Annotated in this window: 50 protein-coding genes and 5 pseudogenes (2 of these 55 cut by a window edge); 37 read left to right on the top strand and 18 right to left on the bottom strand. The window is 68.5% G+C overall.

Annotated features, from left to right (window positions below):
* A protein-coding gene (locus tag B9D87_RS03220; RefSeq protein WP_007774292.1) for a heme o synthase crosses the window boundary here: on the top strand, positions 1 to 530 show its 3' portion. It extends 397 nt beyond the left edge of the window; 530 of the gene's 927 nt are visible here — the last part of the coding sequence; the start codon falls outside the window, past its left edge; its stop codon occupies positions 528 to 530.
* A 178-nt stretch (positions 531 to 708) separates the two neighbouring features.
* Here B9D87_RS03220 and B9D87_RS03225 read toward each other — a convergent pair.
* A pseudogene (locus tag B9D87_RS03225) lies at positions 709 to 1,682 on the bottom strand (quinone oxidoreductase family protein).
* 19 nt (positions 1,683 to 1,701) lie between these two features.
* Between B9D87_RS03225 and B9D87_RS03230 the strand changes: the two are divergent.
* Positions 1,702 to 2,373, top strand: a complete 672-nt coding sequence (locus B9D87_RS03230; RefSeq protein WP_007774290.1) for a DcsG N-terminal domain-containing protein — start codon at positions 1,702 to 1,704, stop codon at positions 2,371 to 2,373.
* Here the strand turns inward: B9D87_RS03230 and B9D87_RS03235 are convergent.
* The 4 genes from B9D87_RS03235 to mptB all read right to left on the bottom strand — a co-directional run bounded on the left by B9D87_RS03235 (position 2,317) and on the right by mptB (position 6,794).
* Positions 2,317 to 3,267, bottom strand: coding sequence for a COX15/CtaA family protein (locus B9D87_RS03235; RefSeq protein ID WP_007774289.1), 951 nt, complete (start codon positions 3,265 to 3,267; stop codon positions 2,317 to 2,319). The two genes, B9D87_RS03230 and B9D87_RS03235, sit on opposite strands and share 57 nt — an antisense overlap.
* Before the next feature lie 70 nt (positions 3,268 to 3,337).
* A complete protein-coding gene (locus B9D87_RS03240; protein ID WP_238553490.1) occupies positions 3,338 to 4,048 on the bottom strand; it encodes an ABC transporter permease in 711 nt (236 codons plus the stop codon).
* 77 nt (positions 4,049 to 4,125) lie between these two features.
* Positions 4,126 to 5,091, bottom strand: a complete 966-nt coding sequence (locus B9D87_RS03245; RefSeq protein ID WP_040631324.1) for an ABC transporter ATP-binding protein — start codon at positions 5,089 to 5,091, stop codon at positions 4,126 to 4,128.
* Complete coding sequence (mptB, locus tag B9D87_RS03250; protein WP_007774282.1) at positions 5,088 to 6,794, bottom strand: polyprenol phosphomannose-dependent alpha 1,6 mannosyltransferase MptB; 1,707 nt, start codon at positions 6,792 to 6,794, stop codon at positions 5,088 to 5,090. Before mptB ends, B9D87_RS03245 begins: the two co-directional genes overlap by 4 nt.
* Positions 6,795 to 6,884: 90 nt before the next feature.
* On the opposite strand from mptB, the gene B9D87_RS03255 reads away from it, so the two are divergent.
* The 7 genes and pseudogenes from B9D87_RS03255 to B9D87_RS03285 all read left to right on the top strand — a co-directional run bounded on the left by B9D87_RS03255 (position 6,885) and on the right by B9D87_RS03285 (position 13,246).
* The gene (locus B9D87_RS03255; protein ID WP_085977869.1) at positions 6,885 to 7,688 is read left to right on the top strand and encodes a helix-turn-helix transcriptional regulator; all 804 of its coding nucleotides are present in this window, start codon (positions 6,885 to 6,887) and stop codon (positions 7,686 to 7,688) included.
* Complete coding sequence (gene sufB, locus B9D87_RS03260; protein ID WP_007774279.1) at positions 7,685 to 9,133, top strand: Fe-S cluster assembly protein SufB; 1,449 nt, start codon at positions 7,685 to 7,687, stop codon at positions 9,131 to 9,133. The genes B9D87_RS03255 and sufB overlap by 4 nt, the downstream gene beginning before the upstream one ends.
* Positions 9,133 to 10,326, top strand: coding sequence for a Fe-S cluster assembly protein SufD (sufD, locus tag B9D87_RS03265; RefSeq protein ID WP_007774278.1), 1,194 nt, complete (start codon positions 9,133 to 9,135; stop codon positions 10,324 to 10,326). The genes sufB and sufD overlap by 1 nt, the downstream gene beginning before the upstream one ends.
* Positions 10,323 to 11,108 (top strand): Fe-S cluster assembly ATPase SufC, encoded by a 786-nt coding sequence (gene sufC, locus B9D87_RS03270; protein ID WP_007774277.1) that lies wholly within the window; start codon positions 10,323 to 10,325, stop codon positions 11,106 to 11,108. The genes sufD and sufC overlap by 4 nt, the downstream gene beginning before the upstream one ends.
* A 1-nt stretch (position 11,109) precedes the next feature.
* Positions 11,110 to 12,426: a cysteine desulfurase gene (locus B9D87_RS03275; RefSeq protein WP_040631322.1), complete on the top strand. Its 1,317-nt coding sequence runs from the start codon at positions 11,110 to 11,112 to the stop codon at positions 12,424 to 12,426.
* Positions 12,423 to 12,924, top strand: a pseudogene (sufU, locus tag B9D87_RS03280) (Fe-S cluster assembly sulfur transfer protein SufU). The gene B9D87_RS03275 and the pseudogene sufU overlap by 4 nt, the downstream one beginning before the upstream one ends.
* Positions 12,899 to 13,246, top strand: a complete 348-nt coding sequence (locus B9D87_RS03285; protein ID WP_007774271.1) for a metal-sulfur cluster assembly factor — start codon at positions 12,899 to 12,901, stop codon at positions 13,244 to 13,246. Before sufU ends, B9D87_RS03285 begins: the two are co-directional and overlap by 26 nt.
* 38 nt (positions 13,247 to 13,284) lie before the next feature.
* On the opposite strand, the gene B9D87_RS27895 is transcribed toward B9D87_RS03285, so the two are convergent.
* The 4 genes from B9D87_RS27895 to B9D87_RS03305 all read right to left on the bottom strand — a co-directional run bounded on the left by B9D87_RS27895 (position 13,285) and on the right by B9D87_RS03305 (position 16,861).
* The gene (locus B9D87_RS27895) at positions 13,285 to 13,620 is read right to left on the bottom strand and encodes a hypothetical protein (protein ID WP_437340117.1); all 336 of its coding nucleotides are present in this window, start codon (positions 13,618 to 13,620) and stop codon (positions 13,285 to 13,287) included.
* On the bottom strand, positions 13,617 to 13,979 hold the full coding sequence (locus B9D87_RS27900) for a hypothetical protein (protein WP_437340118.1): 363 nt from the start codon (positions 13,977 to 13,979) through the stop codon (positions 13,617 to 13,619). Before B9D87_RS27900 ends, B9D87_RS27895 begins: the two co-directional genes overlap by 4 nt.
* Before the next feature lie 185 nt (positions 13,980 to 14,164).
* Entirely contained in the window at positions 14,165 to 14,953 is a 789-nt protein-coding gene (locus tag B9D87_RS27775) for a DUF5666 domain-containing protein (RefSeq protein ID WP_174320960.1), read from the bottom strand.
* 81 nt (positions 14,954 to 15,034) lie between these two features.
* The gene (locus B9D87_RS03305; RefSeq protein WP_007774265.1) at positions 15,035 to 16,861 is read right to left on the bottom strand and encodes an acyl-CoA dehydrogenase; all 1,827 of its coding nucleotides are present in this window, start codon (positions 16,859 to 16,861) and stop codon (positions 15,035 to 15,037) included.
* A 186-nt stretch (positions 16,862 to 17,047) separates the two neighbouring features.
* On the opposite strand from B9D87_RS03305, the gene trxA reads away from it, so the two are divergent.
* The 4 genes from trxA to B9D87_RS03325 all read left to right on the top strand — a co-directional run bounded on the left by trxA (position 17,048) and on the right by B9D87_RS03325 (position 20,237).
* Entirely contained in the window at positions 17,048 to 17,401 is a 354-nt protein-coding gene (trxA, locus tag B9D87_RS03310; protein WP_007774264.1) for a thioredoxin, read from the top strand.
* 56 nt (positions 17,402 to 17,457) lie between these two features.
* On the top strand, positions 17,458 to 18,267 hold the full coding sequence (locus tag B9D87_RS03315) for an enoyl-CoA hydratase (protein WP_007774263.1): 810 nt from the start codon (positions 17,458 to 17,460) through the stop codon (positions 18,265 to 18,267).
* 20 nt (positions 18,268 to 18,287) lie between these two features.
* The gene (locus tag B9D87_RS03320; protein WP_007774262.1) at positions 18,288 to 19,925 is read left to right on the top strand and encodes an ABC-F family ATP-binding cassette domain-containing protein; all 1,638 of its coding nucleotides are present in this window, start codon (positions 18,288 to 18,290) and stop codon (positions 19,923 to 19,925) included.
* Between the two features lie 102 nt (positions 19,926 to 20,027).
* The gene (locus B9D87_RS03325; RefSeq protein WP_007774261.1) at positions 20,028 to 20,237 is read left to right on the top strand and encodes a helix-turn-helix domain-containing protein; all 210 of its coding nucleotides are present in this window, start codon (positions 20,028 to 20,030) and stop codon (positions 20,235 to 20,237) included.
* Between the two features lie 38 nt (positions 20,238 to 20,275).
* On the opposite strand, the gene B9D87_RS03330 is transcribed toward B9D87_RS03325, so the two are convergent.
* Positions 20,276 to 20,857 carry a TetR/AcrR family transcriptional regulator gene (locus tag B9D87_RS03330; RefSeq protein ID WP_007774260.1) on the bottom strand — a complete coding sequence of 194 codons (582 nt, stop codon included), beginning with the start codon at positions 20,855 to 20,857 and terminating at the stop codon, positions 20,276 to 20,278.
* 25 nt (positions 20,858 to 20,882) lie between these two features.
* Positions 20,883 to 23,699, bottom strand: a complete 2,817-nt coding sequence (locus B9D87_RS03335) for an aconitate hydratase (protein ID WP_007774258.1) — start codon at positions 23,697 to 23,699, stop codon at positions 20,883 to 20,885.
* A 275-nt stretch (positions 23,700 to 23,974) separates the two neighbouring features.
* Between B9D87_RS03335 and B9D87_RS03340 the strand changes: the two genes are divergently transcribed.
* From B9D87_RS03340 to B9D87_RS03365, 6 genes and pseudogenes are all read left to right on the top strand, one after another.
* The gene (locus tag B9D87_RS03340) at positions 23,975 to 24,523 is read left to right on the top strand and encodes an Rv1476 family membrane protein (RefSeq protein WP_007774256.1); all 549 of its coding nucleotides are present in this window, start codon (positions 23,975 to 23,977) and stop codon (positions 24,521 to 24,523) included.
* A 239-nt stretch (positions 24,524 to 24,762) separates the two neighbouring features.
* Positions 24,763 to 26,211 (top strand): NlpC/P60 family peptidoglycan endopeptidase RipA, encoded by a 1,449-nt coding sequence (gene ripA / locus B9D87_RS03345; protein ID WP_007774255.1) that lies wholly within the window; start codon positions 24,763 to 24,765, stop codon positions 26,209 to 26,211.
* A gap of 25 nt (positions 26,212 to 26,236) precedes the next feature.
* Positions 26,237 to 26,970: pseudogene (ripB, locus tag B9D87_RS03350) on the top strand (NlpC/P60 family peptidoglycan endopeptidase RipB).
* Positions 26,971 to 27,093: 123 nt separating this feature from the next.
* A complete protein-coding gene (moxR1, locus tag B9D87_RS03355; protein ID WP_040631315.1) occupies positions 27,094 to 28,224 on the top strand; it encodes a chaperone MoxR1 in 1,131 nt (376 codons plus the stop codon).
* On the top strand, positions 28,221 to 29,171 hold the full coding sequence (locus B9D87_RS03360) for a DUF58 domain-containing protein (protein WP_007774251.1): 951 nt from the start codon (positions 28,221 to 28,223) through the stop codon (positions 29,169 to 29,171). The genes moxR1 and B9D87_RS03360 overlap by 4 nt, the downstream gene beginning before the upstream one ends.
* Entirely contained in the window at positions 29,168 to 30,175 is a 1,008-nt protein-coding gene (locus tag B9D87_RS03365) for a VWA domain-containing protein (RefSeq protein WP_007774250.1), read from the top strand. The genes B9D87_RS03360 and B9D87_RS03365 overlap by 4 nt, the downstream gene beginning before the upstream one ends.
* 67 nt (positions 30,176 to 30,242) lie before the next feature.
* Here the strand turns inward: B9D87_RS03365 and B9D87_RS03370 are convergent, their stop codons facing one another.
* Complete coding sequence (locus B9D87_RS03370) at positions 30,243 to 31,082, bottom strand: type IV toxin-antitoxin system AbiEi family antitoxin (RefSeq protein ID WP_007774248.1); 840 nt, start codon at positions 31,080 to 31,082, stop codon at positions 30,243 to 30,245.
* A 158-nt stretch (positions 31,083 to 31,240) separates the two neighbouring features.
* On the opposite strand from B9D87_RS03370, the gene fabG1 reads away from it, so the two are divergent.
* From fabG1 to B9D87_RS03385, 3 genes and pseudogenes are all read left to right on the top strand, one after another.
* Positions 31,241 to 31,996, top strand: a complete 756-nt coding sequence (fabG1, locus tag B9D87_RS03375; RefSeq protein ID WP_007774247.1) for a 3-oxoacyl-ACP reductase FabG1 — start codon at positions 31,241 to 31,243, stop codon at positions 31,994 to 31,996.
* Positions 31,997 to 32,025: 29 nt separating this feature from the next.
* Positions 32,026 to 32,835, top strand: coding sequence for an NADH-dependent enoyl-ACP reductase InhA (gene inhA, locus B9D87_RS03380; protein ID WP_007774246.1), 810 nt, complete (start codon positions 32,026 to 32,028; stop codon positions 32,833 to 32,835).
* A gap of 6 nt (positions 32,836 to 32,841) precedes the next feature.
* A pseudogene (locus tag B9D87_RS03385) lies at positions 32,842 to 33,904 on the top strand (ferrochelatase); the annotation flags it as partial.
* Here the strand turns inward: B9D87_RS03385 and B9D87_RS03390 are convergent.
* Positions 33,876 to 34,820, bottom strand: coding sequence for an Rv1486c family protein (locus B9D87_RS03390; RefSeq protein ID WP_007774244.1), 945 nt, complete (start codon positions 34,818 to 34,820; stop codon positions 33,876 to 33,878). The pseudogene B9D87_RS03385 and the gene B9D87_RS03390 sit on opposite strands and share 29 nt — an antisense overlap.
* 57 nt (positions 34,821 to 34,877) lie before the next feature.
* Between B9D87_RS03390 and B9D87_RS03395 the strand changes: the two genes are divergently transcribed.
* Genes B9D87_RS03395 through B9D87_RS03405 form a run of 3 tightly spaced genes read left to right on the top strand, consistent with a single transcriptional unit; the run spans position 34,878 to position 36,859 of the window.
* Positions 34,878 to 35,315: an NfeD family protein gene (locus B9D87_RS03395; protein ID WP_007774243.1), complete on the top strand. Its 438-nt coding sequence runs from the start codon at positions 34,878 to 34,880 to the stop codon at positions 35,313 to 35,315.
* Between the two features lie 44 nt (positions 35,316 to 35,359).
* A complete protein-coding gene (locus B9D87_RS03400) occupies positions 35,360 to 36,493 on the top strand; it encodes an SPFH domain-containing protein (protein ID WP_007774242.1) in 1,134 nt (377 codons plus the stop codon).
* A gap of 9 nt (positions 36,494 to 36,502) precedes the next feature.
* Complete coding sequence (locus B9D87_RS03405) at positions 36,503 to 36,859, top strand: DoxX family protein (RefSeq protein ID WP_007774241.1); 357 nt, start codon at positions 36,503 to 36,505, stop codon at positions 36,857 to 36,859.
* Here B9D87_RS03405 and B9D87_RS03410 read toward each other — a convergent pair.
* The 3 genes from B9D87_RS03410 to B9D87_RS03420 form a co-directional block, all read right to left on the bottom strand.
* Entirely contained in the window at positions 36,856 to 37,272 is a 417-nt protein-coding gene (locus B9D87_RS03410; RefSeq protein ID WP_052002574.1) for a nitroreductase family deazaflavin-dependent oxidoreductase, read from the bottom strand. The two genes, B9D87_RS03405 and B9D87_RS03410, sit on opposite strands and share 4 nt — an antisense overlap.
* Positions 37,273 to 37,351: 79 nt before the next feature.
* The gene (locus B9D87_RS03415; RefSeq protein WP_040631620.1) at positions 37,352 to 37,969 is read right to left on the bottom strand and encodes a TetR/AcrR family transcriptional regulator; all 618 of its coding nucleotides are present in this window, start codon (positions 37,967 to 37,969) and stop codon (positions 37,352 to 37,354) included.
* Positions 37,970 to 38,089: 120 nt separating this feature from the next.
* Positions 38,090 to 38,485 carry a hypothetical protein gene (locus B9D87_RS03420; RefSeq protein WP_007774238.1) on the bottom strand — a complete coding sequence of 132 codons (396 nt, stop codon included), beginning with the start codon at positions 38,483 to 38,485 and terminating at the stop codon, positions 38,090 to 38,092.
* Positions 38,486 to 38,748: 263 nt separating this feature from the next.
* On the opposite strand from B9D87_RS03420, the gene B9D87_RS03425 reads away from it, so the two are divergent.
* Together B9D87_RS03425 and B9D87_RS03430 are read left to right on the top strand one after the other, a co-directional pair.
* The gene (locus B9D87_RS03425) at positions 38,749 to 39,459 is read left to right on the top strand and encodes a response regulator transcription factor (protein WP_007774237.1); all 711 of its coding nucleotides are present in this window, start codon (positions 38,749 to 38,751) and stop codon (positions 39,457 to 39,459) included.
* Complete coding sequence (locus tag B9D87_RS03430; RefSeq protein WP_007774236.1) at positions 39,456 to 40,940, top strand: sensor histidine kinase; 1,485 nt, start codon at positions 39,456 to 39,458, stop codon at positions 40,938 to 40,940. The genes B9D87_RS03425 and B9D87_RS03430 overlap by 4 nt, the downstream gene beginning before the upstream one ends.
* 58 nt (positions 40,941 to 40,998) lie before the next feature.
* Here B9D87_RS03430 and B9D87_RS03435 read toward each other — a convergent pair whose 3' ends face one another.
* Together B9D87_RS03435 and B9D87_RS03440 are read right to left on the bottom strand one after the other, a co-directional pair.
* Positions 40,999 to 41,994 (bottom strand): S1 family peptidase, encoded by a 996-nt coding sequence (locus tag B9D87_RS03435; RefSeq protein ID WP_040631311.1) that lies wholly within the window; start codon positions 41,992 to 41,994, stop codon positions 40,999 to 41,001.
* Positions 41,995 to 42,041: 47 nt separating this feature from the next.
* Positions 42,042 to 42,809, bottom strand: coding sequence for a TVP38/TMEM64 family protein (locus tag B9D87_RS03440; RefSeq protein WP_007774234.1), 768 nt, complete (start codon positions 42,807 to 42,809; stop codon positions 42,042 to 42,044).
* A gap of 180 nt (positions 42,810 to 42,989) precedes the next feature.
* Between B9D87_RS03440 and mutA the strand changes: the two genes are divergently transcribed.
* The 10 genes and pseudogenes from mutA to B9D87_RS03490 form a co-directional block, all read left to right on the top strand.
* Entirely contained in the window at positions 42,990 to 44,867 is a 1,878-nt protein-coding gene (gene mutA / locus B9D87_RS03445) for a methylmalonyl-CoA mutase small subunit (RefSeq protein ID WP_007774231.1), read from the top strand.
* 5 nt (positions 44,868 to 44,872) lie between these two features.
* The gene (scpA, locus tag B9D87_RS03450) at positions 44,873 to 47,125 is read left to right on the top strand and encodes a methylmalonyl-CoA mutase (RefSeq protein ID WP_007774230.1); all 2,253 of its coding nucleotides are present in this window, start codon (positions 44,873 to 44,875) and stop codon (positions 47,123 to 47,125) included.
* A 95-nt stretch (positions 47,126 to 47,220) separates the two neighbouring features.
* Positions 47,221 to 48,203 (top strand): annotated as a pseudogene (gene meaB, locus B9D87_RS03455) (methylmalonyl Co-A mutase-associated GTPase MeaB).
* A 51-nt stretch (positions 48,204 to 48,254) separates the two neighbouring features.
* The gene (gene lipL, locus B9D87_RS03460; protein ID WP_007774223.1) at positions 48,255 to 49,541 is read left to right on the top strand and encodes an esterase/beta-lactamase LipL; all 1,287 of its coding nucleotides are present in this window, start codon (positions 48,255 to 48,257) and stop codon (positions 49,539 to 49,541) included.
* Positions 49,542 to 49,802: 261 nt separating this feature from the next.
* Positions 49,803 to 50,966 (top strand): acyltransferase family protein, encoded by a 1,164-nt coding sequence (locus B9D87_RS03465; protein ID WP_007774222.1) that lies wholly within the window; start codon positions 49,803 to 49,805, stop codon positions 50,964 to 50,966.
* A gap of 386 nt (positions 50,967 to 51,352) precedes the next feature.
* The gene (locus B9D87_RS03470; protein ID WP_040631617.1) at positions 51,353 to 52,267 is read left to right on the top strand and encodes a sulfotransferase family protein; all 915 of its coding nucleotides are present in this window, start codon (positions 51,353 to 51,355) and stop codon (positions 52,265 to 52,267) included.
* A gap of 590 nt (positions 52,268 to 52,857) precedes the next feature.
* A complete protein-coding gene (locus B9D87_RS03475) occupies positions 52,858 to 53,850 on the top strand; it encodes a sulfotransferase family protein (RefSeq protein ID WP_007774220.1) in 993 nt (330 codons plus the stop codon).
* Positions 53,851 to 54,032: 182 nt separating this feature from the next.
* Positions 54,033 to 55,136, top strand: a complete 1,104-nt coding sequence (locus tag B9D87_RS03480) for an NAD-dependent epimerase/dehydratase family protein (RefSeq protein ID WP_007774219.1) — start codon at positions 54,033 to 54,035, stop codon at positions 55,134 to 55,136.
* Positions 55,137 to 55,377: 241 nt separating this feature from the next.
* Positions 55,378 to 56,184, top strand: coding sequence for a TylF/MycF/NovP-related O-methyltransferase (locus B9D87_RS03485; protein WP_007774218.1), 807 nt, complete (start codon positions 55,378 to 55,380; stop codon positions 56,182 to 56,184).
* Between the two features lie 123 nt (positions 56,185 to 56,307).
* Positions 56,308 to 57,265, top strand: the 5' portion of a protein-coding gene (locus B9D87_RS03490) for a glycosyltransferase (protein WP_040631308.1). 320 nt of this gene lie beyond the right edge of the window; 958 of the gene's 1,278 nt are visible here — the first part of the coding sequence; its start codon is at positions 56,308 to 56,310; the stop codon falls past the right edge of the window.

The following is a 57,265-nucleotide window of genomic DNA, read 5'->3' on the forward strand; positions in this document are numbered from 1 at the left end:
CGATCGCCTTCTACGTGTTCGTCTACACGCTGCTGCTCAAGCGCCGTACCTCGCAGAACGTGGTGTGGGGCGGTGCGGCCGGCTGCATGCCGGTGATGATCGGCTGGTCGGCCGTCACGGGCACCATTCAATGGCCCGCGCTGGTGATGTTCGCCATCATTTTCTTCTGGACGCCGCCGCACACCTGGGCGCTGGCGATGCGCTATAAGGACGACTACAAGGCGGCGGGCGTGCCGATGCTGCCCGCCGTGGCGACCGAGCGTCAGGTGACCAAGCAGATCCTGATCTACACCTGGCTGACGGTGCTGGCCACCTTGGCGCTGGCGCTGGCGACGGGCTGGCTGTACGCGGCCGTCGCGGTGCTCGCCGGGGTGTGGTTCCTGGCGATGGCCCACCAGCTCTACGCCGGGGTTCGCGCGGGCGAGCCGGTCAAGCCGCTGCGGTTGTTCCTGCAGTCGAACAACTATCTGGCCGTGGTGTTCTGCGCGCTGGCCGTGGACTCGGCCATCGGGCTGCCGCACCTGTTCTGAGTCACGTCCGCCACGCGCGTCTCTCCGAGCGGCGCCACCTCTTGTGCCCACCTCAGAGCGACAACATTTCTTCGCGCCCAAACTGTCGCCATTTCTTCGCGCCCAAACTGTCGCTCTGAGGCGGGCAAAACGTCGACCCCTTCCCTCTTGGGGCCAGAGTGACTTGTGTGCCGAATCGCTACGGCAGCAGCACGATAGAGCCCGCCGTCTTGCGGCCCTGCAGATCCTGGTGGGCGCGGGCCGCCTCGGCCAGGGGGTAGCGCCCACCGACCTCGACGGTGATGTCGCCGCCGGCGATCGCGGCGAACAATTCCTCTGCCCGCCAACTGAATTCCTGGCCGGTGCGCACGAAGTGCGCCAGCGACGGCCGGGTCAAGAACACCGATCCGGCGGCGTTGAGGCGCTGCGGGTCGAACGGGGGAACGGGCCCGCTGGCCGCGCCGAACAGCGCCAGCGTGCCCGGACGGCCAGGCTGGCCAGGCTGGCGTCGAAGGTGGTCGCGCCGACGCCGTCGTACACCGCGGCCACGCCGTCGCCGTCGGTCAACGAGCGGATCCGCTCGCCGAACGCCGCGGCGTCGTCGGGGTAGGGGAGCACCTCGTCGGCGCCCGCCCGCCGGGACAGCCGCTCCTTGTCCGGGGTCGAGACCGTGGTGATCACCCGCACACCGAGCAGGTGGGCCCACTGCGTCAGGATCAGGCCGACGCCGCCCGCGCCGGCGTGCACCAGCACCGTGTCGCCCGCTTGCACCGGATACACCGACTTCAGCAGGTAATGCGCGGTCAGCCCCTTCAGCAGCGACGACGCCGCCACCTCGGCCGTCACGCCGTCGGGCACCTCGGCGGTCAAATGTGCGGGGGCCGTAGCGTATTCGGCATATCCGCCGGACGCCGCGGCGCTCACCACGCGGTCGCCGACGCGTAACCCGTCGACGCCGTCGCCGAGGGATTCGACGGTGCCGGCCAGTTCCGAGCCGAGGACGAACGGCAACTCCCGCGGGTACTGCCCGGAGCGGAAGTAGGTGTCGATGTAGTTGACGCCGATGGCCTCGGCCTTGATCAGCACCTCGCCCCGCCCGGGGGTCGGCGTGGGCCTGTCGACGTAGCGCAGCACTTCGGGGCCGCCGGTCTCGCTGACTTCGATTGCGTGCATCTGCTTATCATGCCCGGGCATGAAACTCTCTCGCCCGGACGTCTTCCATCCCCGCATCGTGCTGGCGGGGGCGGGTGACGGCGCGGGGGACACGGTCGACGACGACGGTCTGGTGGGCGCGCTGCGCCGGCGCGGCCTGCACGCGCGCTGGCTGTCCTGGGACGATCCCGACACCGCCGGCGCGGATCTGGTGATCCTGCGGGCCGTCGCGGCCGCCCCGGATCGGCGCGCCGAATTCCTGGCCTGGACCCGGCGGGTGCGCCGCCTGCTCAACCCGCCCGGCGCGGTGGCCTGGAACCTCGACGAGCGGTATCTGCGCGACCTCGAGCACGACGGGCTGCCGACGGCCAACGCGGGCGCGGCCCCGGACGCCTCGCTGATCTTCCTGGGCGGCGAGCGGTCGCACGCCTGGCCGGTCGAGCCGGAGTTCGAGTCGTGGGACCTCGGTCACGCCGCGCTCGCCGCGGCCGCCCAGCGCTCCGGCATCGCCGCGCGGGAGCTGCTGTGCGCGCGGGTCGACGTGGCCGGCGAACGGCTGGTGGGGCTCGACCTGGTCGGGCCGGCACTGGGCGGGCGCGGGCTGAACCCCGCGGCCCGCGACCTCGCCCGGCACCGCTTCGCCCTGGCGGTGGAGTCAGCCTGCGAGCGGCTCGGGCTCGGCCCGCTCTCGCATCGACGCCCAGAGGGCTGAAGTGGCCGCGGTGCACGCCGCGGCCCCGGCGACGTGCAGGGCGACCAGCACGGCCGGAACCCCGGTGTAGTACTGCGCGGTGCCGACGGCGGCCTGGGCGACCACCAGCGCCAGCAGCACCCCGAGCCTTAGCAGCACGGGGCGGGCGGCGCGTACGGCCAGCAGCCCGAAGCCCAGCCCGACCAGCAGCGTGAGGTAGGCGATCAGCAGCGACGAGTGCATGTGCACCAGGGTGTCGACCTCCACCTTCAGCCGCGGCACCGTTCGGGTGGGGCTGCGATCACCCGCGTGCGGGCCGGCGGCCGTCACCAGCGTGCCGGTGACCAGCACCGCGGCCAGGTCCAGGCCGGTCAGGGCGGTCAGCGCGCGCAGCGGCCTGACGACGCGCTCGCGAACCACGCCGGCCCCGTCTCCATCGGGCTCGCCGACCTTCACGTAGAGCAGCACGGCCAGCCACACCATCGTCATCGACGTCAGCAGGTGGATGGCCACCGTCCACCACAACAGCCCGGTGCGCACGGTGATGCCGCCGATCACCGCCTGCACCACGGTGGACACCGGCATCAGCCACGCGTAGACGAGCACCTCGCGGCGCCGCCGCGCCCGGGTCACGGCCAGCACGGCCAGCGCCGCGGTGATCACCACCGCGAAGGTGACCATCCGGTTGCCGAACTCCACCGCCTGGTGGATGCGCGGCACCTCGGCGTGGGCCACCGGAACGAAGCTGCCCGGAAAGCACTGCGGCCAGGTGGGGCAGCCCAGGCCGGAGGCGGTGACGCGGACGATCGCACCGGTGATGGCGATGCCGCCCTGGGTGAGGATGACGGCCGCGGCGATCAGGCGCTGCACACCCAGGCTGGGGTTGGGCAGCAGGTCCACCACGCGCAACAGCATCCGTCCAACCACGGCCCGATCCTAAGGCACCGAAAACTACGGCCCGTAGTACGGCCGGCGCGTGGCGCGGTCAGGTGAAGCGGAACCAGCGCAGCGCGCTCAGCGCGCCCGCCGCGCCCCAGGCCACCAGCACGGCCACCCCGAACCAGTCCACCGACATGGTCATCGCCTGCGAGAGCGCCTCGGTGAGCGCGCCGGACGGGGTCAGCCGGGCGGCCAGTTTGACCCCGGCGGGGGTGATCCCGGTTTCCAGGGTGAGCGCGCCCAGGCCGGCGAAGACGAACCACAACAGGTTGGCGACCGCGAGGACGATCTCGGCGCGCAGCGTCCCGCCGAGCAGCAGCCCCAGCGCCGCGAACACCACCGTGCCCAGCGCGATGACCGCGGCGCCCAGTGCCAGCGCCGTCGGCGTCGGTCGCCAGCCCAGCGCAAAACCGATGGCGCCCAACAGGATTGCCTGCAGGAACACCACGGTGACCACGGCCAAAGACTTGCCCGCGATGATGCCCCAGACCGGAAGCGGGGTGGCGCCAAGCCGTTTGAGCGCGCCGTAGCGCCGATCGAAGGCGACCGCGATCGCCTGCCCGGTGAACGCCGTCGAGATCACCGCCAGCGCCATGATGACCGGGGTGAACGTCGCCGCGCGGTGCTGACCGAACGAACCGAGCGGCAGCAGCGTCAGCCCCACCAGCAGCGTGATCGGGATGAACATGGTCAGCAGCAGCTGTTCGCCGTTGCGCAGCAGCAGCTTGAGCTCCAAACCGAATTGCGCGGCAAGCATTTTCGGCACCGCGCTGGGCCGCGGGTCGGGGGCGAAGGTGCCCGGGGGGAACACGCTCGATTGAGTCTCGTTGTCCGTCAAGGCCGTAACTTCCTGCCGGTCAGGTCGAGGAACACGTCCTCGAGGCTGCGTTGCTCGACGCGCATGTCGGTGGCCAGCACGTCGATGCGCGCACACCACGCCGTGACGGTCGCCATCACCTGGGGGTCGACGTGCCCCTCGACCAGGTATTCGCCCGGCGTCACCTCGGTGGCCTTGTAGTCCTCCGGCAGGGCGGCGGTCAGCAACGACAGGTCCAGGCGCGGCGGTGCGCTGAACCGCAACTGGTCCTTGGCCCCGCTGCGCATCAGCTCCGTGGGCGTGCCGGAGGCCACCGTCGCCCCGTGGTCGATAATCACCAGCCGGTCGGCGAGCTCCTCGGCCTCCTTGAGCTGGTGGGTGGTCAGCACCACCGTCACGCCGTCGCGGCGCAGGGCGTCGATCAGTTCCCAGACCAGCAGCCGGGCGTGCGCGTCCATGCCCGCGGTGGGTTCGTCGAGGAACACCAGTTCGGGGCGGCCCACCAGCGCGCAGGCCAGCGCCAGCCGCTGCTGCTGGCCGCCGGAGAGCCGCCGGTAGGTGGTGCGGGCGGCGTCGGTGAGGCCCAGGGTGTCCAGCAGCCAGGCCGGGTCCAGCGGGTCGGCGGCGTAGGCGGCCACCAGGTCGAGCATCTCGCCCGCCCGGGCCGCGGGGTAGCCGCCGCCGCCCTGCAGCATCACCCCGATCCGCGCCCGCAGCCGCGCGTTGTCGGCGATCGGATCCAGGCCGAGCACCTCGATGGTGCCGGCGTCCGGGCGCACGAAGCCCTCGCACATCTCGACCGTCGTCGTCTTGCCGGCGCCGTTGGGACCGAGCAGGGCCAGCACCTCGGCGGCGTACACCTCGAGATCGAGATTGGAGACGGCCTCGACGGCCGTCGCCCCGGATCCGTATTTCTTGGTGACCCCGCGCAACCGCACCACTGCGTCAGGGGATTCGCGCGATTCTGGAAAGGCCGAGCTCACGTGGAATCAGCGTAGGCGTCATGTGCCGGCGCCGGGCGGGGGGTCGGCGGAGGCGCCGGCGGTGCGGCCGTGTCGTCGACCGGTTCGCCGTTGGACTCGGTGTCCCGGACCGGCGCGCGGCGCCACGGCAGGCGGGTGTAGGTCAACGCGATGAGCGCGACGACGATGACCGTGCTGGCCAGGGTGGCGTCGATGATCTGGAACAAGGCGAACCGGTCGCCGTTGGCCGTCGGGCCGAAGATCCCGACGACCAGGCTGATGACGATGGCCGCCACCCGGAAGCCGGTCCGCGTCGCCCAGGCGGCCAGCGGGATGATGGCCCACAGCAGGTACCAGGGCTGCACGACGGGGAACAGCAGCACCGTGATGCCCAGCGCGACGCCCAGCCCGCCGATCGGGTGCAGCCGGCCGCGGAAGACGGCCAGCAGCAGCCAGGCCACCATGACCGTGATGATCAGCACGCCGATCGCGCGGGTCAGCCCCAGCACCGCGGTGGTGTGATCGCCCAGGCCCAGCAGGATGCCGACCTGTCCGGTGCCGAGCGCCAGCAGCGTCGGCGGCGACATCCAGCTGCGCACCACGTTGGCGGTGCCCAGCGTGTAGATCCAGCCGAATCCCAGGCCGCTGGCCCACCCCACCAGCGCCATCACCGCCAGCGACAACGCCGCCATGCCGCCGCCCGTCACCAGCAGGGCGCGCAGGTTGCCGCCGCAGCGGTAGGCCAGCGCCATCGTGACGAAGCCCAGCGCCAGCAGCGACGGGAGCTTCACCTGCGACGACAACACGATCAGCACCGAACCGGCGACCAGCATCCCCAGCGGTTCCCAGTCCGAGCCCGGTCGCTTCCAGGACGCGGGCAGCAGCCGCGGGGCGTCGATGCCGCGCAACGCGAATTCGGCCCCGGCCAGCATCAGGCCCAGCATCAGCGCCTCGTTGTGCACCCCGGCCACCAGATGCATGATCAGCAGCGGGTTGGCCGCCCCCAGCCACAGCGCGCTGACCTCGGCGACGCCGCAACGCCGGGCCAGCCGCGGCGTCGCCCAGACGATCAGTCCCACCCCCAGCAACTCCACCAGCCGGTGACACAGCACCGCGGCGACGATGTTCTCCCCGGTGAGCGCGGAGATGCCGCGCCCGATCCACAAGAACAGCGGCCCGTAGGGCGCGGGCGTCTCGCGCCACAGCGTCGGTACCGACAGCGTGAAGATGTGGGACAGGCCCAGGCCCGACGCCGGACCCACCCGGTAGGGGTCCAGGCCCTCCAGCGAGATCTGGCTCTGCGCCAGATAGGAGTAGACGTCCTTGCTGTACATCGGCGGGGCGATCAACAGGGGCAGCACCCACAGCAGCAGGGTGCGGTCCAGGTCGCCGCGCGACATCCGCCGGTTTCCCAGCGCGAACCGGCCGAGCATCAACCAGGCCAGCGCCATCATGACGGCACCGGTGGTCGTCATCGTCAGCGACACCGTCTGGATGCGTGACGGCAGGTTGAGCAGGCGCACGCCGAACGTGGGGTCCTGCACGACGGGCCGGGCGCCGGCGCCCAGCGCGCCGATCGCCATCACCACCGTGCCGGTCGCCCCGAACAGGCGGGTGCGGCGCAGTGAGGTGAGCTCGGTATCGTTCAGCGGCGAGCCCACCGCCTGCTCGTCGCCGTGCAGACTGGCGATCGATGAGCTCAGCGTGTGGTGGCGGGCTGCCATCAGAGCAGCGTAGCCGCCGGACGTGCGGCGTCACTGCGCCGCCGCGAGTCGCACTGCATGTGAGCAGCGCAACGCCAGGACAGGGGACCCTTGCTAGACCGATCCCCGGAATTGCGTCACACTGGTGTTGTGAAAATCCGAACCAGCCCCGATGGGGCCGCTGACGCCGTTGCCGGCGCGGCGGACGTCGGCGCGCCGGTGCCGGATGGTCACACCCGCCGCGCGATCGTGCGCCTGCTGCTGGAATCCGGATCGATCACCGCAGGCGAGATCGGTGACCGGCTGGGCCTGGCCGCCGCCGGCGTGCGACGCCACCTCGACGCCCTGATCGAGGCCGGCGACGCCGAGTCCGTCGCGCCCGCGGCGTGGCAGCAGGCGGGACGCGGGCGTCCCGCCAAGCGCTATCGGCTGACCGCGGCCGGGCGGGCCAAGCTCGACCACTCCTACGACGACCTGGCGGCGGCGGCCATGCGGCAACTCCGCGAGATCGGCGGTGAGGAGGCGGTGCAGGCCTTCGCCCGGCAGCGCATCGACGCCATCCTGGCGGACGTTCCCGCCGCCGACAGCGCGGCGGACCCCGACGTGGAGGCGGCCGCCGACCGGATCGCCACCGCGCTGACCAAGGCCGGCTACGTCACCACCACCGCGCAGGTCGGCGGACCCATTCACGGCGTGCAGATCTGCCAGCACCACTGCCCGGTGTCGCACGTCGCCGAGGAATTCCCCGAGCTGTGCGACGCCGAACAGCAGGCCATGGCCGAGGTATTGGGCACCCACGTCCAGCGGTTGGCGACCATCGTCAACGGCGACTGCGCCTGCACCACGCACGTACCCCTGACTCAGGCGCCCAGCCCGCGCCACAACACCACGAGCATCAAAGGAGCGTCTCGATGACCCTCACCCCCGAGGCCAGCAAGACGGTAACCGCGCCGTTGACCCAGGAAGAGGCGATCGCCTCGCTGGGTAAGTACGGCTACGGCTGGTCGGACTCCGACGTCGCCGGGGCCAGCGCCCAGCGCGGGCTGTCCGAGGCCGTCGTGCGCGACATCTCGGCGAAGAAGAACGAGCCCGAGTGGATGCTGCAGACCCGGCTCAAGGCGCTGCGCATCTTCGACCGCAAGCCGATGCCGGGCTGGGGCTCGAACCTTCAGGGCATCGACTTCGACAACATCAAGTACTTCGTGCGCTCCACCGAAAAGCAGGCGGCGACGTGGGACGACCTGCCCGAGGACATCCGCAACACCTACGACCGGCTGGGCATCCCGGAGGCCGAGAAGCAGCGGCTGGTCTCCGGCGTCGCGGCCCAATACGAATCCGAGGTGGTCTACCACCAGATCCGCGAGGACCTGGAGGCCCAGGGCGTCATCTTCCTGGACACCGACACGGCGTTGCGCGAACACCCCGAGATCTTCCAGGAGTACTTCGGCACCGTGATCCCGGCCGGGGACAACAAGTTCTCCGCGCTGAACACCGCGGTGTGGAGCGGTGGCTCGTTCATCTACGTCCCGAAGGGCGTGCACGTCGACATCCCGCTGCAGGCCTACTTCCGGATCAACACCGAGAACATGGGCCAGTTCGAGCGGACGCTGATCATCGCCGACGAGGGCTCCTACGTGCACTACGTCGAGGGCTGTACGGCTCCGATCTACAAGTCGGATTCGCTGCACTCGGCGGTGGTCGAGATCATCGTGAAACCCAATGCGCGCGTTCGTTACACGACCATCCAGAACTGGTCGGGAAACGTCTACAACCTGGTCACCAAGCGGGCCCGCGCCGAGGCCGGCGCCACCATGGAGTGGATCGACGGCAACATCGGGTCGAAGGTCACCATGAAGTACCCGGCGGTCTGGATGACGGGCGAGCACGCCAAGGGTGAGGTGCTCTCGGTGGCCTTCGCCGGCGAGGACCAGCACCAGGACACCGGCGCGAAGATGCTGCACCTGGCGCCCAACACGTCGAGCAACATCGTGTCCAAGTCGGTGGCCCGCGGCGGCGGCCGCACCTCCTACCGCGGCCTGGTGCAGGTGAACAAGGGCGCGCACGGATCGCGTTCCAGCGTGAAATGCGATGCGCTGCTGGTAGATACGATCAGCCGCAGCGACACCTACCCCTACGTCGACATCCGCGAGGACGACGTCACCATGGGCCACGAGGCCACCGTGTCGAAGGTCAGCGAGAACCAGCTGTTCTACCTGATGAGCCGCGGCCTGACCGAGGACGAGGCGATGGCCATGGTGGTGCGCGGCTTCGTCGAGCCGATCGCCAAAGAGCTGCCGATGGAGTACGCCCTGGAGCTCAACCGGCTGATCGAGCTGCAGATGGAAGGCGCGGTCGGCTAGTGACGAACCTGACTGAAGCGGTTGAGGGTTCGGCCCTGGCCGCGGCCAACAAGGGCGAGGTCTTCTCCTCGTTCGACGTGGACGCGTTCGAGGTTCCGCACGGCCGCGACGAGATCTGGCGGTTCACCCCGCTGCGCCGGCTGCGTGGCCTGCACGACGGCTCGGCGCGCGCCACCGGCAGGGCCGGGATCAGCGTCAGCGAGCAGCCCGGCCTGCGGGTCGAGACCGTCCCCCGCGGCGACGAGCGGCTCGGCCAGGGCGGTGTGCCGACCGATCGTGTTGCCGCGCAAGCCTTTTCGTCGTTCAATTCCGCCACCCTGATCACCGTCGAGCGCGACACCCGCATCGCCGAGCCGATCGGTGTCACCGTCACCGGCCCCGGCGAGGGCGCGGTGGCCTACGGGCACCTACAGATCCGGGTCTCCGAGCTCGCCGAGGCCGTGGTCGTCATCGACCACCGGGGCAGCGGAACCCTGGCCGACAACGTCGAATTCGTTGTCGACGACGCCGCGCGGCTGACCGTGGTGTGGCTGGCCGACTGGGCCGACGACGCCGTGCACGTCAGCATGCAGCACGCCAGGCTGGGCAAGGACGCGGTGCTACGCCACGTCGCGGTCACCCTCGGTGGGGAGCTGGTCCGGCTGACGGCCAACGTGCGGTACCTGGGCCCTGGCGGCGACGCCGAGCTGCTCGGCCTGTACTTCGCCGACGACGGCCAGCACCTGGAGTCGCGGCTGCTGGTCGATCACGCCCAGCCCGACTGCAAGTCGAACGTGCTGTACAAGGGTGCGCTGCAAGGTGATCCGGACTCCGCGCTGCCCGACGCGCACACGGTGTGGATCGGCGACGTGCTGATCCGCGCCGAGGCCACCGGCACCGACACCTTCGAGGTGAACCGCAACCTGGTGCTCACCGACGGGGCGCGCGCCGACTCGGTGCCCAACCTGGAGATCGAGACCGGCGAGATCGTCGGCGCCGGGCACGCCAGCGCCACCGGGCGTTTCGACGACGAGCAACTGTTCTACCTGCGCTCCCGCGGCATCCCCGAGGAGCAGGCGCGCCGGCTGGTGATCCGTGGCTTCTTCGCCGAAATCATCTCCAAGATCGCGGTGCCCGAAATACGGGAGCGCCTGACCGCAGCCATCGAACACGAACTGGCCATCACGGAAAAGACGGAAACAACAGCCTCATGACCACTCTGGAAATCAAAGATCTGCACGTCAGCGTCCTCAACCCGAACGCCGCCGAGTCCGAGCGCGAGATCGGAATCCTCAACGGCGTCGACCTGACGGTGAAATCAGGTGAGACGCACGCCTTGATGGGCCCCAACGGGTCGGGCAAGTCGACGCTGTCCTACGCCATCGCCGGTCACCCCAAGTACACGGTGACCTCGGGCTCCATCACGCTGGACGGCCAGGACGTGCTCACGATGAGCATCGACGAGCGGGCGCGGGCCGGAATCTTCTTGGCCATGCAGTATCCCGTCGAGGTGCCCGGCGTCTCGGTGTCGAACTTCCTGCGCTCGGCGGCGACCGCCGTGCGCGGCGAGGCCCCGAAGCTGCGGCACTGGGTCAAAGAGGTCAAGGCGGCCATGGGCTCGCTGGAGATCGACCCGGCGTTCGCCGAGCGCAGCGTCAACGAGGGTTTCTCCGGCGGTGAGAAGAAGCGCCACGAGATTTTGCAGCTGGAGCTGCTCAAGCCCAAGATCGCCATCCTCGACGAGACCGACTCCGGCCTCGACGTCGACGCGCTGCGCGTGGTCAGCGAGGGCGTCAACCGCTACGCGGAGACCGAGCACGGGGGGATCCTGCTGATCACCCACTACACCCGCATCCTGCGCTACATCCGCCCCGAATACGTGCACGTGTTTGTCGGCGGCCGGATCGCCGAGTCCGGCGGTCCGGAGCTGGCTGACGAACTCGAGCAGAACGGCTACGTCCGCTTCACCCAAGCGGCGGCGGCAACCGGGGCCTGACATGGCTACACCTTCGGCGGCGGTCTCACCCCTGGATGTGGCGGCCATCCGCGCCGACTTCCCGATCCTCAAGCGCGTCATGCGTAGCGGAAATCCGTTGGCGTACCTGGATTCCGGCGCCACGTCCCAGCGCCCGCTGCAGGTGCTCGACGCCGAGCGGGAATTCTTGCTGACCTCCAACGGCGCCGTGCACCGCGGTGCGCATCAGCTGATGGAGGAGGCCACCGACGCCTACGAGCAGGGCCGCGCCGACATCGCCGCGTTCGTGGGCGCCGACACCCAAGAGCTGGTGTTCACCAAGAACGCCACCGAGGCGCTCAACCTGGTGTCATATGTGCTGGGGGACAAGCGTTTCGAGCGTGCAGTCGGGCCCGGCGACGTCATCGTCACCACCGAGCTCGAGCACCACGCCAACCTGGTGCCGTGGCAGGAACTGGCCAGGCGCACCGGGGCGACCCTGCGCTGGTACGGCGTCACCGACGACGGGCGCATCGACCTTGACTCGCTGCAGCTCGACGAACGCGTCAAAGTCGTTGCCTTCACCCATCATTCGAACGTCACCGGCGCGGTGGCCCCGGTGGCCGAGCTGGTCGGCCGGGCCCGGGCCGTCGGCGCGCTCACCGTGCTCGACGCCTGCCAGTCGGTGCCGCACCAGCCCGTCGACTTCCACGCCCTCGACGTGGACTTCGCCGCGTTCTCCGGCCATAAGATGCTGGGCCCCAACGGTATCGGCGTCCTCTACGGGCGCGACGAGGTGCTCTCGGCCCTGCCACCGTTTTTGACAGGCGGCTCGATGATCGAGTCCGTGACCATGGAATCCTCCACCTACGCGGCGGTGCCGCAGCGCTTCGAGGCCGGCACGCCGATGACGTCGCAGGTGGTCGGATTGGGCGCGGCCACACGGTATCTCGGCGCCCTCGGCATGGAAGCGGTGCAGGCCCACGAGCACCAGCTGGTCGCCGCCGCCATCGACGGCCTGTCCGGCATCGACGCCGTGCGCATCGTCGGGCCGGTCTCCATGGAAAACCGCGCCTCGCCCGTGTCGTTCGTCGTCGACGGCGTGCACGCCCACGACGTCGGGCAGGTGCTCGACGACGAGGGCGTCGCGGTGCGGGTGGGGCACCACTGCGCCATGCCGCTGCATCGCCGGTTCGGCCTCGCGGCCACCGCCCGGGCGTCCTTCGGGGTGTACAACACCGCCGAGGAGGTCGAGCGCTTGGTGGCCGGCGTGCGCCGCGCTCTGGATTTCTTCGTCGGCGATCGCAAGCGCGGCGAAGGCGAGCGCAGCGGGTCGCCGCCATCGGTCGGGAGAGGCTGACCTTGCGTCTCGAGCAGATGTATCAGGACGTGATCCTGGATCACTACAAGCACCCGCAGCACCGCGGGCTGCGGGAGCCGTTCGGCGCCGAGGTGTTTCACGTCAACCCGGTCTGCGGCGACGAGGTCACCCTGCGGGTGGCGCTGTCCGAGGACGGCGAGACGGTGGCCGACGTGTCCTATGACGGGCAGGGCTGCTCCATCAGCCAGGCCGCGACCTCGGTCCTCACCGAGCAGGTGATCGGGCACAGCGTGGGCGACGCGCTCAAGACGGTGACGGCTTTCACCGAGATGGTGTCCTCGCGCGGCACCATCGAGGGCGACGAGGACCTGCTGGGCGACGGGATCGCGTTCGCCGGGGTGGCCAAATACCCGGCGCGGGTGAAATGCGCGCTGTTGGGCTGGATGGCGTTCAAAGATGCCTTGGCCAAGGCTTGTTCGGACCAGGAAGCAGATTTTTCAGGAGGTCACAGATGAGCGAAACCACCGCGCAGGGTGAGGAATTCCTTGCCGACCTCGAGGAGGCGATGCGTGACGTCGTCGACCCCGAACTCGGCATCAACGTCGTCGATCTGGGACTCGTCTACGGGCTGAACGTCGAAGACGGCGACGACGGAACGGTCGCCCTGATCGACATGACGCTGACCTCGGCGGCCTGCCCGCTGACCGACGTCATCGAAGACCAGTCCCGCAGCGCGCTGGTGGGTGCCGGGCTGGTCGACGACCTGCGGATCAACTGGGTGTGGAACCCGCCGTGGGGTCCGGACAAGATCACCGAGGACGGCCGCGAGCAGCTGCGTGCCCTCGGATTCACCGTCTAAGCAAGGCTTTTCGCGCGCTTCCCGGTCGCCCGCGTTCGCTAGAGGTGGATGTGGGGGAGGTGAGGCAGGTGCAGGTGGGGGTGCGGGCGCCCCATGGGCGGGCACGTCTCCACACTGATCATCGTCGCGTGCAGGACGCCACCGTCCTGAGACCCTTGGGCCCCAATGCATTTACCGTTGGTGATCGCCTGGGCGTCCGACGGTGTCTGACGCTGGTATGAGGTCGAGTCGGCGACGGTCACGTTGGTGGCGGCGCCCGGGCCGCCGGGGCCCAGGCCGTTGACGGCGATCGTGTTGCCCGACACCGAGGCCACGGTGCCGTAGAAGCCGGCCGGCGGCGGGCACTTTCCGTCCGCGGACGGGGTGACCGTCACGGCTTGCGCGGTGATCGGGCCGCCGGGCGCTGGAGCCCCGGGGGCGGCGCGCTCTGCGGGGTGGCTTTGACGTTCACGCAGCTGCCGGGCGTCACGTCGGACAGCTTCGCCGGGGTGACATCGACGACCCTGGTCTGCGGCGTGTAGTCCACCGTCGCCGAGCCGGACCGCGTCCGGAGCGCAACCGTGCCATTCGAGTTCGACTGCACCATGCCCTCGACATAGTCCTTGCCGACCGGGGGCGGTGGGGAGCCGGCGGCGGCGCGGCGCTGGGGGCCGCGCTCGGCGGGACTGCGGTGACGGCCGGAGGGGCGCTGCTGGTCGACCCGTCGTGTGAGGAGCCGCACATCGCGACGCACAGCGCGACGAAGGCAACAAGGACGCCGAGCGCGATCTGCGTCCGCCGGTTTTTCAACGATATGGCAGCCACAGAACTCATCTCCGATCAAACGCTTCGCCGTCCTAAACAATTACCCCCGCCGGGCGTGGTTCTCACGCCGCGCCCAGCGGGAGTGACGGCAATCTCAGTCAGCCCGAGCCGGGGTCAGCCGCCCTGGCCGGGCTGTTTGGGCTTGCCGCACTTGCCGTCGACAGCCTGTTTCAGGTTGATGCTCGTCGCTTGCAGCGCGCCGCCGTTGTCCTGGGTTCCGCGCGCCCACAGGCATTTGCCCGGGGTGATCGCGTCGGTGTTCGCGGGCGACTGCTTGGTGTACTTGGTCTTGTCGTCGACCGTCACGGCGGTCTGCGTGGTGTTGCCGCTGGGGTCGGTGTTGGTCACGTTGATGGTGTTACCGGACACCGACGCCACCGAGCCGCGCACCCAGGCCGGCTTCGCGGGCGCATTCGACGGCGGAAGCGACGGCGGCGTGGTGGTCGAGGCGCCGGGCGCGTTCTGCGGCGGTTTCGGGCAGGCGCCGTTGACGGACTCGCTGATCTTCACCGACGCGGCGGTGACCGCCTGTCCGGGCGCAGATCCCTCCGTCGGCTTCACGCTGACGCAACTGCCCGGCGTGACGTCCGGCAGCCCGGCCGGCAGGGCCTCGGTGATCTTGGTGGTGGAGGTGAAGTTGACCGCGGCGGTCGCGTTGTCTTCCTTGGTGACCTGGATGGAGTTGCCGGCCACCGAGGCGATCAGACCGCTGACCCGCGCTTCGGCGTTAGGGGTGGACGACGTGGTCGTCGACGTGACGGTGGACGTCGACGTGGAGGTGGACGTTGACGTGGAACTGGATTTGTTCGAAGAGCCGCAGGCGGACAGGGACAATGCGGTGGCTCCCGCGACGGCGAAGACCGCGAGACGAGTGAGCCGGGGCAATTGACAGCTGGCAGACATCAACGTTTCTCCATTCGTCGGTTAGAGCCAACGTCATGGTTTACCCGTTTAACCTGTGCCTAACCTGTGTATCCGCGGCGCTCAGAAGGCCTCCTCGGCCACCTTCATGATCTCGTCGTCGATGCTCTCGATGACGCCGCGCAGCGAGGTGAGCCTCGGCAGCATGTTCTTGGCGAAGAACCCCGCCGTCGCGACCTTGCCCCGATAGAACGCTTCGTCGTTCCCGGCGCCGTCGGCGAGCGCGCGGGCCGCGATGTTGGCCTGCACCAGCAGCCGCCAGCCGATCAGCAGGTCGCCCACCGCGAGCAGATACCGCACCGATCCCAGTCCCACCTTGTAGATCTCCGCCGGGTGTTGGGCCGCGGACATCAGATAGCCGGTCAGCGCTCCCGTCATCGCCGTGACGTCGTCGTAGGCCGTCTGCACCAGCTGGGCGATCGGCTTGAGCGCCTCGTCGCAGTCGTCGATGGTCGCCGTGATCTGCGTCGTCAAGAACTGCAGGGCCTGGCCCCGGTCGCGCACGATCTTGCGGAAGAAGAAGTCCAGCGCCTGGATGGCGGTGGTGCCCTCATACAGCGAATCGATCTTGGAATCCCGGATGTACTGCTCGAGCGGATAGTCCTGCAGGAAGCCCGAACCGCCGAGCGTCTGCAGCGATTCGGTCAGCACCTCGTAGGCCCGCTCCGAGCTGACCCCCTTGACGATCGGCAGCAGCAGATCGTCGATGCGGTGCGCCATCTCGGGGTCGGCACCCGAAACACGTTGGGCCACAGCGTCATCCTGATGCGCGGCGGCGTACATGTAGAGCGCGCGCAGCCCCTCCGCGTACGCCTTCTGTGTCATCAGGCTGCGCCGCACGTCGGGGTGGTGGATGATCGTGACCCGCGGCGCGGTCTTGTCCGACATCTGCGTCAGGTCCGCGCCCTGCACCCGCTCTTTGGCGAAGGCCAGCGCGTTCAGGTAACCCGTGGACAGCGTGCCGGCCGCCTTGACGCCGATCGTCATGCGCGCCTGCTCGATCACGGTGAACATCTGCGCGATACCGCGGTGCACGTCGCCGACCAGATAGCCGACGGCGGGCACATCCGTTGCGCCGAAAGTCAATTCGCACGTGGGGGAGGACTTGATGCCCATCTTGTGTTCCACCCCGGTGACGTAGACGCCGTTGCGGGGGCCCAGTTCGAAGGTGTCGGGGTCGAACAGGAAGTTGGGCACGTAGAACAGGCTCAGCCCCTTGGTGCCCGGCCCGGCACCCTCCGGGCGGGCCAGCACCAGATGGAAGATGTTCTCGGCGGTGTCGCCCACGTCGCCGCCGGAGATGAAGCGCTTGACGCCCTCGATGTGCCACGTGCCGTCGGGTTGTTCGACGGCTTTGGCGCGCCCGGCGCCGACGTCGGAGCCCGCGTCGGGCTCGGTGAGCACCATGGTGGCCGCCCAGCCCCGCTCCACGCCCTGCGCGGCCCATTGCCGCTGCTGCTCGTTGCCCTCGAGATACAGCGCCTGAGACATGAACGGGCCCAGGCAAAAGAAGTTCGCCGACGGGTTGGCGCAGATGAGCATCTCGTTGACCGCCCACGCCAGCGGCGGCGGGGCGGGCATGCCGCCGATCTCTTCGGCCATGCCCAGCCGCCACCAGCCGGCCTCCTTGAGCGCGGCCACCGTCTTGGCCAGCTCTTCGGGCACCGTGATCTTGTGCTCGGCCGGGTCGAATACGGGTGGATTGCGGTCGGCGAAGGCGAAGGATTCGGCCACCGGACCCTCGGCGAGGCGGGCGGCTTCGGCCAATATCGTTTTGACCGTGTCCTCGTCGAGGTCGCTGTAGCCGCCGGTGCCCAAAACTGCGCCGACATCGAGCACTTCGAAAAGGTTGAATTCGATATCACGAACGTTTGCGATGTAGTGGCCCAACGCGATTCCCTCACTGGTCCTCGAGGCGGCGGATCATCAGGCACAGTCTGTCGGACGCGGGAAAACGTACGCAACCGTAACCAGGGCGGTCGGGTGGGGCGCTGGTGGCCCCGCGCGGCGATGGCCGTATTCCGAACTCCCGGCGCACCGGGGAACATCGGGTCGGTCCCGGGCGTTGTGGCAAATGTGACAACACTTGATCTCACCGCTGAGAAGTTCAACGAAACCATCGAGGGCAACGACATCGTCCTCGTCGACTTCTGGGCGTCCTGGTGCGGCCCGTGCCGCCAGTTCGGCCCGACATTCCAGGCGTCGGCAGAGAAACACCCCGATATCGTGCACGCCAAAGTCGACACCGAAGCCGAACAACAGCTGGCCGCGGCCGCCCAGATTCGGTCCATCCCCACGCTGATGGCGTTCAAGAAGGGCAAACTGCTGTTCAACCAGCCGGGAGCGCTGCCACCGGCCGCCCTGGAGGACCTGGTGCAACAGGTCCGCGCCTTCGACGTCGACGCCGCCGAGGCAGGGCGGGCCGAATAAGCCTCCACGCCGCGCTGCGCGCGGAGCCACTGTTAGCTACACGCTAGGTTGCATGGGTGAGTTTGGTACTGGTAGATCACCCGCGGCCCGGCGTCGCGCTGATAACCCTCAATCGGCCCGAGCGGATGAACTCCATGGCGTTCGACGTCATGCTCCCGCTCAAGGAGGCCCTGGACAAGGTCACCTACGACAATTCGGTGCGCGTGGTCGTGCTGACCGGGGCCGGTCGGGGCTTCTCCTCAGGCGCCGATCACAAGTCCGCGGGCTCGGTGCCCCACGTCGAGGGGCTGACCCGCCCGACCTACGCGCTGCGCTCCATGGAGGTCCTCGACGAGGTCATCCTGGCGCTGCGCCGGCTGCACCAGCCGGTGATCGCCGCGGTCAACGGCCCCGCCATCGGCGGGGGCCTGTGTCTGGCCCTGGCCGCCGACATCCGGGTGGCCGCGACCAGCGCGTACTTTCGCGCCGCCGGCATCAACAACGGGCTGACCGCCAGCGAGCTGGGCCTGTCCTACCTGCTGCCGCGGGCCATCGGCTCGTCGCGCGCCTTCGAGATCATGCTGACCGGTCGCGACGTCACGGCCGAGGAGGCCGAGCGCATCGGGCTGGTGTCCTGCCAGGTGCCCGAGGAGCAGCTGCTGGACACCTGCTATGCCATCGCCGCCCGGATAGCGGCCTTCTCCCGGCCGGGCACCGAGTTGACCAAGCGCACGCTGTGGAGTGGACTGGACGCCGGTAGCCTGGAAGGGCACATGCAAGCCGAAGGCTTGGGACAGCTTTTCGTCCGCCTGCTCACCGCCAACTTCGAAGAAGCGGTTGCCGCGCGCGCAGAACGACGACCCGCGGTGTTCACCGACGACAAATGATTTTTTAAAGGAGAGCGATCGTGATCACGGCCACGGACCTCGAGGTCCGCGCTGGTGCGCGCATCCTGCTCTCCCCGGACGGTCCCGACCTGCGCGTGCAGCCCGGCGACCGCATCGGTCTGGTGGGCCGCAACGGCGCCGGTAAGACCACCACGCTGCGCATCCTGGCGGGGGAGACCGAGCCCTATGCGGGCGCGATCAACCGTGTCGGCGAAATCGGTTATCTGCCACAGGATCCCAAAGAGGGCGACCTCGACGTGCTGGCCCGCGACCGGGTGCTGTCGGCCCGCGGGCTCGACGTGTTGCTGACCGACTTGGAAAAGCAGCAGGCGTTGATGGCCGAGGTCGCCGACGACGACGCCCGCGACCGCGCGATCCGCCGGTACGGGCAGCTGGAGGAGCGTTTCGTCGCCCTGGGCGGCTACGGCGCGGAGAGCGAAGCGAGCCGCATCTGCGCGAGTCTCGGCCTGCCGGAACGGGTGCTGACGCAGCAGCTGCGCACGCTGTCCGGCGGCCAGCGCCGCCGGGTGGAACTGGCCCGCATCCTGTTCGCCGCGTCCGAGGGCGGCGCGGGAATGTCGGGTTCGTCGACCACGCTGCTGCTCGACGAGCCGACCAACCACCTGGACGCGGATTCCATCGGCTGGCTGCGCGATTTCCTGCGCGCGCACACCGGCGGGCTGGTGATCATCAGCCACAACGTCGAACTGCTCGCCGACGTCGTCAACCGGGTGTGGTTCCTGGACGCGGTGCGCGGCGAGGTCGACGTCTACAACATGACGTGGCAGAAATACCTCGACGCGCGCGCCACCGACGAGCAGCGCCGCCGGCGGGAACGCGCGAACGCCGAACGCAAGGCGACTGCGCTGCGTTCGCAGGCCGCCAAGCTCGGCGCCAAGGCCACCAAAGCCGTTGCCGCGCAGAACATGTTGCGTCGTGCCGACCGGATGATGGCCGCGCTCGATGACGAGCGGGTGGCCGACAAGGTGGCGCGCATCAAGTTCCCCAACCCGGCCGCGTGCGGGCGCACGCCGCTGGTGGCCACCGGGCTGAGCAAGTCCTACGGGTCGCTGGAAGTCTTCACCGGCGTCGACCTGGCCATCGACCGCGGCTCGCGGGTGGTGGTGCTGGGCCTCAACGGCGCCGGCAAGACCACCCTGCTGAGAATCCTGGCCGGCACCGAGGCCCCCGACACCGGGGGACTCGAGCCCGGGCACGGGCTGCGGATCGGCTACTTCGCCCAGGAGCACGACACGCTCGACAACGACGCGACCGTGTGGGAGAACATCCGCCACGCCGCACCGGATTCCGGCGAGCAGGATCTGCGCGGGCTGTTGGGCGCGTTCATGTTCAGCGGCCCCCAGCTCGACCAGCCGGCGGGCACCCTGTCCGGTGGCGAGAAGACCCGGCTCGCGCTGGCCGGTCTGGTGGCGTCGGCCGCCAACGTGCTGCTGCTCGACGAGCCGACGAACAACCTCGACCCGGCCTCGCGCGAGCAGGTGCTCGACGCGCTGCGCAGTTACCAGGGCGCGGTGGTGTTGGTGACGCACGACCCCGGTGCCGCCGAGGCGCTCGACCCGCAGCGCGTCGTGCTGTTGCCCGACGGCACCGAGGACTTCTGGTCCGACGAATACCGGGATCTCATCGAGCTCGCCTGATCTCGCGCCAAGTCGCCCCATGCGATTTGGCGAAATCGGCCCGCGGTCGCCAGCGGCTTCTTACTCTGGGGGCTTGCGATCGTGTCCCGCGCCGGAGGAGCCATGAAGAGAACACTGCAAAGGTCGGCCAACGCGCGCGACCAGTTGTTGGACGAACTGCGCCACGCCTACGAAGGCGGCGCCAGCATCCGCAGCCTGGTCGCGAAGACCGGCAGGTCGTATGGGTCGATTCATAGCTTGCTACGGGAGTCGGGCACCACGATGCGCAGCCGCGGCGGCCCCAACCGGACCGCCAAGGTCGCGCGGGCGTAGCGTCACTGCGAAATCGCGTCCCCTTGTTCGCAGTGGCGTTACGGTCGCTTCTCAGATTCGTTGCGGCGCACCGAGTTTTCCACCAGATCCAGGACCGCGGATAGGCGCTGCGGGTCCTCGCCGGACGCCGACCGGGCCACCAGGCCGTCGAGCACCAACTCCAGATAGCACTGCAGGACGTCGCCGGGCACGTCGTCGCGCACCCGGTGCGCCTCCGTCTGCCGGCGCAACCGATCGGTGGTCGCCGCCGCCAGCTCGGCCGAACGTTCCGCCCATCCCTGGCTGAACGCGGGATCGTTGCGCAGCTTGCGGGCGATCTCCAATCTGGTGGCCAGCCAGTCGAACTGGTCCGGCGCGGCCAGCATGTCGCGCATCACCTGGATGAGTCCCGCGCGGGAGGCCACGTCGGCCATCCGCTCCGCGTCCTCGTGGGCGAGGGCGAAAAACAGCGCGTCCTTGTCCCGGAAGTGGTGGAAGATCGCGCCGCGCGACATCCCGATCGCCTTCTCCAGCCGGCGCACCGTCGCCTTCTCGTAGCCGTATTCGGCAAAGCAGCGGCGGGCGCCGTCGAGGATCTGGCGGCGTCGGGCCGCCAGATGGTCCTCGCTGACCTTGGGCACGGGGGTGAGTGGATTCGGGCCGGAACTAGCCGGACTTGAGCATGTTGCGCAGCACGTACTGCAGGATGCCGCCGTTGCGGTAGTAGTCGGCCTCACCCGGGGTGTCGATGCGCACCACCGCGTCGAACTCGATCGGATCGCCGGAATCCTTGCTCGCCTTGACGTGCACCGTCTTCGGCGTCTTGCCGCTGTTGAGTTCTTCGATCCCGGTGATGTCGAACACCTCGGTGCCGTCCAGGCCCAGGTCGGTGGCCGACTTGCCGTCGGGGAACTGCAACGGGATCACGCCCATGCCGATCAGGTTGGAGCGGTGGATGCGCTCGAACGACTCGGCGATCACCGCGCGCACGCCCAGCAGCCGCGTTCCCTTGGCGGCCCAGTCTCGTGACGAACCCGATCCGTATTCCTTACCGCCCAGCACCACCAGCGGAATGTCTTGTGCCGCATAGTTTTGCGCGGCGTCGTAGATGAACGCCTGCGGTCCGCCGTCCTGGGTGAAGTCGCGGGTGTAGCCACCGGACACGTCGTCGAGCAGCATGTTGCGCAGCCGGATGTTGGCGAACGTGCCGCGAATCATCACCTCGTGGTTGCCGCGCCGCGAGCCGAAGGAGTTGTAGTCCTTGCGCTCCACGCCGTGCTCGTCGAGGTACTGCGCCGCCGGGGTTCCCGGCTTGATGCTGCTGGCGGGGGAGATGTGGTCGGTGGTCACCGAGTCACCCAGCAGCGCCAGCACCCGCGCGCCGGTGATGTCGCCGACCGGCTCGGGCTCGGCGGGCATGCCGTCGAAGTACGGGGGTTTGCGGACGTAGGTCGAATCCGGGTTCCACTCAAAGGTATTGCCGCTCGGGGTGGGCAGGTTGCGCCACCGCTCGTCGCCCTTGAACACGTCGCCGTAGTTCTTGGTGAACATCTCGGAGTTGATCGCCGAGGCGATGGTGTCGGAGACGTCTTTCTGCGAGGGCCAGATGTCTTTGAGGAAGACGTCGTTGCCGTCCTTGTCCTTGCCGAGCGGCTGGGACTCGAAGTCGAAGTCCATGGTTCCGGCCAGCGCGTAGGCGACCACCAGCGGCGGCGACGCCAGGTAGTTCATCTTGACGTCGGGGTTGATGCGGCCCTCGAAGTTCCGGTTGCCCGAGAGCACGGCGGTCACCGACAGGTCGTTGTCGTTGATGGCCTTCGAGATCTCGTCGGGCAGCGGGCCGGAGTTGCCGATGCAGGTGGTGCAGCCGTAGCCGACCAGGTAGAAGCCGAGCTTCTCCAGGTACGGCCACAGCCCGGCCTTGTCGTAGTAGTCGTTGACCACCTGTGAGCCGGGCGCCATGGTGGTCTTCACCCACGGCTTGGACGCCAGTCCCTTCTCGACGGCGTTGCGGGCCAGCAGCGCGGCGCCGAGCATCACCTCGGGGTTGGAGGTGTTGGTGCACGACGTGACCGCGGCGATCACCACCGCGCCGTGGTCGAGCACGAATTCGCCTCGCTCGTCGGACTTTACCGTCACCGGGTTGCTGGGGCGGCCGGTGGCGTGCGCGGCCGCCGAGTGGACCTCGGGAACATCGTCGGCGTGTCCGTTCGACACCGCGCCGGGATCGCTGGCCGGGAAGGTCTCCTCGACCGACTCGTCCAGCTTCGAGTAGCCCTGCTGGCTGTCCGTGTCACCGTCGACGTAGCTGAGGATCTGGTCGCGGAAGGTGGACTTGGCCGCCGACAAGGCGATTCGGTCCTGCGGGCGCTTGGGGCCGGCGATCGACGGCACCACCGTGGACAGGTCGAGTTCGAGGTACTCCGAGAAGGCGGGCTCGTGGTCGGGGTCGTGCCACAGCCCCTGCTCTTTGGCGTAGGTCTCCACCAGTGCCAGTTGCTGATCCGTGCGGCCGGTGAACTTGAGGTAGGAGATGGTCTCCTCGTCGATGGGGAAAATGGCTGCGGTGGAACCGAATTCGGGGCTCATGTTGCCCAGCGTGGCGCGGTTGGCCAGCGGCACTTCGGAAACACCCTTGCCGTAGAACTCGACGAACTTGCCGACGACACCGTGCTTGCGCAGCATCTCGGTGACGGTCAGCACGACGTCGGTGGCGGTGACGCCGGCCTGGATCTCGCCGGTCAGCTTGAAGCCGACGACCCGCGGGATCAGCATCGACACCGGCTGGCCCAGCATCGCGGCCTCGGCCTCGATGCCGCCGACGCCCCAGCCCAGCACGCCCAGGCCGTTGACCATCGTGGTGTGCGAGTCGGTTCCCACGCAGGTGTCCGGGTAGGCCACGCCGTCGCGCTCCATCACCACACTGGCCAGGTATTCGATGTTGACCTGGTGCACGATGCCGGTGCCGGGGGGCACCACCTTGAAGTCCTGGAAAGCTCCCTGGCCCCAGCGCAGGAACTGGTAGCGCTCGCCGTTGCGCTGATACTCGATCTCGACGTTGCGCTCGAACGCGTCGGCGGTGCCGAACAGGTCGGCGATCACCGAGTGATCGATCACCAGGTCGGCGGGGGCGAGCGGGTTGACCTTTTCGGCCTTGCCGCCGAGGTCGCCGATGGCCTCGCGCATGGTGGCCAGGTCGACGATGCACGGCACCCCGGTGAAGTCCTGCATCACCACGCGGGCGGGCGTGTACTGGATCTCAATGCTGGGTTCCGCCTTGGGATCCCAGTTCGCGATGGCCTCGATGTGGTCTTTGGTGATGTTGGCGCCGTCCTCGTTGCGCAACAGGTTCTCGGCCAGCACCTTGAGGCTGTAGGGGAGCTTCTCGGTGTTGGGGACGGCGTCGAGACGATAGATCTGGTAGCTCTGGTCGCCCACCTTGAGGGTGTCGCGGGCTTCGAACGAATTCACCGAATCAGTCACTTCAACTCCCAGAGTCTTTAGTTCTCCCGCCGCGACGGGCTGGCGTCGGCGGGTCGTCCAAAACTATCGTGCCGACTTTAACAGTACGCTTGTCCTGCATTACGCCCGGCACTCCTGATCCGAGTCTTGTCGCCGCGGCGGCCGGTTTAAACCCCTCGCGCACCCCGAATGCGCGACGGCCGTCACGCTAGAGTGACCGCCGAGGACCGAGCTGGGGGTCCCGCCCGCTTGCGGGGGACAGACCCGCGTGACCGCGCAGCAGGAAGGACCGCGACATGACCGGGCACGATTCCTTCGTCCTGCCGCTCTATATCCCGCAGGACGTCGACATGTCCGTGATCAAGGCACAGGTGGCCGCGGACGGTGTGAGCGCCCCGCCGTCGGCGATGCCGGGACTGCTCGACGTGGTGAACCAGGCGCGCGCCGACGGCATCAACCTCAAGATCGTGCTGCTCGACCACAACCCCCCGAACGACACCCCGCTACGCGACATCTCGACGGTGGTCGGCGCGGACTATCACGACGCGACGGTGCTGACGCTCAGCCCGAGCTACGTCGGCAGCTACAGCACGCAGTTCCCCCGCGTCACGCTCGAGGCCGGCGAGGACATCGCCAAGACCGGCAACCCGGTGGTCTCCGCGCAACACTTCTTGCACGAGTTGGACACGCCCGAGTTTCCCTGGACGGGCCTGACGATCTTCCTGTTGATCGCCGTCTTCGCGGCGGCCGTCGGCACCCGGTTGTTGCAGTTGCGTAGCAAGCGTTCAGCAACGACGGATGACACCGCGGCAAACCCCGCGGCCGACGCCAATACCGCCGTGTAACCACCGGCATTCGCTTCCTCGGGTTCGCTCGGCGAACCCGCACGGGCGACTATGGCAAACCGGGCAGGTCACTGTTCGGTCACATTAAACGCACGTAGAGAGTGCGATTTCGGCGGAGCGTTTGCACGCCCATCTGTGTGACGTACGGTGCAAATGATGCTGGTGTTGTCTTTGGCGCTATTCGGTGAATCTGTGGCTGGCGCCGCCCGTCGTGTTGAGCCGTAGGAGACCTGAGTCGAATGAGACGCACACGCTGGGGGTCTTCTGCGCGACCGGTCGCAAGGCTGGTGCGGCCCGTCGTCCCGTCCGTTTTGAGCCTGGCCCTGCTGATCGCCACGCCGGGCCTGGCGGAGGCCGACCCCACCGCCGACAATCTGGCCGCACTCATCGCCAACGTCGCCAAGGCCAACCAGCGGCTGCAGAACCTCAGCGCCGAGATCCAGACTGAGCAGGAAAGCGTCAACAAGGCCCTGGTCGACGTGGAGACGGCGCGGGACAACGCGGCCACCGCCCAGCACGATCTGGAGGCCAGCCAGCGAGCGGTCAAGGACGCCAACATCGCCATCGCCGGGGCGCAGCGGCGTTTCGACACGTTCGCCGCGGCCACCTACATGAACGGCCCTTCGAACAGCTACCTGACGGCGAGCAGCCCCGACGACATCATCGCGACCGAAGCCGCCGCCAAGAACCTGACCACCAGCTCGCAGACCGTGATGGCCAAGCTGCAGCAGGCCCGCACCGAGCAGGTGAACAAGGAATCGGCGGCGCGACTGGCCAAGCAGAACGCCGACAAGGCCGCCGCCGACGCCAAGTCCAGCCAGGACGCGGCGGTGGCGGCGCTGACCAACTCCAAGCAGAAGTTCGACCAGCAACGCGAAGACATCATTCGCCTTGCCGCCGAACGGGATCAGGCTCAGGTCAAGCTCGAGGCGGCCAAGCGCGAGGCCGCGCGGCAGTGGTCCGCAGGTGCCGGCGGGCCGGGAGCGCCCGCGTCGGGTGACCGGTGGGAGACCGGATCGGCGGGCGCACCGGCGCCGTCGTCCGGGGGCCGGCAGTGGGACGGCGCCTGGGACCCGACGTTGCCGATGATCCCGAGCGCCAACGTCCCCGGCGACCCGATCGCGGTGATCAACCAGGTGCTCGGCATCTCGGCCACCTCGACACAGGTCACCGCCGGGCTGGGCCGCAACTTCCTGCAGCAGATGGGCATCCTCAAGCCCGACGACACCGGCATCACCAACGCGGCGCCCGGTGGCGTCGGCGGGCGCATTCCCCGGGTGTACGGCCGGCAGGCCACCGAATACGTGATCCGGCGCGGCATGTCGCAGATCGGCGTGCCCTACTCCTGGGGTGGGGGCAATGCCGCCGGCCCGAGCAGGGGCATCGACTCCGGGGCGGGCATCACCGGCTTCGACTGTTCGGGCCTGGTCCTGTACTCGTTCGCCGGCGTGGGCATCAAGCTGCCGCACTACTCGGGCTCGCAGTACAACCTGGGCCGCAAGATCCCGTCCTCGCAGATGCGCCGCGGCGACGTCATCTTCTACGGCCCGGGCGGCAGCCAGCACGTCACGATCTACCTCGGCGACGGCCAGATGCTCGAGGCTCCCGACATCGGGCTGAAGGTCCGCGTCGCCCCGGTGCGCACCAGCGGCATGACGCCCTACGTGGTCCGATACATCGAGTGGTAATCAAGTGAGCACTGAACGGACAGCCATGCGCCGCAACCGGTTTCGTCTCGTCAACTTCGCCTGGATCACCGCGGTGGTGTCCGGGCTGATGTTTTTTCCTGCCGCCCCCGCTCCGCTCGCCGGGGCCGACCCGGGTCAGTGGGATCCCACCCTGCCGGCCCAGATCAGCGCCGGCGCCCCGGCGACCCGCTCGCCGTCGCCAACGCCTCGCTGCAGGCCACCGCCCAGGCCACCCAGACCACGATGGACCTGGGCAAGCAATTCCTGAGCGGGCTCGGGATCAACCTCGGCGGCGATCCTCCGGCCGCGGCGGCCACCCCGAGCAACCCCGGCGCCAAGATTCCGCGGGCGAACGGCCGCCAGGCCATCGAGTACGTGATCCGCCGGATGGGCTCCCAGATGGGGGTGCCGTATTCGTGGGGCGGTGGCTCCCTGGATGGGCCGAGCAAGGGCGTCGGCGACGGCGCGAACATCACCGGCTTCGACTGCTCGGGCCTGATGCGGTACGGGTTCGCCGGCGTGGGCGTGCTGATCCCGCGGTTCTCCGGCGACCAGTACAACGCCGGGCGGCACATCCCGCCGGATCAGGCCCGGCGCGGTGACCTGATCTTCTACGGCCCGGGCGGCAGCCAGCACGTCACCATGTACCTGGGCAACGGCCAGATGCTCGAGGCGTCGGGCAGCGCCGCCAAGGTTACGGTCAGCCCGGTTCGCAAGCCCGGCATGACGCCGTTTTTGACCAGGATCATCGAGTACTGATCGCGGCCCCGGCGGCCCATCGGCTGGGCGAGCGTCGACGGAATTCGGCGGGCCTGGAATAGTTGGACGCGGGCACGTCGCTGCCCGGCAGTCGTGTGTCCGATTGAGCGTGGAGGGTTCTTGATGACAGCAGCAGGTGGGCCGCCGCCAGGCGCCAGCGGTTACTCGGGCCCGGGCGGGCAATCCGGCCCGGCTCACGAAGCGCCGACGGGCGGAGGCAACGGGTTGGCCGCCGAGGTGCAGACCCTGGAGCGGGCCATCTTCGAGGTCAAACGCATCATCGTCGGCCAGGACCAGCTGGTGGAGCGCATGCTGGTCGGCCTTTTGTCCAAGGGGCACGTGCTGCTCGAGGGTGTGCCCGGCGTGGCCAAGACGCTGGCCGTCGAGACCTTCGCCAAGGTGGTCGGCGGGACGTTCGCGCGCATCCAGTTCACGCCCGACCTGGTGCCCACCGACATCATCGGTACCCGCATCTACCGGCAGGGCAAGGAGGAGTTCGACACCGAGCTCGGCCCGGTGGTGGTCAACTTCCTGCTCGCCGACGAGATCAACCGCGCGCCGGCCAAGGTGCAGTCGGCGCTGCTGGAGGTCATGCAGGAGCGCCACGTGTCGATCGGCGGTAAGACGTTCCCGCTGCCCAACCCGTTCCTGGTGATGGCGACGCAGAACCCGATCGAGCACGAGGGCGTCTACCCGCTGCCCGAAGCCCAGCGTGACCGCTTCCTGTTCAAGATCAACGTCGGCTACCCCTCGCCGGAGGAGGAGCGGGAGATCATCTACCGGATGGGCGTGCGCCCGCCGGAGCCCAAGCAGATCCTCAACACCGGCGACCTGCTGCGGCTGCAGGACATCGCGGCCAACGTCTTCGTCCACCACGCGCTGGTCGACTACGTGGTGCGCGTGGTGACCGCCACCCGCCACCCCGAGCAGCTCGGCATGAACGACGTCAAGACGTGGATCTCGTTCGGGGCGTCGCCCCGCGCCTCGCTGGGCATCATCGCGGCGTCCCGGTCGCTGGCGCTGGTCCGCGGCCGCGACTACGTGATCCCGCAGGACGTCGTGGACGTCATCCCCGACGTGCTGCGGCACCGGCTGGTGCTCACCTACGACGCGCTGGCCGACGAGATCTCACCGGAGATCGTCATCAACCGGGTGCTGCAGACGGTTGCCCTGCCTCAGGTGAACGCCGTTCCGCAGCAAGGTCATTCGGTGCCCCCGGTGATGCAACCCGCCGGCGCGGCCAGCGGTCGGTGACCGACGCCAAGCGGCCGGTGGTCCATCCGCCGTCGATGCAGCGGGGTCAGATCGATGACCCGAAGCTGTCGGCGGCGCTGCGCACGCTCGAGCTCACCGTCAAACGCAAGCTCGACGGTGTGCTGCACGGCGATCACCTCGGCCTGATCCCGGGCCCGGGCTCGGAACCGGGGGAGTCGCGCGAGTACCAGCCCGGCGACGACGTCCGCCGGATGGACTGGGCCGTCACCGCGCGCACCACGCACCCGCACGTGCGGCAGATGATCGCCGACCGTGAGCTGGAAACCTGGTTGGTGGTCGACATGTCGGCCAGCCTGGACTTCGGCACCACCGTGTGCGAGAAGCGCGACCTGGCCGTCGCGGCCGCGGCCGCCATCACCTTCCTCAACAGCGGGGGCGGCAACCGGCTGGGCGCGATCGTGTCCACCGGCGCCAACATCACCCGGGTGCCGGCCCGCTCCGGGCGCCAGCACGAGCAGACGCTGCTGCGCACCATCGCGACCACGCCGCGCGCCCCGGTCGGGGTGCGCGGCGACCTGGCGACGGCGATCGACGCGCTGCGCCGGCCGGAACGCCGCCGCGGCATGGCGGTGATCATCAGCGACTTCCTGGGGCCGATCAACTGGATGCGGCCGCTGCGGGCCGTCGCCGCCCGGCACGAGGTGCTGGCCGTCGAGGTGCTCGATCCGCGCGACATCGAACTGCCCGACATCGGCGACGTGGTGCTGCAGGACGCCGAGTCCGGCGTCACCCGCGAATTCACCATCGACGCCCAGCTGCGCGACGACTTCGCCAAGGCCGCAGCGGCGCACCGCGCCGACGTGGCGCGCACCATCCGCAGCTGCGGGGCCCCGATCCTGACGCTGCGCACCGACCGCGACTGGATAGCCGACATCGTGCGGTTTGTCGAATCCCGTCGTCGCGGTGCATTGGCAGGGCGGCAGTGACCCTGCCGCTACTCGGCCCAATGTCGTTGTCGGGCTTTGAACATTCGTGGTTCTTCCTGTTCCTGCTCGTCGTCGTCGGGCTGGCCGCGCTCTACATCCTGATGCAGTTGGCGCGGCAGCGGCGCATGCTGCGCTTCGCCAACATGGAGCTGCTGGAAAGCGTTGCGCCCAAACGGCCTTCGACCTGGCGGCACGTGCCGGCCATTCTGCTCATCGCGTCGCTCGTGCTGTTCACCATCGCGATGGCGGGTCCGACGAACGACGTGCGGATCCCGCGCAACCGCGCGGTGGTGATGCTGGTCATCGACGTCTCGCAATCCATGCGCGCCACCGACGTGCAGCCCACCCGGATGGCGGCCGCCCAGGAGGCCGCCAAGCAGTTCGCCGACGAGCTGACCCCGGGCATCAACCTCGGGCTGATCGCCTATGCGGGCACCGCGACGGTGTTGGTATCGCCGACGACCAACCGCGAATCGACCAAGACCGCGCTGGACAAGTTGCAGTACGCGGACCGCACCGCGACCGGCGAGGGCATCTTCACCGCCCTGCAGGCCATCGCGACGGTGGGCGCGGTGATCGGCGGGGGTGACAAGCCGCCGCCGGCGCGCATCGTGCTGTTCTCCGACGGCAAGGAGACGATGCCGACCAATCCGGACAACCCGAAAGGCGCCTTCACCGCCGCGCGAACCGCCAAGGACCAGGGCGTGCCGATCTCGACCATTTCGTTCGGCACGCCCTACGGCTTCGTCGAGATCAACGACCAGCGCCAGCCGGTGCCCGTCGACGACGAGACGCTGAAGAAGGTCGCCCAGCTCTCGGGTGGAAACGCCTACAACGCAGCGTCATTGCAGGAACTCAAATCGGTGTACGCGACGCTGCAGCAGCAGATCGGCTACGAGACCATCAAGGGCGATGCCAGCGTGGGCTGGGTGCGGCTGGGTGCGGTGGTGCTGGCGCTGGCCGCGCTGGCGGCGTTGCTGATCAACCGGCGCCTGCCCACGTAGGTCTGCCCGCTTTTGGCCCGCGAGCGTAAGCGCACCGCGATTTTCGGCCCGAATTTCCACAGTGGGCTTACGCTCGCGAACCGCGGGCCTCGCGCACACGGCGGATGATCTCGTCGCGGTGATGCTCCGCGATGACCCGCACGACGATCCACCCGTGACGTTCGATCGTCTCCAGCCGGCGGATGTCCTTGACGTACTGATAGCGAATCGATCGATGCTGATCGCCGTCGTACTCCACGGCCACCTTGATGTCCTCCCAGCCCATGTCCAAATAGGCTTCTGCCCAACCCCATTCGTTGCGGACTGGAATCTGTGTCCGGGGAGCGGGAAACCCGGCCGCGATCAACAGCAGGCGCAGCCAGGTCTCCTTGGGGGACTGCGCTCCGCCGTCAACGAGTTCGAGGGCGGCGCGCGCGGCCTTCATGCCTCGGCGTCCGCGATACCGCTCGACCAGCAACTCGACGTCGGCCATCTTCAGATCGGTCGCCCGCACGAGGGCGTCGACCGCGGCGACCGCGGCACCCAGCTGGCATCGCCTGGCCAAATCGAGCGCGGTTCGAGCGGGCGTGGTGACGCGCATGTTGTCGACGACGGCGATCTCGTCGGCCTCGATGCGCTCTTCCCACACCTGCACGCCCGGCGCAGGCCACCGGTTGGTGTCGATGATCGCGGCGGGCAACGCCGGGTCGATCCACTTCGAGCCGTGCAGCGCCGAGGCCGAAAAGCCGGCGAGTATGCCGCGCTGGCGTGATCGCAACCAGCAGGCCTTCGCGCGCAACACCGCCGTCAGCTCGAGGTCGCCGGCCACGTACACGTCTTTGTGCAGCGCCGTATACCGTCTGCGCAGCTCGTGCGGAGTCACAGCGCCGACGGCTAGGGCCTCGCTGCCCAAAAAGGGGCCTGTCATGCCCGCCATGGGCGGAAGTGTGCTCCGCCACACCGACAGCGCTCCGCGAGCGTAAGCACACGGCGGAAATCCGGCCCGAAAGTCGCAGCCTGCTTACGCTCGCGGTGCTAACAGGGGGAGATTTCAGGCCCACCGCAGCGAGGCGATAAGTTGGCCGGGTGACTGACGCAGCCACCGAACTCGCCGCCAACGGCGTCAAACCGGCATTCGTATCCCGTTCAGTCCTGGTCACCGGCGGAAACCGGGGGATCGGGCTGGCGATCGCACAGCGGCTGGCCGCCGACGGCCACAAGGTGGCGATCACGCACCGCGGATCCGGGGCGCCCGAGGGACTGTTCGGTGTCGAGTGCGACGTGACCGACAACGACGCCATCGACCGCGCCTTCAAAGAGGTCGAGGAGCACCAGGGCCCGGTCGAGGTGCTGGTGTCCAACGCCGGCATCTCCAAGGACGCATTCCTCATCCGGATGACCGAGGAGCGGTTCGAGCAGGTCATCAACGCCAACCTCACCGGGGCGTTCCGGGTGACCCAGCGCGCCGCGCGCAGCATGCAGAAGAAGCGGTTCGGCCGGATCATCTACATCGGCTCGGTCTCCGGCAGCTGGGGCATCGGCAACCAGTCCAACTACGCCGCCGCCAAGGCCGGTCTCATCGGCATGGCCCGTTCGATCTCGCGGGAGCTGTCCAAGGCCGGGGTGACCGCGAACGTGGTGGCGCCCGGCTACATCGACACCGAGATGACCCGCGCGCTGGACGAGCGGATTCAGGCCGGGGCGTTGGACTTCATCCCCGCGAAGCGGGTCGGCACGGCCGCGGAGGTCGCCGGGGTGGTCAGCTTCCTGGCGTCCGAGGACGCGAGTTACATAGCCGGTGCGGTCATCCCGGTCGATGGCGGCATGGGCATGGGTCACTGACTTCAACCACGAGGACATTAAGGACGGACATGGCAGGACTGCTCGACGGCAAACGGATTCTGATCTCGGGGATCATCACCGATTCGTCGATCGCGTTTCACATCGCCAAGGCGGCCCAGGAGGCGGGTGCGCAGTTGGTGCTCACCGGGTTTGACCGGTTGCGCCTGATTCAGCGCATCGCCGACCGGCTGCCGGAGAAGGCGCCGCTGATCGAGCTCGACGTGCAGAACGAGGAGCACCTGAACTCGCTCGCCGAGCGGATTACTGCCGAGATCGGCGAGGGCAACAAGCTCGACGGTGTGGTGCACTCGATCGGTTTCATGCCGCAGACCGGGATGGGCATCAACCCGTTCTTCGACGCGCCGTACGAGGATGTCGCCAAAGGCATTCACATCTCGGCGTATTCGTACGCCTCGCTGGCCAAGGCGACGCTGCCGATCATGAACCCCGGTGGCTCCATCGTGGGCATGGACTTCGATCCGAGCCGGGCGATGCCGGCCTACAACTGGATGACGGTGGCCAAGAGCGCGCTGGAATCGGTGAACCGGTTCGTGGCTCGCGAGGCGGGCAAGTTCGGCGTGCGATCGAATCTCGTTGCGGCGGGCCCGATCCGAACCCTGGCTATGAGCGCCATCGTCGGCGGGGCGCTCGGCGAGGAGGCCGGCGCGCAGATGCAGCTGCTCGAAGAGGGCTGGGACCAGCGCGCCCCGATCGGCTGGAACATGAAGGACCCGACGCCGGTCGCCAAGACGGTGTGCGCGTTGCTCTCGGACTGGCTGCCTGCGACGACGGGGACCATCATCTACGCCGACGGCGGCGCCAGCACCCAATTGCTGTAAAGCCTAATGGAATTCGACGCCGTCCTGCTGCTGTCCTTCGGTGGGCCGGAAGGTCCCGAGCAGGTTCGGCCGTTCCTGGAGAACGTCACCCGGGGCCGCAACGTGCCGCCGGAACGTCTCGATGACGTCGCCGAGCATTACCTGCATTTCGGCGGGGTGTCGCCGATCAACGGGATCAACCTGGCGCTGATCGAGCAGTTGCGCGCCGAGCTCGAAGGCCGCGGGCTGGACCTGCCGGTCTACTTCGGTAACCGCAACTGGGAGCCCTACGTCGAAGACACCGTCGCGACGATGCGGGACAACGGAATTCGCCGGGCCGCGGTATTCACCACGTCGGCGTGGAGCGGCTATTCCAGCTGCACGCAATACGTCGAGGACATCGCGCGAGCGCGCGAGGCGGCCGGGCCCGATGCGCCCGAACTGGTCAAGCTGCGGCCCTATTTCGACCACCCGCGGTTCGTGCAGATCTTCGCCGACACCATCGGTGCGGCGTCGGGCGCGCTGACGGCCAAACAACAGGCGGGCGCGCGGCTGGTGTTCACCGCGCATTCCATCCCGGTGGCCGCCGACGACCGGCTGGGCCCGCGGCTGTACAGCCGCCAAGTCGCCTATGCCGCAAGCCTTGTGGCGGCCGCCGCGGGATACCCGGAGTACGACCTGGCGTGGCAGTCCCGGTCGGGGCCGCCGCAGGTTCCATGGCTGGAGCCCGACGTCGCCGACCATCTCGCCGCGCTGGCGCGGGCGGGCACCGAGGCCGTCATAATCTGCCCGATCGGGTTTGTGGCCGACCACATCGAGGTGGTGTGGGACCTCGACAACGAGCTGGCGGCCCAGGCGCAGGCGGCGGGCGTGGCGATGGTGCGGGCCTCGACCCCCAACGCCCACCCGCGTTTCGCGCAGCTGGCGGCCGACCTGATCGACGAGCTGCGCGACGGCCGGACGCCCGAGAGGGTGACCGGGCCGGACCCGGTGCCGGGCTGCCTGGCCAGCGTCAACGGCGCGCCATGCCGGCCGCCGCACTGCGCGGCCGGCACTTACACCTAGTCGCCCCAGGCGGAATGCAGGATCGCGGTCACGGCCGCCATCCGCGCCGAACGCACCACGGCGGTCAGCGGTCGCAACGCATCGCTGGCGATGCGCGCCTCAGACGACGACTGCGTTCCCAGCGGCTCCACGCCGGCGGCGACGGGAGCGGTGAACCGGTCCGGGGAGTCGGATCGGCTCAGGCCCGCGCTGACCGCGATGATGGCGTCGACGTGTGCGGCGTTCTCCAGCACCCGCAGCGCGCGCGTCGGCGCATGGTCGGGAATGCGGTGTTGCCGTGCGGATTCCAGCAGTTGCTCGACCAGTCCGCGCGGGTCGTCGACGTCGGCCGCGGCGGCTCCCAGCCCGATGGCGCCCAGCGCGTCGGCGGCCGAGCGCACCGCCGACCGCAGCGTGTACTCGGCGTCGCCGAGCTCGTAGTGGTCCAGCACGGGCGCGCCGGGCAGCGAGTACACCGTCCAGGTCAGCGCGCACAGCTCGGCCAGCCGCGTCTCGTAGTCCTCGGGCGCGTCCTCGTCGTCCTCGTAGGAGAATTCGGGCACCAAGCCGACGGCGGTGGCGGGGTTGCGGGGATTGGCGATGATGACTGCCTCACCGGCCGCCAGCGCGTCCCGCTCGAACTGCGTCCCGGGGGCCAGCCCGCGCACATCGCCGGGTACCGGCAAAACCACGTTGATCGTCCCGCGCATCACGCCGAGCGCATCCGACGGCGATGCCGGCCGGCCGATCGCGGCGCGCAATGTCTGCAGCAGCGTGACCGTTCCGGCGTCGTGCACGTCCGGCCAGGGCAGCCCGGTGTGGCCCGCGGCGACGGCATCATACGCGGTCACCGATTGCTTTGGCGCCCAAACGGATAACGCGTCCAGGACGTCGTCGGGCGCGGCCTTTCCGGCGAGCCAGGCATTGGCCCACAGGGACAGCGAAACACTGGGACACCACACGATCACGCAGTGTAGTTGTTTTGCCCGGCAAAGGCGGATCACGCGTATTCTTGCCGCATGCCCGCCGCGCTGCTTTGGCTAATATTCGCGCTGGTGCTGGCCGGTGCGGAGGCGCTCACCGGTCATTTGTTTTTGGTGATGCTCGGTGGGGGCGCACTGGCCGCCTCGCTAACCAGCTGGGTGACCGACTTGCCGGTGTGGGCGAACGGCGCGGTGTTCCTGGTGGTCTCGGTGCTGCTGCTGGTGCTGGTGCGCCCGCCGCTGAAGCGACGGCTGACGCCGGCCGGAATGCCGCGCTTGGGAATCGAGGCGCTGCAGGGCAAGACCGCGCTGGTGCTCGAGCGGGTCGCGCGTGACGAGGGCCAGGTGAAACTCGACGGCCAGGTGTGGTCGGCGCGCCCGCTTGACGACGGCGAGGTCTACGAACCTGGCGAGCCGGTCACCGTCATGCAGATCGACGGGGCCACCGCGGTGGTCTTCAGGAGCAGTCTGTAGCGGCGGCAGGCGAAGCCGCCGAGGACTGAGAGAGAGGAAGTCCGATGCAAGGTGCGGTTGCTGGTTTGGTGCTGCTGGCCGTCCTGGTGATCTTCGCGATCGTCGTGGTGGCCAAGTCGGTGGCGCTGATACCTCAGGCAGAGGCGGCGGTGATCGAACGGCTGGGGCGATACAGCCGCACGGTCAGCGGGCAACTGACGCTGTTGATTCCGTTCATCGATCGGGTTCGCGCCCGGGTGGATCTGCGCGAGCGAGTGGTGTCGTTCCCCCCGCAGCCGGTGATCACCGAGGACAACCTGACGTTGAACATCGACACGGTGGTCTACTTCCAGGTCACCGTGCCGCAGGCGGCGGTCTACGAGATCAGCAACTACATCGTCGGCGTCGAGCAGCTCACCACCACCACGCTGCGCAACGTCGTCGGCGGCATGACGCTCGAGCAGACGCTGACGTCGCGCGACCAGATCAACGGGCAGCTGCGCGGCGTGCTCGACGAGGCGACGGGCCGGTGGGGGTTGCGGGTCGCCCGGGTCGAATTGCGCAGCATCGACCCGCCGCCGTCGATCCAGGCGTCGATGGAAAAGCAGATGAAGGCCGACCGCGAGAAGCGGGCGATGATCCTGACCGCCGAGGGCATGCGCGAGGCGGCGATCAAGGAGGCGGAGGGCCAAAAGCAGGCGCAGATCCTGGCCGCCGAGGGCGCCAAGCAGGCCGCGATCCTGGCTGCCGAGGCCGAGCGGCAGTCCCGGATGCTGCGCGCCCAGGGTGAACGCGCGGCGGCGTACCTGCAGGCGCAGGGCCAGGCCAAGGCGATCGAGAAGACGTTCGCGGCGATCAAGGCCGGCCGGCCCACCCCCGAGATGCTGGCCTACCAGTATCTGCAGACGCTGCCGGAGATGGCGCGCGGCGACGCCAACAAGGTGTGGGTGGTGCCCAGCGATTTCAACGCGGCCTTGCAGGGATTCACCAAGCTGTTGGGGACCCCGGACCAGGACGGGGTGTTCCGCTTCCAGCCGTCGCCCGTCGATGACGCGCCCAAGCACAGCGCCGACGACGACGCCGATGTCGCCGACTGGTTCTCCACCGAAACCGACCCCGCCATCGCCCAGGCGGTGGCCAAGGCGGAGGCGATCGCCCGCCAGCCGGCGGATGGCCCGGCGGGGGAGTTGACTCCCTAGGATTAGCGCATGAGTGTGTTGACTTCCCCGAAGACCTACACCGCGCTCGGCGTGTTCCACGCGGTCGACGCGGTTGCGTGCGGCGTCCAGGTGGCCCCGATCAAGAAGGTCCTCGACGACGTGGGCGTCCCGGAGAACATCCGGCCGGTGCTGCCGGCGGTGAAGGCCGCCGCCGCGGTCGGTTTGCTGTCGGTGCACCGCTTTCCGGCGCTGGCGCGGTTGACGACGGCGATGCTGACGTTGTACTTCGTGCTGGCGGTCGGCGCGCACGTTCGGGTGCGCGACAAGGTCGTCAACGGCCTTCCGGCCGCGCTGTTTCTGGCGCTGGTCGCCGGGATGACGATCAAGGGACCGGACCAGGGTTAGTCGAGGCGCAACTCGACCAGCGGCAGCGGGGTGTCGGTGTCGGTGATCGGCACGCCGAGCGTCTCCTCGAGCACCGGGCGCATCTTGTCCCAGGCTTTGCGATGGCGGCTGACGTAGGCGGAAAGCGTGCGGTCGGCCTGCTGCTGGTCGAGGACGCGCGCGGTGGCGGGCCTGGGTGCGTGGCTGCCGGCGTAGACCCGAACCCGGGGATTGGCTTCAATGTTGCGGAACCACTGGGCTTTTCGGCCGAAACCCGAGGCGACGACGTAGGCGTCGGGCGACGGGTGGTCGAGAACTTCCAGCACCACGAAGCGCGGTTCACCGGATTTGCGGCCGATGTGCTCGAGCATCAGGATCCGCGAGCCGAACAGCGCGCCGGCGCGGGCCTTATAGATCCAGATCGGTGCGCGCATCAGGCGTCGCGACCGCAGCACGCGTGCGCCGGCGTTGACGAAAAGGGTTGTGTTGGACACCTTTACCTCCGTTTCTCTTTCAGCTGCCGATCAGTCCGTCGCGATAGATGGCGAAGACCTCGCCGGCCCACCGCCGCATCCCCTCCTCCGAGAGCGGATCCACTCCGAGCGCCTCGGTGAGGCGCGGCCGCAGTGTCAGCACCGCGAGGTCGTTGACAAGTAGAAACGCCGCCCGCACCGCCGCGTCCGCACCGCGACTGGCGGTGCCGACCGCGACCATGGCGTCAAGGGTGGTTTGGCTGAGCCGGAATAGCCGGTCGAACAATGCCGACCCGGCGCTGCCTCCATTGATCAGCAGCCGGCTCAGGTATGCCGGGATCGGCGAGTCGGGCGGCAGGTAAGTCGCCAGGCCGTCGAGCAGGCTCGGCACTGCGGTGGGCTCGAGCCCGACCACGGCGGTCTGCTCGGTCATCTTCGTCAGCAGCACTTCGAAGGTGGCGACGACGTGATTGTCGACGATCTCGACGAGCCCGTCTTTCGAGCCGTAATGCCTGATGAGCAGGGCTGGTGAAACGCCCGCCGCGTTCGCTATGTCGCGCAGGGTGACCGCGTCGGGGCCGCGCTCGGCGAACAGACGCAGCGCTTCGTCGCGGATCCGCGCCCGTGCCGTGCGGTCGTCGGGAAGTGGTGAATGCACGTTCACAATTATAAACAGATGTTTACACGCAGGCTGCGAGTCGACCGCCGCGCAATGGTGGTGGCCCGACGCCTGTCGCCGTCACGGTTTCGGGCATCGTGACGGCGACAGGCTCGGTGGTCAGGGGCGCGGCGTGGGCGACGCAGGCGTCGGCGCCGGCGGTGTCGGGAGTCCCTCGCCCGGGGGCGGCGGCCAGAAGCCGCGCGGGGGCGCCGGCGGCCCGGGCGGGGCGAATCCGAAACCACCCGGCATCGGCCCGCCCATCGGCGGGGGCGGCGGACCGTGAAACGGCGCCGCGAACCCCGGCGGCGGCCCGGGAGGCGGCGGCGGGGGCGGCCCGACGCTGACGATCCAGGCGAAGGCGATCGCCGCGACGGTGCCGACCGCGCCGAGCAGCACGCCCGCGACGCCGGCGCCGATCACCACGCCGGTGGGATGGCGGCGCCGCTCGGGTGCCTGGTGGGCGACCGGCGCCGGCGCCGGTGGATTGGTGTTGATGTCGTCGTTCGTGGTCATGCCACGGACGTTAAGAGCCGGGGCTGAAGTGGATCTGAAGAAATCAGCCGCCTGAACGAATGGACCTCATCCGTCACAGTGGCCACCGGAAAAGGCCAACACCCTTTTGCCCGCCTTGGAGCGACAACGCGGTGACGTCAGGGCTCAGGCGAGGTTGTCGCTCAGAGGCGGGCAATCGGCACATACCTCTCCCTCTGTGACGAAGATGAGGGGATGCCAAAGGCCTTCAGGTTCGCTTCAGCACCGGTGCCGACAATGGGGGTATGACGGTTTGCGCACGTGCCGGCGGCGACTTCAGCGTCGGCACGCCGCGGGTGCTGGTCGTCGAAGACTCCGAGACCATCCGGGAGATGGTCAGCGAGGCGCTCGCCGATGTCGGCTATCACACCGACACCCGCCGCGACGGCGAAGGCCTGGAAGAGGTTCTCGACGGGATGCGGCCCGACCTGGTGGTGCTCGACGTCATGCTGCCGGGGCGCGACGGGTTCGAATTGATCGACGTCGTCCGCGAATGGGGTGACATCGGGATCGTCCTGATCACGGCGCGCGACGGACTGCCCGATCGGCTGCGCGGACTCGACGGCGGGGCCGACGATTACGTCATCAAGCCGTTCGAGCTGGCCGAACTGGTGTCGCGGGTCGGCGCGGTGCTGCGCCGCCGCGGCCGGCTGTCCCAGGTGATCCAGGTGGGCGACGTCACCCTGGACCTCGGCGCCGGCGTGGCCGCGCGCGGCGGTCACCGGCTGGATCTGACCGCGACCGAGCTGCGGGTGCTGGCTTTCCTCGTGGAGCAGCGCGGCCGGATCGTCAGCGCGGGCCAGATCCTGAACGGGGTGTGGGGCTACGACGCCTACGACCCGAACCTGGTCCAAGTTCATGTCAGCGGGCTGCGGCGCAAGCTCGAGGCGCACGGGCCGCGGATCCTGCACACCGTGCGCGGCATCGGTTACCGGCTGCGGGCCGAGCGGTCATGACGGCCGCGTCGACGACGCCGACGCCGTCGCTGCAGCGCCGCGTGACCCTGGTGGTGCTGGCGCTGCTGGCCGTGCTGCTGGTGGTGCTCGGAGTCACCATCGACATCACGATGGGCGTTCTGGCCCACCGCAATCTGCACGATCGGCTCTTGGCCGCGACATCGCGCGCCGACGCGTTGAGCGCCGCGCACACCTCACCCGATCTGCTCGCTGCCGAGCTCAACGGCGGCGGGATCCGGGCGCTCGTGCTCACGCCCGACGGCACCGCGTACGGCGACCGCGGGATCAGTCCCGAGCTGAGCGACGGCGACGTCGAACCGCCACCGTTGTATCCGCCACCGCCACCGCCACCGCCGCCTCCGTACCCGCCACCGCCATACGCGCCAGCGCCGCCGTACCCGCCACCGCCATACCCGCCACCGCCGCCGCCCGGCCCGCCGCCGGATGCCACCGCGACGGCCGTCGTGCACCCGCTGCCCGGTGGCGGCCGGGTGATCCTGGTCGCCGACACCACGCAGACCACCCAGGTCGCACATCAGTTGCGCGGCTTGATGATCGGTGCGGGTCTGGTGACCCTGCTGCTCGCGGCGCTGCTGCTCATCGCGGTCAGCCGGGCGGCCCTGCGCCCGCTGGATCGGCTCACCGCGCTGGCCAAGGCCATCACCACCGGCGATCGCGGCCGGCGGCTGCACCCGGATCGCGCGGATACCGAACTGGGCCGCGCCGCAACCGCATTCGACGGCATGCTGGACGCGCTGGAACTGTCCGAACGCCGGGCCCGGCACGCCGCCGACACCGCGCAGCGCGCGGAGACGGCGACCCGGCGATTTCTCGTCGACGCCGCCCACGAATTGCGCACCCCCATCGCCGGCATTCAGGTCGCCGCCGAGCAGGTCGCGCACAGTGCCTCCGAACACCACGACGACGGGCAATATCGCCGGGCGAGCCTGTTGCTCTCTGACGCCCGCCGCGCCGGACGGCTCGTCTCCGACATGCTCGACCTCAGCCGCATCGACGCCGGGCTCGCGCTCGAGCTGCACGACGTGGACGTGGCCGCCGTGCTCGACGGCGAAGTGGACAGAGCCGCGATGCTGGCACCGCAGGTCAGCGTCACGCGCACCGGTTTGACCACGCTGCATCTCGACGCCGACGCGACCCGGCTGTCGCAGATCGTGTCCAACCTGCTCGACAACGCCCGCCGGTTCACACCGGCGGGCGGGGCTATCACCGTCGACCTTCGCGCACCCGAGGGCGTCGCGGAAATCACCGTCACCGACACCGGCCCGGGCATCCCGGATGACCAGCGGGACAACATCTTTGAGCGCTTGGTCCGCCTGGACCCGGGCCGCGCCCGCGACCACGGCGGCGCCGGGCTGGGGCTGGCGATCGCGCGGGCGCTGGCGCGCGCCCACGGCGGCGAACTGGTCTGCCTGCCGCATCGGGGCGGCGCACAATTCCGCCTTACGCTGCCGCGGGTGTGACGCCGCGACGGTAGGAAGTCAGCCTGAAGCCGACCTGAAGATGGCGGGAAAGAGGCCGTCAGCCCGGGGCGGCCGGCGCGGTCACGGCGGTCAGGTGCCACTTGTCCAGCCAGGGCCGCACCAACTCGGCGACGGAGAACTTCGCCCGCGCCGCGCACCCGGCCTTGGCGGTATGGGGGTCGCCGCCGCGAATGAGGATCCCGACGGCGCTGACGGTGCCGTCCTTTTCGTTCAGGTACACCGGGCCGCCCGAATCGCCGCACCGGCCGCTCGCCAGGAATACCACCTTGCTGCCGGTGATCTGAACGATTTGTCCGCACGCATCCGTGCCGGACCCCATCCCGAACTTGCACAGCTGCTGGCCGATCACCAGGTTGGTGGCGACACCGCTGACCGGCAACGACGAGGCGATGGCCGGGGACCGCGGAACGTTGTCACCGTCGAGCGTGATCAGGCCGATGTCGTGCTGTTCGTCGTGGACACCCTCGTTGACCGTCTCGGTGAACGTGCCCAGCGTCGCGTAGGGCAGAACGCCGCCCAGGTTCATCGTCACCTTGCTGCGTTCCCCGGGGCGGTTGCAGTGCCCGGCGGTGAGGATCCCGGCCCCGCCGCTGCTGGTGTGCACCAAAAACCCTGCGGTGCAGCCCATTCCGCCGGATCCGTCAGCGTAGTCGACATAGATTCCGGCGCCCGGGCCCGCGGCGCTGGCGGCGGGCAGATCGATCGGCGCCAGGACGGGCGGCGGAGGCGGCGGCGGCTGCTGCGCCGAAGTGGCGGTCTCGGGGAACAGGCAGACGGCCGCCACCAGGGCGCCGATGCTGCACACCACCGCGAGGGTGAGCAGCGAGGTGTGGACCTTGGCGCGGCGCGGCTGCGCGCTCATGAGGGCGCGCAGGCTCCTCTTGGGCTTGCGCCGCCGCTCGTCCGGACCGGGCAGGAAACCCATCACGGCGAGCACCGCCAGCACCAGGGCGCTCAGCGGCAACGCGACGGTACGAGCCGGCGAGTACCCCGTCCCCCAACTCGCGACCTCCATCGCGTACACCCTCTCCATTAGACCGATGTTTGGCGCACCGCGCGGCGGTCTGACGAAGTTGGTGATCAGCTGATGGTGGCCGGTTCGGGGGAGCGCTCGTCGTCGAGGTGGCGGTGGGCGCGGCGGTGGTGCCGGCGGAAGTGCCGGATCTCGATGATCAGTCCCGTCAGTCCCAGCGCGCTCGTGACCGCCGACACCAGATACAGCAGCGCGCTGATGTGACCGGCCAGTGCGTCGCCGAGCACCACGACGGCGGTGGTGCCGGGCAGCAATCCGACCAGGGTCGCGACGGCGTAGGGCAGCACCCGCACGCTCGATGCGCCCGCGGCGTAGTTGAGCACGGAGAACGGCACCGCGGGGATCAGCCGCAGCGACAGGATGGCGAGCCAGCCCCGTTGGCGCAGGCGCTCTTCCACGGTGTCGATGGATCGGTGGCGCACCAGGCGATTCAGCCGCCACCCGGCCGCGCGCACCAACAGCATGGCGATCATCGCGCTCACCGTGCTGGCGACCACCGCGATGGCGACGCCCAGCAGCGGGCCGAACAACAGCCCGGCCGCCAGGGTGAACGCCGTGCGGGGAATGGGCACCACCGTCACGACGATGTGGGCGGCCAGGAACGCCAGCGGAAACCACGGCCCGACGGACTGCGCCCAGTCGCGCATCTGCACCGGCGAGGGCAGCGGCAGCAACGACGCCAGCAGCAGCAGCGCTGTGATGCCCACCACTGTCCAGACGATGCGCGACCGGGACACGCCTCGCGCGGCGACGCCGATGGCGCAGCCGAGATCGCGGAGCGTCGCGGTGATATTGCTGGTGGCGGAACCCGTCACGTCTCAATAGGGTACGGGGCGCAGGTGAATAAGCCGTGTCCCGAGCCTGGCGTTTCACCGGGAATCGGGCCCGCTCGCCGCACCTGGCGGTTTTTAGCGGCGAGCGGTCATCAATTAGCCTCAATAGCTAAGTGGTATCCCCAGAGCTGTAGCCCAAATGCTGGGAAAAGGGAGCAATCGGTGTCCATTGATGTACCCGAGCTCGACGACCTAGAACAGGTTCGCGGGCGTTGGCGCAGTGCGGTCGCCGGAGTGCTGGCTAAAAGCACCCGGAAGGACCCCGAGCAGTTGGGGGACGCGCCCGAGCGGCTGCTGGAGACCCCGACGTATGACGGGATCGCGGTCCGCGCGCTCTACACCGCGCTCGACGAACTGCCGGAACCGCCGCTGCCGGGCGAGTGGCCTTTCGTGCGCGGCGGCGACGCGCTGCGCGACGTCAAGTCCGGCTGGAAGGTCGCCGAGGCCTTCCCGGCCACCCCGGTGCCCGGCGTCGCGGCCAAAGACGTCAACTCCGCGGTGCTCGACGCGCTCGGCAACGGGGCCGGCGCGCTGGTGCTGCGGATCGGGGAATCGGGCGTCGCGCCCGATCAGCTGGGGGACACGCTCGAGGGCGTCTATCTGAGCATGGCGCCGCTGATCCTCGAGGCCGGCGCCGACTACCCGGCGGCCAGCGACGCGGTGCTGGCGCTGGCGGACGGGGTGGAACCCGACCAGCGCGCCACCCTGTCGATCGACCTGGGCGGCGACCCGCTGAGCGCGGCCCTGAGCGAGCGGCCGGCGCCGAGGACCGAGGACGTGGTCGCCGTGGCCAAGCGGGCCGCCGATCACACCGGCGTGCGCGCGATCACGGTCGACGGGCCCGCGTTCCACAACCTCGGTGCCAACGCGACGTGGGAGCTGGCGGCCAGTGTCGCGGCCGCGGTGAGCTACCTGCGGGTGCTCACCGAATCGGGGCTGTCGATCGGCCAGGCGTTGCGGCAGATCAGCTTCCGGTTCGCCGCCGATGACGACCAGTTCATGACGATCGCCAAGTTCCGTGCGGCCCGCAACCTGTGGGCGCGGGTCGCCGAGGTGGTCGGCGACCCGGATGCGGGCGCGACCGTCATCCATGCCGAGACGTCGCTGCCGATGATGACCCAGCGCGACCCGTGGGTGAACATGCTGCGCTGCACCGTGGCCGCCTTCGGCGCCGGTGTCGGCGGCGCCGACTCCCTGCTGGTATTCCCGTTCGACGTGGCGATCGACGGCGGATTCCCGGACGTCGCAACCAGTTTCGCCCGCCGCATCGCCCGCAACACGCAGCTGCTGCTCCTCGAGGAGTCGCACGTGGGCCGCGTGTTGGACCCCGCCGGCGGCTCGTGGTTCGTGGAGGACCTCACCCGCTGCCTGGCCGAACGGGCCTGGGAGCAGTTCCAGGCCATCGAGAAGCACGGCGGATTCACCCAAGCCCGCGACTTCATCGCCGGGCAGATCGCCGAGGTGGCCGCCCGCCGCGCCGACGACATCGCGCACCGCAAGACCGCGATCACCGGGGTCAACGAGTTCCCGAACCTCACCGAACCGCCACTGTCGCACAGCGACTCGACGTATTCGCCGCTGGCCGCCGGGAAACTGGTGCGGTACGCCGCGGAGTTCGAGGCGTTGCGGGACCGGTCCGACGCCTACCTGGCCCGCACCGGCTCGCGCCCGCAGGTGCTGTTGCTGCCGCTGGGGCCGTTGGCCGAGAACAACATCCGCGCGACGTTCGCCTCGAACCTGCTGGCCTCCGGCGGCATCGAGGCGGTCAACCCCGGAACGGTCGACGCCGACGGCATCGCGTCGGCGGTCGCCGACGCGGGGTCGCCGTCGGCGGCGGTCATCTGCGGCACCGACAAGCGCTACGCGGACGAGGCGTCCGACGTCGTGCGCGCGGCCCGCGACGCCGGCATCGCGCGGGTCTATCTGGCCGGGCCCGACAAGGCCGTGGCCGACGCCGAGCACCAACCGGACCAATTCCTGACCGCGAAAATCAATGCGGTCGAAGCTTTGTCGGATCTCCTCACCAGGCTGGGGGCGTAGACACCATGACGACCACTGCACCCACTGTCGGCAGCTTCGCCGACATCCCGCTGCACAGCGAGCGGCCGATCGCGCCGGCGACCGAAGCCGCCGTCGACGAACACGTGGCCGCGGCCGCGGCCGCGCACCTGTACACACCCGACCAATTGCGATGGCAGACACCGGAAGACATCGACGTCAAACCGGTGTACATCGGCGCCGACCGTGCGGCCGTCGAAGCCGAAGGGTATCCGCTGCACAGCTTCCCCGGCGAACCGCCGTTCGTGCGCGGGCCCTACCCGACGATGTATGTCAACCAGCCGTGGACCATTCGGCAGTACGCCGGCTTCTCCACCGCCGCGGAGTCCAACGCCTTCTACCGGCGCAACCTGGCCGCCGGCCAGAAGGGGCTGTCGGTGGCCTTCGACCTGGCCACCCACCGCGGGTACGACTCCGATCACCCGCGCGTGCAGGGTGACGTCGGAATGGCCGGTGTGGCAATCGATTCCATCCTCGACATGCGCCAGCTGTTCGACGGCATCGACCTGTCGTCGGTGTCGGTGTCGATGACGATGAACGGGGCGGTGCTGCCGATCCTGGCGCTGTACGTGGTGGCCGCCGAGGAGCAGGGCGTTGCGCCGGAGAAGCTGGCCGGCACCATTCAGAACGACATCCTCAAAGAATTCATGGTGCGCAACACCTACATCTATCCGCCCAAGCCGTCGATGCGCATCATCTCCGACATCTTCGCCTACACCAGCGCGAAGATGCCGAAGTTCAACTCCATCTCGATCTCCGGATACCACATCCAGGAAGCCGGCGCCACAGCCGATTTGGAGCTGGCCTACACGCTGGCCGACGGGGTCGACTACATCAAGGCCGGACTGGACGCCGAGCTGGACATCGACAAGTTCGCGCCCCGGCTGTCCTTCTTCTGGGGCATCGGGATGAACTTCTTCATGGAGGTCGCCAAGCTGCGGGCGGGCCGGCTGCTGTGGAGCGAGCTGGTCTCCCAATTCAACCCGAAGAACGCCAAATCGCTGTCGCTGCGCACACATTCGCAGACCTCGGGCTGGTCGCTGACCGCGCAGGACGCGTTCAACAACGTGGCCCGCACCTGCATCGAGGCGATGGCCGCAACGCAGGGGCACACGCAGTCGCTGCACACCAACGCCCTGGACGAGGCGCTGGCGTTGCCCACCGACTTCTCGGCCCGCATCGCGCGCAACACCCAGCTGGTGTTGCAGCAGGAGTCGGGCACCACGCGCCCCATCGACCCGTGGGCGGGCTCGTATTACGTGGAATGGCTGACCCATCACCTCGCCCAGAAGGCCCGCGCCCACATCGCCGAGGTCGCTGAGCACGGCGGCATGGCGCAGGCGATCAGCGACGGCATTCCCAAGCTGCGCATCGAGGAGGCCGCCGCGCGCACCCAGGCCCGCATCGACTCGGGCATCCAGCCGGTGATCGGGATCAACAAGTATCAGGTCGAAGAGGACCAGGAGGTTGAGGTCCTCAAGGTCGAGAACAGCCGGGTGCGCGCCGAGCAGCTGGCCAAGCTGAAGGAGCTGCGGGACACCCGCGACCAGTCGGTGGTGGACGCCGCGCTGGCGGAGCTGTCGCGCGCGGCGGCCGCCCACGGCCGCGCGGGTGAGGACGGGCTGGGCAACAACCTGCTCGCGCTGGCCATCGACGCGGCCCGCGCCAAGGCCACCGTCGGCGAGATCTCCGACGCCCTGGAGAAGGTGTATGGCCGTCACCAGGCGGAGATCCGTACTATCGCCGGGGTCTACCGCGACGAAGCTGGAAAGGCCGGAAACATGGACACCGCCACAGCGCTCGTCGAGAAGTTCGCCGAAGCCGACGGCCGGCGCCCCAGGATCCTGGTCGCCAAGATGGGCCAGGACGGCCACGACCGCGGCCAGAAGGTGATCGCGACGGCGTTCGCCGACATCGGATTCGACGTCGACGTCGGGTCGCTGTTCTCCACGCCCGAGGAGGTGGCCCGCCAGGCCGCCGACAACGACGTGCACGTGGTCGGGGTGTCCTCGTTGGCCGCCGGTCACCTGACGCTGGTGCCCGCGCTGCGCGACGCGCTGGCCGAGGTCGGGCGGCCCGACATCATGGTGGTGGTCGGTGGCGTCATCCCGCCGGGCGACTTCGACGAGCTGTACGAGGCCGGGGCCGCCGCCATCTTCCCGCCCGGGACGGTGATCGCCGACGCCGCAATCGGCTTGCTGCACAAGCTCGCCGAGCGGCTGGGTTACACGCTCGACTAAATGGCTGAGGATCTCTATCGCGAGCGTAAGCACACTGCGGATTTGGCCGGGATTTTTCGCAGTGTGCTTACGCTCGCGGCCCGTGGGAGCTGGAGATGAAACCCCAGGAGCTGGCCGAGGCCGTCCGCAACGGCGACCGGGCGGCGTTGCCGCGGGCGATCACGCTGCTGGAGTCCACCCGCGCCGACCATCGCGAGAAGGCGCAGCAGCTGCTGCTGGAGCTGACTCCGGACTCGGGTAACGCCTATCGGGTCGGTATCACCGGCATCCCCGGGGTGGGGAAGTCGACCAGCATCGAGGCCCTCGGCATGCATCTGATCGAGCTGGGCCACCGGGTGGCGGTGCTTGCCGTCGACCCGTCGTCGACGCGCACCGGCGGCTCGATCCTGGGCGACAAGACCCGGATGTCGCGGCTGGCAATGCATCCGGATGCATACATCCGGCCGTCGCCGACGTCGGGCACCCTGGGCGGGGTGGCCAAGGCGACCCGTGAAACGGCGGTGCTGCTGGAGGCCGCCGGGTTCGACGTGATCCTCATCGAGACCGTGGGCGTCGGCCAGTCCGAGGTGACGGTGGCCAACATGGTCGACACCTTCGTCCTGCTCACCCTCGCGCGCGGCGGCGACCAGCTGCAGGGCATCAAGAAGGGCGTGCTGGAGCTGGCCGACATCGTCGTGGTGAACAAGGCCGACGGCGATCACCTGGCCGAGGCCCGGTCGGCCGCACGCGAGCTGTCCGGGGCGATCCGGCTGATACATCCGCGCGAAACACTGTGGCGGCCCCCGGTTCTCACGATGAGCGCGGCCGAAGGGACTGGCCTCGAGGAGCTGTGGGACACCGTCGAACGTCATCGGCGGGTGCTCAGCGAGGCGGGGGAGTTCGAGGCGCGCCGCCGCGCCCAGCTGGTCGACTGGACGTGGCAGATGGTCCGCGACACCGTGCTGGACCGGGTGTTGTCCAGCCCCGCGGTGCGCAAGATCCGCGCCGACGTGGAGCGAAAAGTCAAGGCGGGCGAGCTAACTCCCGCGCTGGCGGCCGAGCAAATATTGACGGCCGCGTCGGGCTAACGGATAGGTAAATAATCGGGGTTTCGCTCCGGCCGGTTGTGTAATTCAAGTAAATTCAAAGTGTGACGGTGGATACCCGAGTCGATCGCCGCGCGGTCCGTGTCCACGATGACCTTGACGCAGGTCATCGTGTGTCCGGCGCGGCGGACTCACACTTCGGTTGCGTCGTTCGTAGTTTCGCCAGCATGTTCCCGGCCCGCCGGTTCGGTGGCGGGGCGCTGGCCGTCTATGTCGACGGACAGCCCGTCGTCGACGTCTGGGCGGGTTGGGCCGACCGGGGTGGCCAGCGGCCGTGGACGGAAAACACCGCGCCCATGGTGTTTTCCGCGACCAAGGGGATGGCCGCCACCGTCATCCACCGGCTTGCCGACCGGGGGCTGATCGACTACGACGCGCCCGTCGCCGAGTACTGGCCCGAGTTCGCCGCCAACGGCAAGGCCGACATCACGGTGCGCCAGGTGATGCGGCATCAGGCCGGGCTGTCAGGCCTGCGCGGCGCCACCAAGGAAGACCTGCTCGATCACGTCGTGATGGAGCAGAAGCTGGCCGCGGCGGCCCCGGGGCGGCTGCTGGGCAAATCGGCGTATCACGCGCTGACGTTCGGCTGGCTAATGTCGGGCCTCGGTCGGGCCGTGACCGGCAAAGGCATGGGCACGCTGATCCGCGAGGAACTCGCCGAGCCACTGGGCACCGACGGCCTGCACCTCGGCCGGCCGCCGGCCGACGCACCGACGCGGGTCGCCGAGATCATCTGCCCGCAGCACCTGATCGGAAACCCGGTCGTCAGCTACGTGACCCGCAAGGTCGCCAACGAGATGTCCGGGGCTTACCGGTCGATGTACTTCAAGGGCCTGGTCGGCGCGGTCCAGGGTGACACCCCATTGCTGGACGCGGAGATCCCGGCCGCCAACGGGGTTGCCACGGCGCGGGGGCTGGCGCGCATGTACGGCGCCATCGCCAACGGCGGCGAGGTCGACGGCATCCGGTTCCTCTCCCGCGATCTGGTCGCCGGCCTGACCGGTGAGCGTAGCCTGCGACCGGACCGAAACATCTTCGTACCGTTGGCTTTTCACCTGGGCTATCACACACTGCCCATCGGCAGCGTGATGCCGGGGTTCGGCCACGTCGGCATGGGTGGCTCGGTGGGCTGGGCCGACCCCGCCTCCGGGGTGGCGTTCTCGTTGGTGCACAACCGGCTGCTGACCCCCTTCGTGATGTCCGATCACGCTGCGTTCGTGGGCATCTACGCGCTGATCCGCAGGGCCGCGGAGCAGGTGCGCAAGCGCGGGTTCCGCCCGGTCACCGAGTTCGGGGCGCCGTTCTACGAGCCGGGAGCCGTCGCCGGCTGATGCCGTAAAATAACCATTGTGCTTAATTCAGCGACCGGATTCGAATAGGCGTAGTTGGTTGCCCGCGCGCGTCGGATTTGCGGGCGATGTACTCTGTCCGGATGTTTGCCCCGTCCATTTCCGCGCATTCTCGCGGCGTTGCCACGGAATGCCGGGCGGGCGATCTGCGCTCTGGGGGCGCGCTGATGGCCGGGCGGCGATATCGGCATCCAGGAAAGCGGCAAACTCAGTTCGCCTGGTTGAACGCATCGGAACCCGCAGATGAGCGCGCACCCAGAAGCCTCCGGCCCCGAGCCGACCGCCAACCGCCGGCCGAGGACCGCAAGCCCGAGGCTCGCGCAGGTATTCGACACCCGGAATAACGCGCTCAACGTCTGGCGCCTGATACTGGCGTCGGGCGTCATCCTGGAACACTCCTGGGCGCTCACCGGCCGCAAGTTGCACCCGCCGGTCGATCAGCTACTCACCCAGGGGTGGGTCGACGGGTTCTTCGTCATCTCCGGTTTCCTTATCACGTCGAGCTGGGTCCGCAACCCGCGGCTGCGCGAATACTTCGTCGCCCGCGCTCTGCGCATCTTTCCGGGGCTGTGGGTCTGCATGGCCGTGGTCGCCTTCGTCATCGCCCCGATCGGGGTCGCGATCCAAGGGGGCTCGGCGGTCAGGTTGCTGCTGTCGCCCGCGCCGATCACCTATGTACTGAACAACGCCGTCTTGAACGTGTACCACGCCGGCATCGACGGAACGCCGAAGAACGTCCCGTTCCCGGGGGTGTGGGACGGGGTGCTGTGGACCCTCATCTTCGAATTGTTCTGCTACGTCGCCGTCGCCGCTGCGGGCGTGGCCGGCCTGATGAACCGCAGATGGCCGGCCCCAGTGATTTTCACGCTCTTCCTGGTGGTCTCGGTGCTGGTGTCCTACCCCGTCGAGACGGTGCCGACGATCGTCCAGATGGTGACGCGGTTCGCGCTGGTGTTCGCGGCGGGTGCGGTGCTGCACGAGTTCCGGGACGTGATCCCGGCCCGGTGGTCACTGGTCGCGCTGAGCGCCGCCATCGTGGTGGTGACGGGTTTGCTGGTGCCGAACTACCGGATACTCGCCGCGCTTCCGCTGGCCTACGCGGTCGTCGTGTCGGGCGCGCTGCTCCACCACAAGCGCCTGCGGTTGCGGACCGACCTTTCCTACGGCGTCTACATCTACGCGTGGCCGATGCAGCAGCTGCTGGTCATCTGCGGGCTGGCCTTCCTGCCTCCGCTGGTGTTCGCGGTCGTCGCCGCCACCGCCACCCTCCCGCTGGCCGCGCTCAGCTGGTTCCTGGTGGAGAAGCGCGCGCTGTCCCTGAAGTCACGCTTCAAGCGGCGGGCGCGCGGATGGGGTGACACCGGCGTCGGCGCACCGCCGGCCGCAGACGCCGTCCCGGCCGAATAACTCACCGAAGGGCGCCGTCGCCCCCGCGCCGTCGCCGCGGATGCGGCAAACCCGCGCAACAATCCGCAACCCTCAATCTCACCTTTATGCGGAGACATTGGAAATACACAGGATTCACCAATATTTGACCCTAAATTGACGTTGCCGGAGGCGTGGTTCGAAGCCGCGGTGGCATTGCCGGAAACGAGTAATTGAACATCGCACCCGAAATTGCAAAGTCATGCATAATGGCCCCAGATCCCGGGGGCCCGCCAGAGCGAACTGAAAGGTTGGGTTCCGCGATGACGCCTGCCCGGACGAGCCACTCCGCCGAAAGCGCCGGCCTGCTGGCGCGCCCAGCCCGTTCGGGAACCACTGTCCGCCCCGTCGCGCTGTTCGTGCTGGGCATGGCGCGGTCGGGGACGTCCGCGCTGACCCGGGTGCTGTCGCTGTGCGGGAGCACGCTGCCGGCGGGGATGTGCGGCGCCGACGGGAACAACCCGCGCGGTTATTGGGAGCCGCGCGCGGCCATCATGCTCAACGAGTCGATCCTGCGTCGCCACGACAGCAACTGGTACGACCCGACGATGCGGCTGCAAGAGGAGCTCGCGTTCGGCGCGGAGGAAAAGGCCGCGTGTATCGCAGAGATCGCCGCCTACCTGGGCACGCTGCCGGCTGCGCCGCTGGTGGTGATCAAGGAGCCGAGGATAACCGCGCTCTCCGAACTCTGGTTCGAGGCGGCGCGCCAGGTCGGGTTCGACGTCGCCGCGGTCATCGCGCTGCGTCACCCGCAGGAGGTCGTCGCCTCGACCGCGAAGTACGTCCAAACCTCGCCGGAGCTCTCGAGTGCCCTGTGGCTCAAATACAACCTGCTGGCCGAGCGGCATACCCGCGGCATGCCGCGGGTGTTCGTCGACTACGCCAACCTTCTCGACGACTGGCACCGAGAGGTGAAGCGCATCGCCACGACGCTCGACATCGATCTGGACACCGCCGAGGAGAGCGCGATCGAGGAGTTCCTCACTCCCGATCTTCGCCGCCAGAGATACTGCGGACCGGTGGCCGACCACTTCGGTAGCGACTGGATCTCCGCCGTCTACGCAGCGCTGCGCGGGGCGGCGCAGGACGACCCGCTGCACGTATCGACACTCGATCGGGTTTTCGAGGCCTATCAGGCCGGCGAGCGTGATTTCCGCATGGCCTTCACCGAATTCCACACGCGGACCAACAGCGTGGTCCGCCGGGTGTTCAGGCCGTTCATCGTCAAGCCGATCCTCGAGGTGGCCGCGATGGTGCATCGACGCAGGGGAGCCTGGGCCTAGGGGAGCCGTCGCACTGGTCAGCGCGCTTGTCTCCACCAAACTTGGGTCACCGGCGTGGTTCACGCACGGCGGCTCAGATCGTTTGTTAGAGTAACCATGCTTGCGTTCGCGGAATGCACGGCCGGTCTGTCCAAGGCCGCGGCATGGGTGTGCGGATATGGCTTACCGGCCTCGCCGATGCAATTCGCGCCAGGCATAACAATCGCTGTCGTCGTGTCGTTCTGCGCGTTGCCATCCAAAAGTTAAGTAAACAAAACGGATTCGTAAAAATCATGTCGTGAACGGTGTGCCCCGGCTATAGTCCTTAGCGGGCACAATGATCCGACGAAACTGACCCGGGGGGCGAAGTTGACGGTCGCAAGTCATAGCTGACTCCGTATGAGGAGTTCGGTAGGTAATCTCCTCTTTTCGTCAAAGATGTTGCGGGGCCGAGATTCAGGCCCTGACTTAATGATGTGCGCAATCGGGTTGGCTCCGGTGATTGCTGCGCGCCCGTCCCGGACAGGCCCGCATCAGCTCGGAAAGACGTGAATAACAACGGAATTCCCGAAGCCGGTTAGATGCCCGAGAAGTGAAAGGTTCGATTCGCGATGAGATTGGCCCGGACGAGCAAACAAGCCGACAACGCCTCTGATTCCACCCGTCCGGTTGTGTTGTTCGTCCTCGGCCCGCAACGGTCCGGAACCTCGGCGCTCACCCGGGTGCTCTCGCTGTGCGGCGGCACACTTCCTGCTGCGATGTTGGGCGCCGACGCGAATAATCCGCTCGGCTACTGGGAACCGCGGGCGGCCATTTCGCTGAACGAGACGATCCTTCGCCGGCTCGGGACCAATTGGTACGACCCGTCATTGCGGTTTCTGGACGACGGCGCGGTCGATCCCGGTGAGAGCAAGGCCTGCGTCGCGAAGATCGCCGCGTATCTGTCCACCCTGCCCGCGGCGCCGCTGGTGGTGATCAAGGAGCCCAGAATCACCACCCTGTCCGACCTGTGGTTCGAGGCGGCGCGTCAGGCCGGATTCGACGTCGCGTCGGTGATCGCGGTACGTCATCCGCAGGAGGTCATCTCCTCGATTGTGAAGTCCTGGCACGTCTCTCCCGCGCTCGCGAGTGCCTTATGGCTGAAATGCAACATCCTCGCCGAGCGCAACACTCGCGGGGTGCCGCGCGTATTCGTCGATTACGCGAATCTTCTCGACGACTGGCGCCGGGAAATGAAGCGGATTTCCACCGAGCTGCCGGTCGAGCTGCATACCCAGGACGAGGACGCTATCGAGGAGTTCCTCACCCCCGGTCTGCACCGCCAACGGCACTGCGGGCCGGTGCCCAGCCTTTTCGGCGCGGATTGGATCTCGTTGGTCTACGAAGCATTACGCGAGGCCGCCCAGGACGATCCGATCGACATGTCAACACTGGACCGTGTTTTCGCGTCCTACCGGGAGAGCGAACGGGATTTCCGCAAGGCATTCGAGGACTTTCATGGTTTATCGAACAGCATGCTGTTCCGTATCTTCCGGCCGGTCATCGCCCGCCCGGTGATGGAGGTGCTGGCAATGGCGCATCGGCACCGGGGGACCTGGGCCTAACCCCTTTCGCCCGCTTCGTTCGCGCGCTTTGTGCGAATTCGAGACGCCGTCGGTCCGCTTCGCGGAATCCTGTGATGCCGCCTAGAGTCCCCGATATGATCGACCGGACCGCGCGGCGATGCGCGCCGGTTGCGTAATTTCCTCTGCACACGAAAGAAAGGCGTCGATTCTTGTCAGCGTCCGTGCTCATCAGTGGTGGGGCAGGATTCATCGGGTCGGCGCTCTCACACCGTCTCGTCGAGGCCGGATACGACGTCGCGGTGATGGACGTCTTGCATCCCCAGGTGCACGGCGGCGCCCGGCCGATCGAGCTGCCGCGCGCCGTGCGGCTGTTCACCGGCGACGTCACCCATGCGCCCGACTGGGACGCCGTGTTGCGGTTGTTCCGCCCGTCGCAAGTCGTCCATCTGGCGGCCGAGACCGGAACCGCACAGTCGCTGTCGGAGGCGACGCGCCACGGTTCGGTGAATGTCGTTGGAACCACTCAGCTTCTGGACGCCCTGAGCCGCTCGGGAAGCGTGCCCGAGCAACTGGTCCTGGCGTCGTCGCGGGCGGTCTACGGCGAGGGTGCGTGGCAATCCGGCGAGCAGGTTTTCTATCCGAAACCCCGCAGCCACGCACAACTTCTCGCCGGTGTCTGGGATCCGCAGGGGCCGGCGGGCGAACAGGCCGTGCCGCTGCCCAGCCGCGCCGACCGAACGGAGCCCCGGCCCACCAACGTGTACGCGGCGACCAAGCTGGCTCAGGAACACCTGTTGGCGGCCTGGACGGCCGCGCACGACACCAACCTCAGCGTGCTGCGGCTGCAAAATGTCTACGGCCCGGGCCAGTCACTGACCAATTCGTATACCGGGATCGTCGCGCTGTTCGCACGGTTGGCGCGGCAGGGGCTTGCGCTGGAGGTCTACGAGGACGGCCGGATCGTACGGGACTTCGTCTACATCGATGCCGTCGTCGACGCCCTCTTCGCCGCCGTGCAGCGGCCCGCGACGCAGCCGCGCTGCCTCGACATCGGGTCCGGCAGCGCGACCACCATCCATGAGCTGGCCAACAAGATCGCCGCCATGTGCGGCGCGCCCGAACCGACCGTCGTGCCGAAATTCCGCGACGGCGACGTGCGCGCCGCGAGCTGCGACATCGGACCGGCGCAGACCGAGCTGGGCTGGCATCCGAAGGCCACTCTCGACGACGGTCTGGGCGCGTTGCTCGAATGGATCGGCGAGCAACCCAAGGCTCCCGCGACCGATTCGGGCCGTCCCGCCGTCGAACACGCCGGGCGCCGCTAAGGGGCATCGTCCCGCACCCATCCAGCAGCCGAGGCCGCACAAATTTAACGCCTATGATGGTTGCTACTGCCCGGTAGGGCAGGGATGGTCACCCGGTAGCGGGGGGACAGGTCAAGGAGGCCGGGCAGGCGAGCTAGTTGGACAACTGCGACACGCATTGACGGCCTCGACGTGGTCGAGCGCATCACCGCCAGTACTTCATCTGAACTAAGGGGCACCCTTGACCGTTACCGATCGTGACATGCGATCTCCCTTTCTAGACACCCGTTCCGCCTATCTTGAGCTGCTGCGACGCAATCTCACCCGATACGGCAGCGACGAGTTGGTGCCGGTCGGCTGGAACTACCTCGGGCGTCCCCTCTTCAGCACCCGCAATCTGCTGCTGGTGCGCAAGCGCCCGTTCAACAAGCAGGCGCGTGACCTCGGCCTGGACTGGCCGGCGGACGCGTTGACGATGATCGGCATGCAGCGGCTGACCAGTTTGCAGCATTGCGTCGAGACGGTCCTGAAAGACGACGTTCCCGGTGATCTCGTCGAGTGCGGTGTGTGGCGGGGTGGGGCGTCGATCCTGATGCGTGCCGTGCTGTCGGCGTACGGCGACGAGAAGCGTTCCGTGTGGCTGTGCGACTCCTTCGAAGGCGTACCTCCGCCGGACACCGAGCACTACGAGGCGGACAAGGGCATCAAGTTGCATCGCGCCGCCGGCGTGCTGGCCATACCCCAGGAGCAGGTCAAGGCGAATTTCGAGCGCTATGGGTTGCTCGATGACCGGGTCCGGTTTGTTCCGGGTTGGTTCAAGGACACCCTGCAGGACGCCCCGATCGACCGCATTTCGGTGTTGCGCCTGGATGGCGATCTGTATGAGTCGACGATTCAGGCGCTCGATGCGCTCTACCCGCGGCTGTCGCCCGGGGGCTTTTGCATCATCGACGACTACCACGCCATCGCCGCGTGCGCGCAGGCGGTGACCGACTACCGTACGCAACATGGCGTGACTGCCGAGATCGAGGAGATCGACGGCACCGGCGTGCTGTGGCGCAAAGCCTGAGTCGCAGCTGCCCTTAGTTCGTCCCCGAGGTAGTCGCGCAAACCGGTGCTGTGAAGTTTCGTCGATATTTACAGTGATGTCGGTGCTTCAAATGACGGCGCAACCGAAGGGCGTGGATTCGCGATGAAATGTGTGCTGGCCAGTTATGGGACGCGCGGTGATATCGAGCCTTCCCTGGTGGTAGCGCGCGAACTGCAGCGCCGCGGGCACGACATGGTCATGGCCGTCCCGCCCGACTCGGTCAGCTTCACCGAAGCCGCGGGGCTGACGGCCGTCCCGTATGGGCTGGAATCGCAGGCCTGGCTCGACGTGTACCGCGACTTCTGGACGTCGTTCTTCCGCGGCTTCTGGAAGATCCGGGAAATGCGCGGCATGTGGCGCGAGATGTGGGACCTCAGCGATCAGTGCTGGGCGCAGATGAACACCACGTTGATGTCGCTGGCCGACGGAGCCGACCTGGTATTCGCGGGGCAGAGCTACCAGGAGCCGGCCGCCAACGTCGCCGAGTACTACGACCTTCCGCTGGCCACGCTGCACCACGTCCCCATGCGGCCCAACGGCCAGGTCGTCTCGATCCTGCCGCCGCCGCTGGCCCGCTCGGCGATGACCGCGTTCGACTGGTTCTGTTGGCGCCTGAACAAAAAGGTCGAGGACACCCAGCGCCGAGAACTGGGGCTGCCGAAGGCGAAGGGACCGTCGCCGCGGCGCATCGCCGACCGTGAATCGCTGGAAATCCAAGCGTACGACGAGGTTTGCTTCCCCGGTCTGGCCGCCGAGTGGGCGAAATGGGATGGCCTGCGGCCCTTCGTCGGCCCGCTGACGATGGAGTTGACCACCGAAGCCGACGACGAGGTGATGTCCTGGATTCGCGGCGGGACCCCGCCCATCTTCTTCGGCTTCGGCAGCATGCCGGTCGAATCCCCGGCCGACACCGTCGAGATGATCAGCTCGGCGTCCGCGCAGCTGGGGGAGCGGGCGCTGATCGCCGCCGGCCGTAGCGACTTCAGCGGCGTGCCCCTGGCCGATCACGTCAAGGTGGTGGGCCCGGTCAACTACGCGACGATCTTTCCCGTCTGCCGTG

The organism is Mycobacterium colombiense CECT 3035 (genome assembly GCF_002105755.1).
Taxonomy (GTDB): Bacteria; Actinomycetota; Actinomycetes; order Mycobacteriales; family Mycobacteriaceae; genus Mycobacterium; species Mycobacterium colombiense.

Excerpts from the sequence above, each read along its gene's own strand:
- B9D87_RS03230 (WP_007774290.1), top strand. The coding sequence starts at position 1,702 with ATGAAACTCTCTCGCCCGGACGTCTTCCATCCCCGCATCGTGCTGGCG.
- B9D87_RS03235 (WP_007774289.1), bottom strand. The coding sequence starts at position 3,267 with ATGCTGTTGCGCGTGGTGGACCTGCTGCCCAACCCCAGCCTGGGTGTG.
- B9D87_RS03240 (WP_238553490.1), bottom strand. The coding sequence starts at position 4,048 with ATGCTTGCCGCGCAATTCGGTTTGGAGCTCAAGCTGCTGCTGCGCAAC.
- mptB (WP_007774282.1), bottom strand. The coding sequence starts at position 6,794 with ATGGCAGCCCGCCACCACACGCTGAGCTCATCGATCGCCAGTCTGCAC.
- sufB (WP_007774279.1), top strand. The coding sequence starts at position 7,685 with ATGACCCTCACCCCCGAGGCCAGCAAGACGGTAACCGCGCCGTTGACC.
- sufC (WP_007774277.1), top strand. The coding sequence starts at position 10,323 with ATGACCACTCTGGAAATCAAAGATCTGCACGTCAGCGTCCTCAACCCG.
- B9D87_RS03275 (WP_040631322.1), top strand. The coding sequence starts at position 11,110 with ATGGCTACACCTTCGGCGGCGGTCTCACCCCTGGATGTGGCGGCCATC.
- B9D87_RS03285 (WP_007774271.1), top strand. The coding sequence starts at position 12,899 with ATGAGCGAAACCACCGCGCAGGGTGAGGAATTCCTTGCCGACCTCGAG.
- B9D87_RS27775 (WP_174320960.1), bottom strand. The coding sequence starts at position 14,953 with ATGTCTGCCAGCTGTCAATTGCCCCGGCTCACTCGTCTCGCGGTCTTC.
- B9D87_RS03325 (WP_007774261.1), top strand. The coding sequence starts at position 20,028 with ATGAAGAGAACACTGCAAAGGTCGGCCAACGCGCGCGACCAGTTGTTG.
- B9D87_RS03340 (WP_007774256.1), top strand. The coding sequence starts at position 23,975 with ATGACCGGGCACGATTCCTTCGTCCTGCCGCTCTATATCCCGCAGGAC.
- ripA (WP_007774255.1), top strand. The coding sequence starts at position 24,763 with ATGAGACGCACACGCTGGGGGTCTTCTGCGCGACCGGTCGCAAGGCTG.
- moxR1 (WP_040631315.1), top strand. The coding sequence starts at position 27,094 with ATGACAGCAGCAGGTGGGCCGCCGCCAGGCGCCAGCGGTTACTCGGGC.
- B9D87_RS03370 (WP_007774248.1), bottom strand. The coding sequence starts at position 31,082 with ATGACAGGCCCCTTTTTGGGCAGCGAGGCCCTAGCCGTCGGCGCTGTG.
- inhA (WP_007774246.1), top strand. The coding sequence starts at position 32,026 with ATGGCAGGACTGCTCGACGGCAAACGGATTCTGATCTCGGGGATCATC.
- B9D87_RS03395 (WP_007774243.1), top strand. The coding sequence starts at position 34,878 with ATGCCCGCCGCGCTGCTTTGGCTAATATTCGCGCTGGTGCTGGCCGGT.
- B9D87_RS03400 (WP_007774242.1), top strand. The coding sequence starts at position 35,360 with ATGCAAGGTGCGGTTGCTGGTTTGGTGCTGCTGGCCGTCCTGGTGATC.
- B9D87_RS03405 (WP_007774241.1), top strand. The coding sequence starts at position 36,503 with ATGAGTGTGTTGACTTCCCCGAAGACCTACACCGCGCTCGGCGTGTTC.
- B9D87_RS03410 (WP_052002574.1), bottom strand. The coding sequence starts at position 37,272 with ATGCGCGCACCGATCTGGATCTATAAGGCCCGCGCCGGCGCGCTGTTC.
- B9D87_RS03420 (WP_007774238.1), bottom strand. The coding sequence starts at position 38,485 with ATGACCACGAACGACGACATCAACACCAATCCACCGGCGCCGGCGCCG.
- B9D87_RS03425 (WP_007774237.1), top strand. The coding sequence starts at position 38,749 with ATGACGGTTTGCGCACGTGCCGGCGGCGACTTCAGCGTCGGCACGCCG.
- B9D87_RS03430 (WP_007774236.1), top strand. The coding sequence starts at position 39,456 with ATGACGGCCGCGTCGACGACGCCGACGCCGTCGCTGCAGCGCCGCGTG.
- B9D87_RS03435 (WP_040631311.1), bottom strand. The coding sequence starts at position 41,994 with ATGGAGAGGGTGTACGCGATGGAGGTCGCGAGTTGGGGGACGGGGTAC.
- scpA (WP_007774230.1), top strand. The coding sequence starts at position 44,873 with ATGACGACCACTGCACCCACTGTCGGCAGCTTCGCCGACATCCCGCTG.
- B9D87_RS03465 (WP_007774222.1), top strand. The coding sequence starts at position 49,803 with ATGAGCGCGCACCCAGAAGCCTCCGGCCCCGAGCCGACCGCCAACCGC.
- B9D87_RS03470 (WP_040631617.1), top strand. The coding sequence starts at position 51,353 with ATGGCGCGGTCGGGGACGTCCGCGCTGACCCGGGTGCTGTCGCTGTGC.
- B9D87_RS03475 (WP_007774220.1), top strand. The coding sequence starts at position 52,858 with ATGAGATTGGCCCGGACGAGCAAACAAGCCGACAACGCCTCTGATTCC.
- B9D87_RS03485 (WP_007774218.1), top strand. The coding sequence starts at position 55,378 with ATGCGATCTCCCTTTCTAGACACCCGTTCCGCCTATCTTGAGCTGCTG.